We start from the raw sequence: 57,671 nt of genomic DNA, 5'->3' as shown, positions 1-57,671 counted from the left end.
GCCCTTCGGCATGTCCCGGCAGTCTCGATTCAAGAAGGTCTACCGCTTCGCGGGAAGAGCCGACATACACTGCGCCCTCCAGCAGGGGCTCATCCTCTCCGCACTGTACAGCGATAACGAGACCTCCGGCTGCGATCCATGCCTTCACCCTCGCCAGGGCCGCATCATCCATAATGGCAGTGCCGCACAGCAGCAGTGCAGAGAATGATTCTTCCCCGATGCGGAGTTTGCCGTCCGACAGCTCCGCCATCTCCAGAGCGGAATCATCCGTCACATCGAAATCGATACTTGCGGAACGAAGCGCACCCGGTTGATTACGCTCCTTGCGATTCCAGCGCCCCGTCAGCGACTGGTATACCTCTTGAACATGCCCGAGCTTCTCATGCGGGATCATGTTGGCAACGACCATCGGATGCTCCAGCGGCCCGCCGTCGGACAGCGACATCCAGCCGCATGCCGCATGCGAAGGATAATGAACCGCGACATCGGCGACATGCGTTCCTTGCGTTAACAGCCAGCACGCGCGGCTGACCGTATCGGCAAACACTCCGTAATGCTCGTAATACGGCTGTCGCCATCCCGTGTCGGGTGGTGCCCACTCCCACCATCCGCCACGCGTACTGTAGTAGACAGAGTGGGGACTGTACAGCGTCACGCCAGCCTGCAGCCATGGCACCAGCCAATGCATCGTCTCCTCCATCGTTCCGCCCCAGCCGCTCGTATGGAACGACTCCAGAAACACACGTTTGCCCCCGTGCAGGTGAACCATCGAAGCATGCGGCTTGATCTCGCCGTCCATATCGCTGCCGGCCGCATTATACCAGCGGTGTGTTCGCATGTAATCCAGATACAGCCGCTGCGCACCGTGCAGGTCGGCGCGGCGCGCAGGTCCGGCCTGGTCGCAGCACTGCAGCATATTATGCCGCTCATGCCACTCATATTGCAGCTTGAAGACCGCTTCCTCTGCCAGCTCGGTCGCCAGCTCATATACACGCCTGCGGATGAGCGAAGCTCCCTCCACATCCTCGAACATGGCCGGCAACGCCGCAATCAAGTCCTCTCCATAACGTTCGGCATACAGCTCGGGAAGCCCTTTCGTCCATAACGGCATCGAAGGAAGCTCATCCTGGAAGCTGCCGCCGATCGTCCGGCCCAGCTCATTCGGGAAACGCCGCTCGAACTCACCGTATATCCGGTCATACAACTGCTCTGTTGCGCGCTTGTCGAGCCAGTTAAATCCTTGCCGAACCGTGATGTAACGGTAGCCGCCGCTCTCCGCCAGCAATTCGGCGCTTTCCGGCAGCTCCTCGCCATGCGCAAGCCTGCGAAGCAGATAGCCTGCCAATTCCGGCTGCTCTGCAACCAGGTGCGCGGGGAAGTTCGATCCCGAGAAGCCGATTTGGTCGTAGAAGAAAATACGCATGCCCAGCCTCTGCGCTTCACGCAGAGCCACCTCGAACATAGACCACCAGCGCTCGCTGAAGTATGGCGGATCGTCAGCAGCACTTCCGTATTGCGGGCCCGTCGGCGCAATATTGAGGATGCCGATATTGCGCAGGCCGCCGCTGCGAAATTTCTGTAATTGCCAGCGTACGCGTTCCGCTGTTATTTCCTCCGCACTCCACCACCAAAACGGTACAGGTCCGAAATCCGGATCCGGAGCAGCAAACCTCTCCCGCAGATTCTTGTAATTCATGTTAGGTTCCTCCTGAAATTTGAAATCGTTAACGGTCATGGCGTTATGGCGAATCTCGAAATCGTAAGCCTGCGGTTATACATGACCCAATGGCCGAAATGCTTAAGCATTTCGGCCATGTCGGCGATCATCCACTTTTGTAGTGTTTATATCCAGATGCCATTAGAAGTTCTTCTGATATTCCTTGTACTTCGCTGTAGCCCATGCTTCCAGCTTCGCCAGCCCAAGGCTTTCGGCCTTTTGCAGCAAGGCATCGTATTGCGCTTTTGCTTCTTCTTCGGAAGCCGCCATATAGATTTTCAGTTCCTCGGTTGTGACCATGTTCTCGATTTGAGCTTCAATCGTCTGCTCTTCTGTATCCGGTTCTGTAGTGACCAGACCCAGTGCCGGGTTGAACTCGAGCGCTTCCCTGGCAGCCAGACCCCACTGCGTCATTTCAGAATCCGGGCTGTAGCGCTGCAGTGCTTCGTTAACACCGCTGCTCCCGATCAGGCCCCACCAAACGGAGCCCATTTGCGTTTGAAGTTCAGTGTTGTTGAAATCATATTTCATAACCGGATACTTCTCTGCTTCGTTCCATTCCCAATCCTCGCCTTCAATACCGTACAGTCCGAGCTTTTGTCCTTCTTCACTGTACATGTATTGCAGGAATTTAATTGAAGCTTCCGGATTCTTGTTATTCTTCGTAATATACATACCTGCCCAGCCGGATCCGCCCATCGGAATACCCGCCTTGTCGCTAAGCAGCTTCGTCACTTGCTTCATTTTGAATGGCTTTCCAAGCTCCTCTAATTGAGGGTTCGTAGTATCGGCAGCACCGCCGCCATGGGCAAAAGCTTGACCGTTCAATACATATTGATCATCTTGCTGCGCATCCTTGAAGGTGAAGTTCTCACCAATCATGTACCCTTCGCGGTACAGACGGTTCATATACAGATAGTAATCCAAATAGTTCTCATCTTTCAGGTAATAACGCGCAGAGCCGTCGATGTCCACGAATCCTTTGCTCTTCTTCAGACCGAAATTGATGCGCAGATGTTGGCCGATTTGATCTTTATCCCAGACGAGCGGCACCATATCCGTGTACTTCTCTTTCACCGTGCCCAGAACCGAGATGAGATCCTCCAGGTTGTTCAACTCCGGGTTGCCAAGCTCCTCCATAATATCCTGACGCAGTGTCAAGCCATTGGCACCTGGAATCGCCTTCGGATTATCCTTCCATTCCTGTTCTGTGGAGAATGCATTGCGCACGGTATAGAAGTTGCCGTCAGCCATCGTGTTGACGCCAATACGTTCTTGACTGATTTCGAAATCAGGAGCATACTTCCCGATCAATTCGCCAAATGGATAGGAAACACCACTGTCAGCCATACGCGTCAGATCGGTAGCCGTATAGACCAGATCAGGCAAGTCGCCTGAAGCGATCAGAAGTGGAAGCTGCTTATCATCGGCAGCAACCTGGACGTTCAGCTTAACGCCGGTTTTCTTCGTAATTTCTTCCGTCACTTTGCCGCTCCAATTCTTCAACGGCCACCATGCCATATTGACGAATAAGTCAAGCTCTACGATTTCTTGTTCAGCACCTTCACCGCTGCCCTTACTGCTGTCATTGGTCGCCGTTGCGCTGTTTTCGTTTCCTGCGCCGGCAGCGTTCTTGCTGCCGTTATTACCGCCGGAGCAGGCTGTCAGCAACAGCATCATTGTAAGCGTTATCAACCATGCCGATTTAAACATCTTACTCATTAAATTTGCCTCCTTGTTTTTCTTTCTGTATGCAATCAAGCAGTCAAACTGCTCCTGCCTACCCCTTTACAGAGCCTATCATAATCCCTTGCACAAAGTACTTTTGCAGAAAAGGATACACGAGCAGGATCGGTATAACCGCGATAACCATAGCTGTAACCTGTATCGAAAAGGTGGTCACGCCAGTAACAGCTGCAGCCCGCTCCGCAGAAGCCATGTCGGTTGGAATCATGCCCTGATTGATAATCTCCATCATACGGTAGGTCAATGTCCTTAACGAATCCTTGTTGACGAAGTAAGCCGAGTCCACCCATGAGTTCCATTGGCCTACGCCTATAAACAATCCCATCGCCGCCATTAGCGGTTTGGAGACCGGCAGAATCATTTTGAAGAAAATGGTCAAATCCGAAGCCCCGTCTATTCGCGCCGATTCCTCCATCTCCGCCGGTATTTCGCGGAAGAAGGAGACCGCAATAATCAGGAAGAAGATGGTCACTGCTCCCGGAACAACATAGACCCAGAATGTATTGAGCAATCCTAAGCTGCGCAGCACGACATAGTAAGGGATAAGTCCGCCTGACGTGTACATGGCAACGATAAAAAATGAAAAGTAGGCCTTTTGAAACATCAGATTGCGGTACGCCAGACCATACGCCGTCAAACAGGTAAAGAAGATCGTGATAGACGCGCCGACAACAGTCCTCAGTACGGAGACACCAAAAGACTTAATCCACTTCGGATCGCTCAGAAACTTTTCGTAATTGTTAAGCGTAAATTCCCTAGGCCAAAAATAGATGCCGCCCAGCGAGCTGTCAAGCCCGTTATTGAACGAAATAATAATCAAATAGTAAAAGGGGTACATCGTAATCAGCGTAATGATTACTAGCAAACTAATGTTGACCGTATCAAATATGCGGTCTTCTACGGTTCTGCGATGCATAGAGGACTCCTTTCCGCTGTTAGAACAAGCCGTTTTTAGTGATTTTTTTGGAAATGTAGTTGCTTCCGAACACAAGAATAATAGCGATGATTGACTGAAGCAAATCGATTGCCGTCGCATAAGCGTATCGTCCCTGAGCCAAGCCCATCTTAAACGCATACGTCTGCAGAATCTCCGAGCGTTCGTTATTCATCGCATTCCCGAGCAAGTACGATTGCTCAAAGTTAGAGCCGACAAGGCCCCCGCCGAGCAGGCTTCCGATGGCCATAATAAGTACGACTACGATAGTCCCGCGGATGCCCGGCAATGTGATATGCCAGATCCGGCGCAGCCGGCCGGCTCCATCCATCTCGGCCGCATCATACAGCGCCGGACTGAGACCGCTGATCGCTGCGAGGAATATAATCGTCCACCAGCCCGCCTCTTTCCACATAGCCGTTGTAACAGCCAGTCCCCAGAAGTAATTCGGACTGGACAGGAACGGAAGCGAATTCTCGATAAGCCCCAGACCCTTTAATAAATCGTTTACAATTCCGGAGTTCGTCGACAAGAAGATCACGAGCAATCCGGAAACCACAATCCACGAAATGAAATGCGGAAAGTAGCTGACGGTCTGTGCAAAACGCTTAAAGAACTTACTGCGCACTTCGTTGAACATAATGGCCAATAAAATCGGCAACGGAAAAGTAAAGAACAGCTTCAAAAGACTGATTGCCAGCGTATTCGTTACAATGAGCTTGAAATTGTAAGCGCCGACAAATTCCTTGAAGTACTTAAGCCCTACCCAGTCACTGGTAAAGATTCCTTTGATGCCGCTTGAGATGGAATAATCCTTAAAGGCCATCAGAATGCCGAACATTGGCAAATAATTAAAGACAAGGATGAACAGCATTCCCGTTAAAACAAACAAGTGAGCATATTTCTGTTTTGCAATTTGGCGCCAGACCGATCGTTTTGCCGCCGGGAGCTGCTGCGTCCGCTGTGGTGCACTTATCTTCGTTAACTGATCCAAACTATCTTCACTCCCCCCTCTTCCCCCGACTCAAGCTGCCGTTTGGAGAATATGACTACATTGTATAGTCGATAGCAAGGCATGAATAGTGTTGAAAACTTAAAATGAAGCGATCATTTTTAAGATATTTGTAAGCGCCATCATTTTTGTTCATATTACATTTGAGAAGTGATTATTTCTAATTTGTTTGCTTAATATTCAGAATTAAAACGCTTTCAAATATATGGTATAGTTATAGTTCTCATATGATTGGTCAGAATACTTCGCGTTAAGCCAAGCTTACGATAAAGGGTTTGCAGGGCAGAATCTATTGGAGGTTGACCATGAAAAATCTGAAGATTGTTGAAGAGATGGGGGCGATCCCGGCTGACAATTCAGCCGGTAAGTGGCATGACCGCATCCTGACGCAGAGCAAGCTGGATTTTCTTCGGGCGTATATGGAAGCACACCGCAACCATTCGAAAATGGAGGTGATGACGGAGCTGGAAATGCTTTTTAAGCTTTATTTTGATATTCGCCTACAGTCACTTTATGTCTGGCAAATGTGAAGCTTCCGGATTCAGTCTCAAATAAGGTGTATTCTATTTCATCTTGCCGTCTGGTAATTCCTTTCGGCAATGCCACATTCTCAGCTTGCCCACAGATCGCTTTGGGGACGTATATGATCCCCTTAGCATGGGGTGGAATCGTTACGCTCAACGACGGTTCACCCTTCCCGCCCCTCTCCCAGCGCACTCTCGCATAACCCGGACGCAGCTGCTGCCAGGCTTCCGCCCACTCCATATCATCCGGCATATAAGGCTTGATTCTGATGCTGTAACGTTCCGTTTCCGTATCATAGCGGTAATCCATGCCCGCCAGACCCTGGTACAACCATTCCTCCAGATGTCCCAGCATGAAGTGGTTCTGCGACTTGCCGACCGTCGGTCCATCCCACGCTTCGGTAAGAGCCGTGGCTCCGTGCTCGATTTGATACCCGTAGCCCGGCTTATCCGTAATTTGCGACATCCGGTAGATGACATCCGATCTGCCGGCCCGGCTGAGTGCAAGTAGCAGATAACGATAGCCTACATCCCCGGCTGTCGTCTGATAGCCGCGTTCGGCAATTTGCCGCACCAGCTTCCCGATCAGCACACCATGATGCTCCTCCGGGGCGAGTCCGATGGCTATCGGCATGGCAAGCGCAGTATCGCTTCCCGTTGCGTAGCTGATGGCCTGTTCATCCCAGTACTTCTGCTGAAACGCCGCTTGAATGGATGCGGTCAATTGCTTATATTGCTGCGCATCCGCTTGCTCACTGAGCAATGCCGCTATCTTCTGCATCACAACGGACAGTCCATAATAGATCGCTGTTTCCGTGAAAGGAACAGGGGTATTCTGCGAGTGCCCAGGTCCTGCCGGACCGATGTCATACCAGTCGCCCAGCCCCTCGGTTATGATGTACCCGTCCGACTTCCGAGTCAGATAGGCCAGATATCGTTTCATGCCCTCATAGTGTTTCTGTATTAAATGGGGGTTGCCATATCGCTGCACCACTTCCCATGCGGCTAATATATAAGTCCCCCCCCAAGCCGTAGCGTCCCGGAATCTTCTCAGCGTATCATCGAATTGGACATACTCCGGCGCGGTTGTCGGCACCATACCGTCGGGTAATTGGGCATCGGAAATATCTTGCAGCACCTTCTTCAGCATCGCTTCCACATCATAGTTGAACATAATCGAAGGTCCCATCAAATGAACCTGCTCCAGCCAACCGAGCTTCTCCCGATGCGGGCAATCGGTGAATATGCTCTTGGTATTGCTAAGAATCGCCCAATTGATCGTTTCATGTATTTGATTAAGCAGCGGATCGGAGCACTCGAATCCGCCTGCGGTTTCCAAATCAGGATATAGCATCTGCCCTTCGATGTTATGCAGCACCGGCAAGGAGGCTTCTGCCTCAGCGCTGAACGCTTCAGGAACCGCCCCTTCAATCATCACATAGCGGAAGCCGGTATACGTAAACTTCGGACGCCATTCTTCAACACCTTTGCCGCTTAAGGTATAGCAGAACTCGCTCGGGGACCCTGTCCACTTCTGATTGACCAGCCCCTCTTCCGTCAACAGCTCGGCACAAGTCAATACCACCTTGGAGCCCGCAGCTCCGCTGACACTAATCCTCGGCCAACCCGAGAAATTCTGGCCCAGATCGGCCACATAGAATCCAGGCTTGGGATTTGTGATAGACTTGGGCCCGAATGTGCGCATCACCTTAACCGGCGGTGCCGATTGAGCCGTGAGTTTGCCGGAAGGCCCCTCAATCTCTACTGCCGGAACCCACGAAGCAGTATTCTCACCTTCCCTTCTTGCGTCGTACTCTTCACCTCCGTACATGCATGTAAAGAGCAGCGGACTATCGCAGGCTTGCCAGCTGCCGTCCGTACGGATTGTCTCGCACGCGCCAGTGGCATATTCGATGACAATATCGGCCAGGCACGTAGGCGTACCGTAAGAATCCTTAAATTTCGCATACTTGCCGCCCGGCACGTGGTAGAAGCCATTCCCCAGCTCAATTTCAACGGTATTCTCACCAGACCTCAGCTGCGGTGTAATATCATAAGTCGTATACAGAACCGTCCGGTCATAGTCCGTCCAGCCGGGATCAAGCTCATGATCGCCTACTTTCCCGCCGTTCAACCTCAATTCATAATGTCCAAGTCCGCTAATATACACCCTCGCTCGCGTTATCTCATGCCGGGCATCGAAGCGGCGCCGGAAGCGGGACGCTCCTTTCGATTCCTCTGTCGCGCTTGGATTTGCGATCCATTTGCCCTGCCAGTCCCGGCTGTCCAGCTGCCCCATTTCCCACCAGGCCGTCACGCTGTCATAATGCATGCCCTGTTCATCTTCAATGGTAACCTTCCAATAATACCGCTGCCTGGACTGCAGCGCAGCGCCGGCATAAGGAATGGCCGTATGATCGCCGCTGCCGACGAATCCGCTGTCCCATGCATCCGCCTCGCCCTTCAACAGCCCTGCATAGCTCGTGGCTACCTGAATCCGGTAGGCCTGCTGGTGAAATGCCGGCGGCAATTGCTCAAGGAACGACCAGCTCAGGCGGGGAGCCGTTTCATCAAGGCCGATCGGACAAGGCCTGCCTTCCGTCCGCAGCCTAGCGATTGCCAGCGGCAAGGACGTCGCAACAGCAATCGTGCGGAATTCGGGGAAAATATTGCATGTCGCATCACCTTCCATCGGACGCCTGCAGGCTGTATAGAAATGATACACAATCCCGTTATGCGTAATAACCGACGGCTTATGGGCAAAAACGGAATCGATCGCCTGCCCTTGGCCAATCGTAAGGATCGGTTCTTCATATTTGCGCCAGTCCAATAAATTATCCGACAGCGCGAGCCCTTCCTGAGCCGTTTTATAGTTAAAGCCAAAATAAAACATCGCCCAGTGCGATCCGTCCCGCAGCACGCAAGGATCGCTCGCGAAGCCGCTGTCCCAAGCGTCCGGCGTCACTTGAAGAACCGGATTATGCTCATGGCGCGTCCATTGTACAAGATCCTTCGAAACCGCCAGGCCCGTCTGCTCGATCCAACGGCCTTCATCTTTATCCTTCGCATTGTAGAACAGATAGAATGTGCCTTCATGCTCCACCAGACACTCCTTATATAGCCCGCCTGTCTCCCATTCCCCGCCATCCTCAGGCACTAATATGGGCTTCTCCAGACGATTCCAGCTCATCAGGCTTTCGTCTTCTGTCCAGGCAAGCCCGATCTTGGCTGATCCCGCTTCATATCCATCACCCGGGTAGGAATGATAGACTAGCCAGTATTTGCCGTTCCATTTCTTCAAATGGCCTGGACCATGCATATCATTGTCACGCAAAAGCCATGTGCCTGCAATGTTGCGCGAATCCCAGGCGCTGCCCTCCTCGTCTCTAGTCAATATCGTCGACAGATGCTGCCAATTCAGCAGATCGTCGCTTTCAGCCAATGCCGTCTGATAGCCCGTTCCATCAAAACCGACATACATCATGTAAAAATGGTCATTGTGCCTGAACACGAACGGGCAATCTACCGCGTGGCTGTCAAATGCTCCTTCCACACCTGATCCGACAAGCACAGGCTTCTTCCATTTGTACGGTGTCAAATAAGCGGAGATATCCATTATGCATTACCTGCCTCTTCCAGTATTCATTGTTTTATGTTCACAAAGTTCAGTTTCTCCGCGCAATCGGCATCGATAGCCGGATCGCGTCTGTCCGCTGCTTATCGCCTGAGAACGGCTTCAGCCGAACTGTAAATTCCGTAAGCTCCGGGGCAAGCAGATAAGCGGGCAAGGTCGGGGCAAAACCGCAGCTATGATTGCCAAGACCCGTTTGTCTTAAGTCGGCACAGATTTCCACTTCGCCCGAATGAATCAGGTCCGTATGATGCTTGGCTTCGCTCAGTGCCTGGGTCCCATACCGGCTTGCGCCAACTTGCCCGAGCGGCATCCCCGCTCCCGCAATAAGCAGTCCAACGCCGTTGTCATCCGTAACAGCAGCCCAGCGTACGTCAGCCTTGCTTCCACTCTCCTGCGGCTTGATATAAGGCACGAATTGTTCATCGACCGTCCCTTCGTATACACCCAGCTTCCCGCTGGCTTTGCGGTCGGCGTAACATTCGTGCGGCCCCCGGCCGAACCAGGAGAAGCGGTCGAACCGGTTGGGCATCGTGAACCGGATACCGACTCTGGGAAGAGGCGGCAAGCCTTCCTTCAAGGGTGTTAGCCGGTTCTCCAGCATCACTTCCCCGCTGCCGTAAATCGTATAGAGCTGCTCCACCCGGAATAGCGGCCGGGTACCTTTAACGCCGAGCACAGAATCCGTCTTGATCTGAACGGCTGAGTCGTCCTGCAGCGTCCATGACTCGACACTGCGAACATAGGCGTCCAGCTCAGGATAGCCCGCATCACGCCACTGCTGCGCCAGATGGACGTCGTTGTCGACCGGCGCCCGCCACAGATTGAGGCGGGGTCCCTGTGTGAGCAATGATACGCCTTCATAATCCCAGCCGGTAATTTCGCCGCTCAGCTTGTCGAACGTCAAGGTGAAGCCGTCTCCGTCTACGGTAATCATTCGATCATTCTCCGCCCTAGCCACTCCGGCAGGCGCCTCCGTATCGGCGTCAGACTCCGAACAAGCTGAATTACCCAGCGGTACGTCCGCCCATGCCACCTCGTGGCCAGCCTGCGCCCAAGCCGTATGATCGCGCAGAACGAAGCTGACATGCAGCCAATATTCGCCGCCCCCCTCCGCCGGGCGCGTGCGATAAGGAATCGTGACGAGTTCCTCGCCTCCTGCCGGAATAGGCAGCGGTGCAAGCTCCCCTTCCTCCAGCATCTTGCCGTCGCGATACACACGAAAGTGGACGGCAAGATGCGCAAGCGAAAGCATATCGTAGCGGTTGCCTATCTGCAGAACACCCTTCTCCGGCTGCACCGGATGGACGGTGACTGGTTCAATCGCCTTCTTGAATTCGAGTAAGGCAGGCTTGGGACTGCGGTCGGGGAACAGCAACCCGTCGATACAGAAGTGGCCGCTGTGAGGCTCATCGCCGAAATCGCCGCCGTAAGTGTATTGGAGGCTGCCATCGCTTGCCCGGCGGCGGATCGATAGATCCGTCCACTCCCAAATCAACCCGCCGCACAACCGGGGGTAACGGTAGACGGTGTCCCAATATTCCTGCTGATTGCCGAGTGCGTTGCCCATCGCATGCCCGAATTCCACCATCAGATAAGGCCGCTTCTCCGCCTTCTCCCCTTCGGCAATCAGCATGTCTACCGAAGGGTACATGGAGCTGATGATGTCGACAACCGGTGCATCCTTGGCCCGTTCGTAATGAATCGGACGTGTCGGGTCTGTCGCTCTCGTCCATGCAGCCATGGCATCGTGATTGTCCCCATAGCCCGACTCATTCCCGAGGGACCAGACAATAACGGAAGGGTGGTTCTTATCCCGCTCTACCACGCGGATCATCCGGTCTAAGAATGCCTCCCTCCACTCGGGATCCTCAGCCAACCGGCTCTCGTAGGCAGTCTTCTCGTCGGGATTGTTGATCCAGCGGCTGATCTCCCCGAGAAATACGCAGCCGTGCGTCTCCAAATCCGCTTCATCAATAACGTACAGCCCGTATTGATCGCACAGCTCCAGCCAGCGCTCTTCGTTCGGATAATGAGAGCAACGGACGGTATTAATGTTATGCTGCTTCATCAATGTAATGTCACGGACCATCGCCTCCAGCGTTGTCACATGACCGAGATCAGGATCGAATTCATTACGGTTCACTCCGCGAAGGATGACCCGTCTGCCGTTAACGAGTATCTGGCCGTCCTTCACCTCCACTTCCCGGAAGCCGACCGTATAGCGATGCACCTCTGTTGCCTTCCCCTCCGCATCGGTCAACGTCAGCAGGAGCGTATAGAGAGCAGGCTGCTCAGCCGACCACAGCTCAGGATCACTGACCGGAAGCTCGGCATGGACGACAGCTTCCGCACCGGGATCAGGCGCAGCGGCGGCAAGCTCCAGGCTGGCAAGCTGCTCATGCGCCGGTCCCAGCAGCTCAGCATGAATGCCGCAAGCCTCTCCCCATCGGTCGGAACGATTGCTTAAGGTGACGGCAAGCTCCAGCAAGCCTTCCCGGTAGGACTCGCCCAGCCGGGTCCGGATACGGACGTCGACCATATGCACGTTGGGGACGGATAGCAGATACACGTCCCGGAATATCCCGCTCAGCCGCCATTTGTCCTGATCCTCCAGATAACTGCCGGTCGACCATTGATAGACGCGGACCGCCAGCTTGTTCTCCCCAGAGCGGATATAGGCCGTAATATCGAACTCCATCCGGTTATGGCTGCCTTGACCGAAACCGACTTCCTCTCCGTTCACCCACAAATGAAAAGCAGCATCCACACCGTCGAACGCGAGAATGACAGATCTGTCGATCCAGCTGCCCTGGATGGTAAACGTCCGGACATAGCAGCCCGTCGGATTCATCTTCGGAATGAACGGCGGGTCAACCGGGAACGGATACTTGCTGCTGCTGTACAAGGGCACACCGTAGCCGTGCAGCTGCCAATTTGACGGAACCGGGAGCGTATCCCACAACTCGCAGGAGTACATTGGTTCATAGAAGCGCTCCGGGGCATCGGACGGATTCTCCGAGTAATAAAATTTCCAGTCTCCATTCAAACATTGATAATAAGGGGAGACCATGCGGTCGTTCCCCAAAGCCGCCTGTGCATCCGCAAACGGGATAGCAGCGGCCCTGGGACGCTCTGTGTTCAACTGCAACACGCTCAAATTCTCATAATCGGGCAAACTGGCAATGCTTTGCCTTGGACTCTCCATACCCTTTCTCCTCCTTGCTTGACAAGACTCATTCATTTCGCGCATAAATGTGGACCGCCGCCTGCTGCTACCAGACGAATTCGTTGTCCAATCGGCGGTAATCACCCTCGCGCATCGGTGACTGATCGAACACCTTGCGTCCGCTGTACAGCGGCTTCTTCGTACCTTTGGGCGATATGCCCACAACATCGTCGCCGCGCCATTCTGTCTCGAACGTCTGGCCAACCGCATTCTCCAGTGTCTTGCGGAAGCTCAAAGGGAACGTCACTGTGATTCTTTCTCCAGCTACGGCCGGACCCAGCGTGAGGAAGTGACGGTTGACCCAACAGCTCGCCTCGTTGCCCTTGCCCTCCGTCACAGTCCCTTCCCGTTCGCGGATGTACCCGATCTTGGTAAATCCGGCCCACTCTGGAATCCGGACCAGGAGACGCGCAATATCTGAACGCACATCGAGTACAACTTTGCCTTCATGGGGCAGATAGCTGCTGACGTCGAGCCACTTCGAGCCGCGGTTCAGCAGGAAATTGACGCTGACGGTACCGTTCTTCTCCGTAATCGTGTTGCTCCATCCCATGAATAAGCCGCGCGTACCCGAGCCCAGGCAGCAAATTTGCAGGTCACTCGTATGTCCCCGCCCTTCGTTGACATCGCATACGAAATCATTCGGTGCGGAATAGCCTGCGAATGATCCGCGGGTACGCTCCGCCACCTTGTAGAAAGATTTGTCCGCCGGAATATCATGCGACTTATCGTCCGTCTGCTCCACCCAGTCGAGATCGAGAAGCTGGGATTCAACCAGATGGTTGCGCAGGAACCGCTCGACGATACCCCAATATTCGACATATCCGCTCTTCGCCAGCGTTATGCCGCAAGCGATCAAGTCGACCAGCGAGCATGTCTCATGCTCGTAGGCCTGCTCGTGCAGATCGCCCGGTGTCCAGCCGAACGCCGTGCATTGGGTTAGCGCCCAATCGTAACACTTCTTCACCCAAGCGATCATCGCCGCATTGCCCGAATGCATGCCGAAGCGCGCAATCGCATCCAGCGTCCCAAGCCTGGTATGAAAGTGGCCACTGCGATAGGCCAGCGAATCGTTGAAGCTGCCGTCCTTGTTGAAGACGCCGCTCCGTTCCACAATCAGCGCGGTGAAGAACTGACATAGCTCGTAAGCGTCCTCATTTCCCGTTAACTCGTAGTATTTCAGCAGCGGCATGACCAGCCTGCCGCAGAAGGCAGCCGGATCCGGCGCCAGTCTCAGCTGCATGCCGTTCACCGAAGGCCAGCCCGTCTCCTTGTATTCAGAGGCCGGATAATACCAGACGTCCCGTTCCTTGACGGCGATCCGCTTCAGGGCGGCCACATGCCGGTCCGCAGCTTCCTTCACCTTCGGATCGCCCGACTCCATGTACCAGCTCGTCAGCGACAGAATAACGGCACGTTGGTCGATCAGGTTGGCGTTTGGCTCCCAATTGTGGGTCGAATTCATTTGCCGGTAGCTCATGCCGTCCTCCTTGAAGAACGACAGCAGGTTCTCGCGGTACCGCTCTTCTACCTCCTTGCCGAACATCTCGCCGGACATATGCCTTGCCAGAATCAAGCCGTCCACCATTCTTCCATGAGAGGAGCCGTAATCCCAGTCGCCATGAACCATATAGGCGGGTTTATGCATCAAGTCCGCGCTGAAGAATGGAATGTAGCCATGGTCATGGTCAGCCATGCCGATCATCGCGTTGATCGCATGGGCCGCCCGCTCCTCCAGCATTAACGTATCCGGTATAAGGTTTCTGTGTTGTTGTTCCACCCTTGTCACACTCCTTTAGTTAGCAATAATTCCTTCATCCTCAAAGGCATGTCATCGACGATCATCCGATTCAGCTTTCGTCATCCCTACTGTAAGCTTCAAGGTAAATGTCGTTCCTTCTCCTTCGCGGCTTTCAATAAGCAGATGCGTCTGTCCGCCGTAGAACGTGCGAATACGTTCGCTGACATTGTATAAGCCATAGCCGGAATTCTCATTCTGCAGAGCCTGTCGATCCAGTTCGTTGTCAAGCACGCCTTGAATCAAGCCCAGGTGTTCCTCCGAAATGCCGGGTCCATTGTCGGTGATCACGATCAAGAGTTCCGTGCATTCCCGTTTGACAACGATATCGATCTCCCCACACTTGCGGCTGCGCCCGATGCCGTGCTGGATGCAGTTCTCCACGAGTGGCTGCAGAATGAACCGCGGACAGCGAATATCGTCAATATTCGTCAAGATCTGGATGGAGAAGTGCAGCCGATCCAACATGCGCAGCTTATGCATATCCAAATAATTCCTGACATTATCGATTTCGTGCTGCAGTTTTGTCTCGTTATCTCCAGAATTCAGCGTGTACCGAAGCAACCGGCCAAACGTGTACGTAGCGTTGACCACTTCCTGATCGTTATTGATCTCTGCCAGCATACGGATCGATTCAAGCGTATTGTAAAGAAAATGAGGCTTGATCTGTGCTTGCAGCACAAGATAGTCCGCCTCCTTCTTCATGAGCTCGGCTTTATGCACGGTATTTAACAGTTCGTCAATGCGGTGGACAAGCGAATTGTAGGATCGGGTCAGAAAGTCAATTTCATCGTTGGACTTTCCAACCTCGTAATAAGTCAGCTTGCTTTCGTCCACCTGCCGCATGTGTTTTGCCAAACCAAGAATCCGCCGAACGAGCGAGGACGCCGCCGCGTAATAGATCCCCGTCAGCACAACTAGGGACGCCAGCAGGATAAGTGCGAGAATCAACACCTTGATCCGGATGTCAACGAATACTTCGTCCATCTGGCTGAAGAAGTAGAACGTCGTGGACAGCTCAGGGATCGACAACGAGTTCACGAGTGTCCTCTCTTTTCGCAAATAGGCATAGCCTTGATCGCTGCCTTCGGCCATGGCCAGCAAGCCAGCCGTCTGTTCATCGTCCAGCTCGATCCCTTCGCTGTGGTACAGCGTTTCGCCGCCTTGTACCATCAGTACTTGCATATTCTGATTGACATCAACCGATTTGAGGAAATTTCGCAGAAACGAATCATCTGTAATAATCTCCAGCACAGCCAGTGGTTTCGTATAGCTGTTATTATAAATACGCTGGTAGTAGCTCAACTTGGGAAGCACAGCGGTTTCCGCTCCACTGCGCCGCAGCCAGACGCCTTCATCTACTTTAACCTCGTTCAGCAGAGCTAATGGTTCCTCATCCATTTGGTCCAGGTCCTCAAGCTCGCCGTCGACCGAGTAGACCTCAGGCAAAGTTTTGTACAGTTTAATAGATGAAATCTCGTTCTTGCGCGATTGTGCATAAATAAACAGCGGACGAATATCTTTGAGATAGTTGTATACATGTTGCAGCTCTAAATGATAATTGCCGCTAAGATAATCAATCATCTGCTGATTGTTCAGGAACAGAGCATGAATCGATTCCACCTGCTTCAGATTCGACCGGAACCCTTCACCCGCTTGAATGACCAGCTTCTGCTTCCCTTCCGAATACTCTGACATGACATCCATGTAGAACTGATTGTACAAATAACCGCCGAACACAATAATAGGCAAAAGCACGAGCAGCAAGTAGCCAAGCGCCATTTTCTGTACGATCCTCAAATTCTTCATTGCAACGGCCTTCCTTCGCATCAGGAAGCCTGTTGTGAAGCGCTTCCATTCTAGTTGCAACTATTATACGAGTGATCTTCAGCAGCAGACAATATACTTTTCACCAGAGTACTTACTACGATTCCAAATATCGGATGGGAACCATCAAACGACAGCATGCCCGATAGAACGCATAACTCTTTGCCCCAGCCAAGCCCCGCTCCTCCTTTTCTTCCTTTGCTGAGCTGCCGTCAGGAGAATCTATTTTTATTGTATAGACGTGCGCTTGGGATGAATAGTGATGAAAACTTAAAAACCAGCGATCATTCTTAAGAAGTATGTAAGCGCAATCAAAAAGTTCGGGGGTACCCGCAGCGATGGATGCAAAATAAAGACGCTGCAGGGAGCGATTCCCCGAGCGTCTTTTGCGTTCTTTTAGACTATTCCATTTCATCAACCTTAACTATCATTTCTGTTAGTTTATTGGGTCGACCGGCTGCTCCCACACAGCCAATTCTGTTACAAGACTTAGGAAATAGGCGACTCCATTCTCCAATACGGCTTCATCCATTCGAAATTTAGGGTGATGAAGCGGATAAACGGCGTCCAATGCTTCATTTCTTACGCCCACGAACACCATTGTCGCAGGCACGATCGCCGAGATAAAAGCAAAATCTTCACCTGTCAACGATGGCTGGACAGTCGTGATGCGGTCTTTGCCAAGGTGATTCTCGATGGCGTTCGCCGCAATACGAGTCGTCTGATAATTATTGAACAACGCCTGGGATGGCGGCTCCTCTGGCGGCAACCCATCGGTTTCGAACCGGATGTGGAAATCTGCTCCATAAAGGGCAGTCACATACTTTAAGGTTTGAACCAGATGGGCCTTGACCTCCTGCAACAAATTCACATCCAGCGTTCGCAATGTCCCGCCAAATTTCGCCTGTTGGGAGATCACATTATTGTTCCGTCCAGCGTTGAAATAGGTGACTGACATAAGCTTGGGATGAAGCGGATCCGTCTTGCGTTCCAACAGTTGTTTCGCTGCTGTAATCGCCTGGATGGCTATGTTGATCGGATCATTGGCTTCCTCCGGCTTGGCCGCGTGTCCGCCGCTGCCCAAGATTTCCACATCAAACGCTTCCCCGGCCGCCATCAGCGCGCCGTAACCTACACCATATTGGCCTGTAGGAATGGAAGGCGAGACATGGATGGCATAGGCTTGATCGACACTCTGCAGAATACCTGTACGGATCAGTTCCCTTGCGCCACCGCCCACCTCTTCTGCGGCTTGGAATACGAAGAGGATTGTACCTTTGATCTGCTCGGCATGTTCACCCAGAATCTTCACCACGCCGAGCAAGATCGCAGTATGCGCGTCATGCCCGCAGGCATGCATAATGCCTTCATTAACCGATTTGAAAGCCAGGTCATTGTCCTCCTGAATCGGAAGGGCATCAATATCTGCCCTCAGCAAGAGGGTCAGCCCTTCACTTGCGCCATCCAGACGGACAATAACACTTGTCGGTGTTGGCCGGGTAACCGCCACAGGCAGGTTCATCTTTTCAATTTGTTCCACAATATACTGGGCGGTATCAAACTCCGCGAACGATAATTCCGGGTGCTGATGCAGATGGCGCCGCCACTGAATCAACAGATCTGTATGCTTCTTAATTTTCTTTGTAACATGCCACTCACTCATATACTGAGCCTCCTGCCCTGTTGCCGCGTGCCTGCAGATATTTGATTACTCGCATTACTCTTGATAGTCCCAAGCAGGAAGCAAGCCGCCCTTATATTCGTCCAGCATCGCCTTGGCCACATTGTCTTGCCGGTAAGCATTCACGATGTTCTGATAGGTTTCATTATCTTTGTCTTCCGATCTTGCTACAAAGATGTTGATATACGGTTTGATAGTCTCATCATTAGCATCCACTGGAATCGAATAGATCGCATCCGTAATTGGGCTTAGTCCATTATCAATCGCAATCCCGCTGTTGGTAATGCCGGCAGCAAGGTCAGGCAGCAAGGAAGGAATCAGCGCAGGGTCCACTTCAAGAATTTCCAGATTGAATTTATTCGTTGTAATATCCTGTACGGTTGGCATGTAGCCTTTGCTGGCATCCACTTCAATCAAGCCGGCACGCTCCAGCACTTTAAGCGCTCGGCCTGCATTGGTTGCATTGTTTGGAATAGCAATCTTGTCCCCGTCTTTGATCTGGTCCACATCCGTGATTTTTTTGGAATATACGCTAAGCGGCGCTACCAATGCTTCACCAATTACGGCAAAATCATATCCCTTGTCCGCTACCTCTTGTTCGAGAAAAGCATAGTGTTGGAACAGTGTGAAGTCTAGTTCTTTATCCGCTAATGCCTGATTAGCAATAATGCCATCCGTAAATGTGACAAACGAAAGCTCAACTTCTACACCTTCAGCCGCCAGGTTCTCCTTCACAGCGTCCCAAATGACTTTATGCGGTTCTCCTACAACCCCGATTTTTACAACCGAAGCTTCACCGTCAGTCTTGCCGCCGCATCCTGTCAAGAGTACTGCAAACACCAATAATACGCTCACCCATAGTCTGACCTTCATGTTCATTTCTCTCCCTCACATGGTTTTAATAGTATGTAGTCTTTCGCAAAAAACTTTTCCCCAGCAATTCAATGATGCTTACGATGATTAGCAAGGCAATAACCGAAACATAGGTCGCATCCATCTGATTGCGCTGATAACCGTACATAATCGCAAAGTTTCCAATGCCACCGCCGCCCACTACCCCGACGATTGCCGACAGCCCAATCAAGTTCACACTGGTTATGGTTGTGGCCCGCACAATGGCTGGAATGCTCTCTTTCAAATAAACATGAATGATTAATTCATTCGCACTCATGCCCATCGCTTTCCCTGATTCCACTAATCCAGGATCGATCCCGCTCAGAGCAGATTCAATTTGACGGGAGAAGAAGGGGGTGATGCCAACCACCAGCGGAAAAATCGCGCCTGTCGTGCCAATCGCCGTTCCTACCACTAGTCGGGTTAACGGAATAAGCGCGGCAATCATAATGATAAAAGGAATGGAACGCAGTATATTAATGACCTTATCCAATAGGTTATAGACCACTTTGTTTGCGAGAATGCCATTGGGTTTGCAGACCAGCAGGACAATGCCAAAAAACAAACCAAGCACAAACGAAATGAAACCTGCGATAGCAAACATTTGCAAAGTCTGAAGAACGGCCCCATAAAAAACATCGGATACTTTAGAGACATTCGGCAGCAATTGGTTGATGACTTGATCGAGCATCCCTGATCACCTCCACGACAACATTTTTCTCATGCAAATAAGTCAAGGTTTGATCAATGCCGGCTTGTTCGCCGCTTAGAACCGCCACAAGCCCACCGAGCAGCATATCGTTCACAATCTCAATATCACTGGCAATAATGTTAACATTCACATAGAATCTTCTGGAAACCTCTGAAATCAACGCCTCCGAGACCGTTGTGTTGGTATAGGTTAATTTCAGGATGATCTGCCCTTCCTCCAGCTGTACCAATGGCGAGTTCATACGAATCAACTCATCCACCTTGCTCAGATTGGACGTGGTTTCCAGGAAGGTCTTGGTTAACGGCTCTCTTGGATTGGAGAAGACAGAAAAAACATCGCCCTGCTCCAGAATCACCCCTTGGTCAATGATCGCCACTTTGTTACAGATTTCCTTCACGACCCCCATCTCATGGGTAATTATAACGATCGTAATTCCCAGTTTTCGGTTCAGGTCTTTTAGAAACTGCAAGATGGACTTGGTTGTCTGCGGATCAAGCGCACTGGTCGCTTCATCACACAACAATACCTTGGGATGATTGGCCAGAGCACGGGCAATCGCTACGCGCTGCTTCTGCCCGCCACTCAGCTGCGACGGATAAGCGTCACGCTTGTCCCGAATGTTCACCAGTTCAAGCAATTCCATGATGCGCTGCTCTTTATGCTGCTTGCTTAATCCACTGTTTCGAAGCGCCAGCGCGATGTTGCCGTGAACAGTGCGGGAAGGCATCAGATTAAATTGTTGAAAAATCATGCCAACCTGCCTGCGGAACTGCCGCAACTCTTTTCCCGTCAGATTGCTGACGATCTGCTTATCGACGGTCACTTCGCCGCTCGTCAGGCTCTCAATCCCGTTAATACATCGGATCAAGGTCGATTTGCCAGCACCACTGTAGCCAATAATGCCGAATATATCGCCCTTCTCCACCTCAAGGTTTACGTCCTTCAACACTTCAATAGCATGTGTGTCTTTATAGAAGCTTTTCGTTACCTGCTTCATTTGGATAAAGCTATCTTCTGACATTTCACTGTTCCCCCAAACCTGTGCCTGTCCATCATGCAATATGTCGCATTATTAATACCTAGTTTGTTGATAGGAATTATAAGTTTGAATATAGCACCGTAGATAGAGCCTGTCAATAACCGTTTTCACGAAGATAACCCCAATGGAATATCCCTCTCTAAACATCGTTAGAACAAATGCTGCTGAAATTCATGCCGGGGGGAAGAAAGTCGTCAAGCCTACCAACAACCTAATAACGGAGCGGGTTTAGATGTTTCCCGGCAATTCTATATATCTGACCAAAAGAAAAACCGCCCTATCATTAGGCGGTCAATGCTGAACTGTCGTTCTCCGGTAGTTTAATATTTAATTTACTTCAGCTACTATTTCAAAATCTTTAATTTTTGCGTCTGGTCTTAGCACTAGTTCTGGATCAAAGGTGGCTAATGGATCACCATTTTCGACTTTACGAACCCGGATACCGATGGTGAAGTTTTCACCTGACGCTTGACGAACTGCAGTAATAACTTCCACTAATAAACGCACACGATTTTGTTATAAATTTCAAAAACTTCGTTAAGATGATGATCTTCAATCTTCTTCAATCCGAAATCATCTGACTTCAAGATAGGAAACTGCTCAAAAACTGCTTCAAGGAGGAGCTTGGGGATGATTCATTATTTCATCGCAGGTCATCCAATGTACGGCTTCAACCTCATTGGGACTCTTGTTATATGCTGTACCACTATCATATTTACATAGGAAGACCATACTCTACTCCATTGCTGTCCAAATATCCAAGGCAAGGGAGCGAATGGCCTCATTCTTATGATTTCGATAGGACTTTAGACGGTTAGCACAATCCGCACTCCACATTACAGCCGTTCCGGCAGCCTCAAGCAAAGCAACTGAAAGGTACAGCGGTTCGAAGTCCTCCTCAGACCCGAGAGCGTCTACCACTTCCAATATCGTTTCGGGATTCCAGAACCCCTTGCTGCCCTCTAAATTCTGGGCAAGTTGTTCATAGGTTTCCTTCAGCAGATAAGGCTGTTTGGTCAGACCATTCACCACACGTGTTAGATGGGCGACGGCTTCCTCTGCATTATTCCAATCGATGGCTGTGATGCTGAATTTAATTACAACATGTGTAAAGGTCTCATGGGGCGCAAGACAATCCATAATCCCCAAATACAGAGGGGCCAGGATCAGCCGTGTGTGCTTGGGTAAGGATATCAGTTGGTCTGTCAATCTCAGAAGCCGTTGCCGGTGCGGCATATCCCTCTGGGCAGCGGCATTCCATTCCTCCCTGGGCGGAGCGTCCGCCAACCGCTTGTAAACCTCTATCATCTGTTCATTGGCCTTGCCGTCACGGCAAGCCTCAATCAGTGCAACCATTGCAGCCCACCATCTGCTGCTGTCTTCCAGATCAACGACAGCCGTTGCAGCGGCCGCCGCAATGACCTCTTCATTACCGCCCGTCCAACGGATCATTGCATAGAATGCAGCCGCTGCCACGGCCGCATCGGCATGGCCTGCTATCCGGATAATGAATTCCAGATACCGGGAGCGGGCATGAACCGGAAGCTCACCAGGAGGCTGGGACAGCAGGCTTTCGGCAATATTGCGCTCCGGGGAAGAAGCCATTGCACTTAGGATCGCCCAGCCGCGTTCATCATCCAGCCATTGCCTCGCTGCATGCCCTATGGCAATCATGACATCCTTGTGTGCACCCGGCTTCTCATACTCATTCAAGAGCAGCAGCAGGCTGCCGCTGCTTCGATAGGCGCCAAGCAACCGGACAGCCTCTTTTCTGACCGTAATTTTCAGCTTATCCTGACTTAGAAGTTCTTTCAGCAAGGAGGCTAATAGTACCGGACTCACTCTGCGCACGCATTTGGGAATCGCATACATCGCTACACGGGCCTGATCTCCATCCAGATTATCCAGAAGAATGGGAAGCGCCCTCTCAGGTTCCTCCGACAAGGACAGCGCATACAGCACAGCTTCTGCTACAGGCACTTCCTGATCCTCCAGCAGCTCCAGCAGCTTATCCGGGAACAGTTCAGGCATTCTTGCCATAATCTTGATCACATTTGCACGTTCAGAATAACTGCGTTTTGTATCCAAGGCTACTCTTTCCAACAGAGCGGCCAACGATTTCTGCTGACGCGGCAGCCACCGGTGAAACCCGTCCGTTGCGGGGACCAGATAAATGGTTTTGCCCGTCAGAAACTTCCCTTTAATTGCAGCGCCAGATATAAATGGGTCCAGCCATTCCTGGCGTTGTCCATGCAGATGCAGAAAGACTTCGTTTACAGTGATAAAGGATTTATCCCTATTCAATAATGCTTTGACTCTCTCATCACGCGTACGGTGAGGGGCAAGCCATTGTCTAGCCGCTTGTACAGCTGCAGCTTTCGCTTTAGTCGCTTCCTCCAATAACTGCTGAAGCTTGGGCAGAGCATACCCTCTTTTTCCGAACGAATCAGCTAACCGGATCACCAGGTTGTAATTTTCTCTTTTGTTTGCTTCCGAAGCCAGGGCATACAGCTCATCGAATAGAATCTGTTCCGCACCTTTAGGCAAATTTGCAGCTTGCAATGACGGCAGGGTAAACTGACCATCCCGCTCCACCAGCCTTCGCATGGTTCTTAACGAGAACTGAAACAGCTCGCTGCGGGGCTGCAAGGCCTGATGTCGTATAATGGCCAGGGCTAGTTTTTCCGTGGCAGCGGTTGTGGTATAGGATGAATCTCTGGCTTCAACAACGCTGTCCACAAGCACAGTCAGTTCCTCAATATGCCCATTCGTAAACATAGACGGCGGACTGCTTGAGAGCTCGGTCATCACGGCGCCACGCACCGCATCCTGATCATTTTTGATTCGAATCAGAACCTGCAGCGTCTCCTCCATTCCGCGTCTCGACAGTGCCGTACTCTTAACCAAATAGGCAAATGCCGCAGCACGTTCATCAGCATTGGACACCCTTGATGCTTGCTCCAGCATTTCTCTGGAATAAGCAATGCTCCGGCGAGCCATAGTCCGCAGCAGGCTGTCCCGATCATCCCGGATCTCCCGAAGACCCAGCATACGGGCGGCTTCCTGGTCCTGCAGCTCATGCGGCAATACATCCAGTAAATGCTTTGGGAAAATACGTGTGTGTCGTTTATCTTCTTCATATACCGCCTCAAAAATCATCTTACGCTTGGAAGGTGCCACGCTATGAAGCAATCTCGCTATATGCATGGGAGTATCTGCGAGCAATGTCGCCAGCTCCATCCATTGATCCATGGACAGCCTGTTTCTTCTTTTGAGAAGAACTTTAGGCACACCATGTCGAATCAGATCACTTAGCGCCTCTTCGCGTGTCAGCAGTTTGAACACGGCATCGGGATGGTTCCGAACCAATGGCCCCAGTTGTTTTTTTAACACAGGATGGATGATATCTACCGGGCCAACCTTCAGGGCACATTCCAGAATCAAAGCCGGCTTAGAAAAGCTTAAGCTCTCCATGGCAGACGAGAATCTCCACCAAACCTGTGTTTTGTCCCGAAGAGGCGCGTTCTTTAACGTGGTCTGGAAATACGCCGCTACCAGGTCAGGATGACGTTTGGACAAGGTCTTCCAGTTCTGCACGGCATAACCCAGATCGGCAAGCCACTTGCGAACCGTCTCCTCACCGCAGGCTGACAGCACAAGGGCTGCCTCCTGCGCTCCCCAGCGTTCATACACCAACGGCAATAGACGCTCCGCCCAATCTTGACGACAGGTGTTTACAATACTACTGAGCAATTTGCGGCGGCATTCGTATGACATGGTTATAATTTCACGTTCTATATCCGTGTCCCTGTCCGCAACCACTGTAGCCATAAGACCTGCCGCCCTGCACCGGACGCCTGCTTTAGGATGCTTCAGGGCAAGCAGAACGATATTGGCATTGTTCGTTGCCCTTGCACCGGTTAAAGCCAGATGCGCCTCATAGGCGCCCTCCTCCAGCAAGGATAACAACAAATTGGAATAGAACTCATCCCCTACATGCCGTCGGCCGAGAAGGGCTATTCTATTCATTCTGTCCGAATATCCCAGCGAATCAAGCTCTTTCAGCAGAGTAGATTTATCCATCCGGTCTTTATTGAAAACCATAAGCTTCCCTCTTTCCGCCTGTTATTTCCATCATTTCTTTGGGTGTTCCTGTGAATACAATCTCGCCGCCTCTTGCCCCTCCCTCGGGTCCAAGATCAATGATCCAATCACTGTTTCTGATCACCTGCTGATTGTGTTCTACTACTACTACAGAATTGCCTGCGTCTACTATCCGATTCAGAAGGACAAGAAAATGTTCAATATCTTGCGGATGCAATCCAGTTGTTGGTTCGTCCATCAAGTACAGATTTTTGGTGCCTCTACTGCTGCCGATCAATTCTTTTGCAAGCTTCAACCGCTGTCCTTCGCCGCCCGACAACGTGGTTAGGGTCTGCCCAAGTTCTAAATACCCTAGCCCGACATCTTGAAGCAGTTGCAAGATTCGAATGAGCTTGGAATGGTCTGCAAAGAAATCAACGGCTTCTACTACGGAAAGATGGAGGACATCCTTTATGGAGAGGCCTTTATATTTCACAGCTAATACTGTGTTATTAAACTGCTTGCCATTACAGACGGGACATACAACCCTCGTATTGGAAAAGAATAGCATATTGCTGTCGATATATCCTAGTCCCTCGCAATTCTCACATCTGCCTCCGGGGGTATTGAACGAGAAATGTTTGACTGTTAGACCTTCCTGCTTGGCAGCATCCGTCTTGGCATAAACCGTTCTAATTTCTGAATACACCTCTGAATAGGTTGCTACATTGGAACGTTTCATTTTAGTAATTGGCGACTGTTCAATTTGGATGATGTTATCAAACTGTTCAAGGCCGGATACACAATTTTTGTTCCGATTCTGTTCATTTTGGGCGAGCACCTCAAATATTAAAGTCGATTTACCGGAACCGGAAGGCCCGGTTACCGCAGTTAGGCAGCCGACAGGAATAGCAACACTGATATTTTTTAAATTAAACTTGTCCGCTGCTTTAATATAGACTGCGCCGGCAGCTTTTCTGAAGTTAGTTTTGCCAGGCTGAGGACTACGAAGATAATTTCCCGTAACAGAGTTTTCCTGACTCATGATTTCTTCAAGTCCCCCGGTTGCAACCACTTCGCCCCCCTCTTTCCCAGAGCCGGGGCCTATGTCCACTATATAGTCAGAGGCGGCCATAACATCTGTGTCGTGTTCAATAACTAGCACCGAGTTTCCCAAGTCACGCAATTTCCGAAGTATAGTGATCAGCCCTGCGGTATCTTTGGGATGAAGTCCTGCCGTAGGCTCGTCCAGAATGTAAATTACGCCAGACAATTCTGAGTCGAGGATGGCTGCGAGTCTTAGCCTCTGCATTTCTCCCCCGGATAAAGTGACAATCTGCCGGTCAACCGAGAGGTAGCCCAATCCCACATTGACAATGCGTGTGAGCTTGGTCTGTATGTCAAGCAGATAAGCCTGTACCAGCTCCGATTGCTGTTCGGTTAGCGAAGCAGCCAGGTCTTTGACCCACTGACACAGCTCCTCCAATGACAATAGTGATAGCTGCGGCAGCCTCTTCCCATTCACCGTAATGCTTCGGCTGACTTCAGCAAGCCTTTCTCCCTTGCAGTCCGGGCATTCCACAATGTCAAAAAATCCTTCCAACTTCTTGGCGTTTCCGTCTTTCTCAGATAATCGCCGCCACACTATCGGGAGAACACCCTCAAACTTTCCTGATGCGGTGGTTCTCGGCGGTTTGTGATTGGGAAAGTGGCTCCTCACTGCATCCGTTTCAATGCCCTCATACAGCATTGCTTTCTGCATATCGCTAAACTGCTCCACAGGAATATTGGCCGGAACGGGAACGCCATAATGCTTACATGCGGCATACAGTATCGAAGTTTGATAGGTTCCGTATTGTCCTTCCCAATAGCTTACTGCCCCACCTTCCAATGACAGCTTTTCGTTAACAACCCGCTCTTTGTGGATAGAATGGAATCTGCCTAAACCGTCACAAGCCGGACAGGCTCCCTCCCTGGTATTGAAGGAAAAATGTGTACGTGTGACCTTATCCATCCTCTTGGCGCAGTTGCAGCAATACATATAGACATAAAACTGATTATCGATCTTTGCCGTTTCCTCTTTGCAATCCGCAGCTGAAATCATTTCTCCGCAATGCGGGCAGCTCCTTCGGCCCAGCTTCTCATAGACCATTCGCAGGTCTGTATAGATATCTGTCATTGTCCCTACGGTTGAGCGGGGATTGCTGTTTGCGTCATTCTGAGTAATCGCGATAGCCGGGGAAGCCCCCCGGATGCGTTCTACTTTGGGTTTATGAATACCCTGCATAGTAATCGCTTCCAGGTATTGTCTTTGGCACTCATTGAATAGGACATCCAGGAGCAAGGTCGATTTCCCTGAACCGGAGAGTCCGGTGAATACAACCAATTTGTTCTTGGGTATTTCCAGTGAAACGTCCTTCAAGTTGCCCTCATGCGCTCTGATGATCTCGATAATTGACATCCCCTACCTCCTGTGCTGACTTGTTACTTAAATTATATAACATTAACGCAATAAAGGAGATTTGGCACTGTCGTTATCGACTTTTATTGAATAAACCTTAGAGTACCTTTATAATGTTGAAGGTCATGGAAGGAGGCTTTATGCATGCAGATGCGTCCTGTTGATATAGCAAGGAAATTGAACATAAGCACAACGACGCTCAGACACTATGAGGAAAACGGAATGGTTCCGGCTGTCGAACGTTCACAGAGTGGGTATCGCATCTTCACCGCAGAACATATCGCCTATTTCGTTTGCATTAGAGAAATGATGCATGGGTTTACTCTGTCAGCGATTGCAAATATGCTTAAACCCGTAATGGCGCACCAAATAGATGAAGCACTGTGGATGGCCAACCAAGCACAGGTCTCACTGCGGAATGACAAATACGTCTGCGAGAATATCAGAACACGCTTATTGGGGGAAAAGAAGCACAACGTTGAGCTTCAGGAGATTTCACTGGATACGGTGAGCAAGTCCACAGGCATTATTCCTTCTACCATTCGGTATTGGGATAATATAGGACTTATATCCGCAAGCAGATGCACAACCAATAATTACCGGAAATTCACCCAGCACAATATGGACGAAATTCTGATCATACAGGCGCTTAAATTGGCCATGCGCGCACGTGGGGAGAAATATGCTGTCGAACACATCTGTAAGGAAATGCAGCATTTTGACTTCACCGATACAGATCAGATCGCGGCCATTGTGGCCAGCATTGACAAGCATTTAACGATGCTGAATCGGGCGCAGATTCGCAGCATCTCTGCACTTTACAGCCTTTGCACACAGGTGGAGGAAGGGCGATATGAGGCTTGGTGACGCTGCAAATTAGAATTTTTATCGGTAAGTATTCACGATTGAGGTGGTCCGCATCCAAAAACATATACCCAATGCCCTCTCCGCGCTGAGGATACTTTGCTCCCTCCTGCTGCTTATGGTGCAGCCGTTATCCGCCATGTTTTTTGGCATCTATATTGTGTGCGGGATCAGTGATGTACTCGATGGATATACCGCAAGAAGAACCAACAGCGCCAGCCCTTTGGGGGCCAATGTAGACAGTATCGCCGACGCTGTTTTTACAGCCGCTCTGCTGGCTGTCTTCCTGCCGCTTCTTTCTCTGCCCTTGTGGATCATCTGCTGGATCGCCGCTGTCACGCTGGTACGCCTGGGCTCTTTGCTGGTCGGATATATCAAATACCGCGCATTATCCTTCCTTCACACCTATGCGAACAAGGCAACCGGGCTGATGCTGTTCAGCTTCCCGTTTCTGTACAGTCTGTTCGGACTCACTGCAACCCTTATTGTCATATGCGGATTAGCAAGCTGCTCGGCCGTCGAGGAGCTGATCATCAATCTGAAATCGAAAGAACTGTTAAGAGACCAAGGCTCTATGTTCATGAAATGATAAATGATACCGGAGATCATCAAACAGTCCCACTGCCTTCACAATATCCCCGCTAACCAGTTCCGACCCATACTTTCGATTTAACAAATACTTCATTCATCAGCGACTTCAATCACCCGACATTAGGGTTCCCATAGTTTCGTTAGGTTCTTCTTTCATCTCCACTATGGCTGCTATCGCGTATTCCAATCCCTTTGCAATGGTTTCCAGCGGCATGCTTGCCGTTCCATCTGCTCTGCCCACTGCCTGCTCCGGCAGGAACGGCACATGTATAAATCCTGCTCGTACTCCGTCATGCTGGTTGGCTATGTTATGCAGCACCTCATACATTATATAATTGCAAACAAACGTTCCCGCTGAGAAGGAGAGCGTTGCCGGTATTCCATGCTTTCTAATATTAGCTACCATCGCTTTTACCGGAACCGTTGCAAAATATGCATTGTCCCCTTCGGCCTGTATAGACTCATCAATAGGCTGATTCCCTTCATTATCCGGAATTCTGGCGTCAATCAAATTGATGGCTACCTTCTCCACCATTAAGCTTGAGCGCCCTTAGCAAAAGACGGCCAAATTGTAAAGTCACAAATCCCGTTCAACATCAGAGAATGGAAGACTTTTATTAAAAATTTGGATTTCTGCTTAGAGCACAACTACAAATATGTAGTCGGCTTAATGAAAGAATACGAATCCTTCACGACAAATATTCCCTAACGTCCTCCGGTAGCTTCTCCTCCAGCAGAAGGATATCTTCGCCCTGCAATTGTCTCATTTTGATATTCTCTTTCCCCCAAGTACACATCACGTCAACAATCTTATTGGCTGTAACTCCATATTCCGTGAGGCTGTACTCGACTTTTGGCGGCATCTGTGGGTATACATTTCTTCTGACAAGTCCATCCTTCTCAAGCTCCCGAAGCTGCTGGATCAGAACCTTTTGTGAAATGCCGTGAATATTGCGCTGTAATTCGCTTGTTCTTTTTGCACCGGACATCAATAAGCAGATAATCAGCGCTTTCCACTTGCCGCCGATGATTTCAAGTGTTGCCTCTATGCCCAAATGATATTGCTTCATGACATAACACCTCTAGTGCAATTTTGTAAAAACGGTTTAAAAACTCATTGTTGCATATATCTTATCCTGGATCCAGTACACACCTTGAAGTAACCTTCTTACTTTATTGTCTGTATTTTCTTTTTTTTAAACCTGCTGCATAATGAATACAGGCTCTGAGAAGGGAGATTTCATAATGAACACATTGGTAATTTTGGCGCACCCGAACCTTGAGACTTCACGGGTAAACCAACGCTGGAAAGAAGAACTGCTACTATATCCAAACGATATTACACTTCATGAGATTTACCGAGAGTATCCTGACTGGAGCATTGATGTTGCCAGAGAACAGAAACTGTTGGAAGTCTATGACCATGTCATCTTGCAATTTCCGCTGTATTGGTACAGTTACCCGCCTCTATTGAAGAAATGGTTTGATGATGTTTTTGCTTACGGGTGGGCTTTTGGATCGACAGGTGACAAGCTTAAAGGAAAGCGGATGGGGCTTGCCATGTCCATAGGCGACAAAAAAGAAAATTATCAGCAAGGCGGCTCTGTTTCTTTTACCGTGGATGAAGTGATTACGCCTTTTAAAGCCAGTATAAGGCATGTAGGCGCAATAGCACTACCCAGCTTTGCGGTCTTCGGAGCCTCATTTCAAGCCAGCGATGAAGAAATTAATAACAGTGCAACGAAATATATCGACTATATCCTTAAGTACAAATAGCCAAGTTCTTCCGGTCAGTGGCCAAATCAGTCTATAACGTCTCTGTACTGAGTGTAAAATCTTCGATCACCGCATCTTCAGAGATCTCGATCATTATGCAACGTTTCCCTTGATAGTTGACCTGTCTCACATACTTCAGATCCTGCGGGCTGATCGAGATCGTGGCAACCTTGGTGTCAATCTTAATCGACTTGGAGGTGAATTTGGGCATCACGCTGCTGCTCCGTGGAATTCACGCTGCATAGAATGAACGGATGCGCGAACACTTCGTCCTTCCCCGTCTCTTCAGCTTCATCATTCCTGCCCTTGGTCGGGCGGGAATACTGTCCGCGAACGAACGTGATCACCGTATCCCGTTCATACTTTCTCAAGAAACTTCAATTCGAACAGCTTCTGGTCCGATTCGCCGGTCAGCAGTTTTTTGAAATTGTTCATATAGAGTTCCTGCTTCTCTCTGTCCAACAGGCCAAACGGCTGGCGTACCCAATGATAAATCTCGTTGCTTTCCTTCATAATATACACGTTGAGAATGTCGTACAGATTCAACAAATCGTGATCCATCTTAAATTGCTTACGTATATGTGCGGCTTCTTTCTTTATCATGTTCGCGAAACAGCTCATATGAAGTAAATTGGTAAATTGGCCCTTGTAAGTTCCGCTCTACATTGGAATCTGCCCGGCGATAACACGCCCAATCTGTTCGCTGTCCTCTTCCCGGTACACATATTCGTGGTAATGCGGCTGATGGTGATCCACCCAGCCTTTGTCTACAGCCTGTTGGTAATAATTCACGGTGCGTTCCGTCTCACCTGTCAGATAAAACATGCAGGCTGCGTTCCAATAATTTGCGATGATGTCTGCTGTGAACGTCAATCCGCTCTCCGTCTTGTCCGGCTGAGGCGAAATTCTGACCAGAACCAATCCTGTCGGATTCCCTTCCTGCTTGCGAACGATGTTGATCCATGAAGTTCCGATTTCGTCAAGATGCTCTTAATGAAACATATCATCATTCTCTTCAATATAAACAAGGCATTTGGCAAGATTCCCTTCAGTCAAGCTAATCCACTGCCCCGTATAGCGTTGCCAATCAACCTCACACTTATCTCCTTGTGCATCATAAAGCGTAATACGAGCCCATGGAAACTCCTTGTATTTCCCATTAATTAGGGGCTTTATGAACTGCATATCAGGATCATCCCAACCAAACTGTTCTTGCAAACGGTAGAAGTACAATCTGCCAGCTCTCACTTCAAAGCGATGCACAATTGTACTTAATTTTGATTTTGAAGATAGGGAAATCAACTTACGAACATTAACAATTATTTTCGCCTTGTCCGTTTCGTTCAGTTTTGCTGGTTTAACAGTGTTTGAACGTTTGCTTCCAAAATACATCCTTTTCTCCCCTTTCATCACTTCCCGCAGCATTTTTTATCCTTCAGACCGCTGCTGCAAGGACATGGATCGTTTCGCCCAACTTTCGCACTTTTAACGGGTGAAGGCTTTTGACCCAATCAAACCCGAAGCAAGCCACGGAAACCCCTGGCGCCATAATACGATTCTGCACCATTATGATAAACGAAGACCTGTCCATAACGGAAATCAGCAAAAATTGCACCGCCGAGCTTTCTGATATCGGAAGGTGTTCTCACCCAACTTGATGTTTTTGTATCGAAATCCCCAAGTTTCTGCAACTCCCGATATTGTTCTTCCGTTAGAAGCTCAATACCCAGTTCAGCCGCCATTTCCATGGCGCTATTTTCCGGTTTATTTTGTTTCCTTGCGTTCAAGGCCTCGACGTCGTAACATACACTTCTGCGCCCTTTGGGGCTTTCAACTGAGCAGTCACAGACAATGTATTCTCCCGACTCTTCATCATAACCAACTACATCCGGTTCACCGCCGGTTCTTTCCATCTCATGAACGGACCATAATTTCCCTTTATCGGCTTCCAGCTTTAGTTTCACTTTGTCCCATTCCAATCCCTCGTGGCGATTCATGTTTTTCTCAAAGCGGGCTTTTAACACGCCAAGCAGCGCTTCTTGTTGTTCCAGGAATAACTCCTTTTTTTCATTTACCACAGTACAACCTCCTCAATCTTCTGCCTCATGAATTTATTCATCTGACTCACTAAGGCCGAAACCTCGATTTACATTTTTAACAAAACAGATGACTCGCTCTTTTTCTTCAAACCCACAGCTCTTATGAAACAATTCGCTATTCGTATTCTGGAGCAAACAATCAGATGCAAGCTGCGCTACTCCGCTTTCTTTTGCAAATTGTTCTGCCTGTGAAAGTAATTCTCGCGCAATACCTTGCTGGCGGTACTGGGGAAGTACATAAAGAGCTTCAATAAATACCACTGGTGAAGTGTCGGTTCCATTCACATAGTCATGGCGTATGGATACATTAATGAAAGCAACACTCCTATTGTTTCGCCGATACAAAAATCCTATTTCCTTTTGCGTGATTAGAAAATCAGCATACGCTTTATACAATTCATCGAATGATTCATCAGTGAATAGCTTTGCAGACAATTGGACCCATTCCTTCAAGTTGGATGCATCTGCTTTGACTATACTCATCGTTCATACCCTCTTTCTGTACATCTGCTCCTCTGATTTTGTATATCCATTCTTCTCATAAAAAGCTTGGGCAATTTCATTCTGCTTCCCCGTAAACAACTGATACCTCTTCACATTTTTATCCTTGAAATAATCCTCTGCAGTTGCCATTAACGCGGTGGCAACCCCTTGCTTACGGTATTCTTCTACTACAAAAAGCTCCGTAATCTCCGCATAATAAGAACGGTAACACATGGACTTAAAAAGCTGCGTACAACAGAAGCCCACTGCTGCCTCATCAATAGTCGCAATAAAAACCAATTCCTTACTATTGTTTTCAATGGAGTCGGCAAGCTGTCAAACGGGTCTGTCTTCTATAACGTCTCTGTACTGAGCGTAAATCCTTCGATCACCACATCTTCATCTATCTCAATCATAATGCAACGTTTCCCTTGATAATTGACCTGTTTCACATACTTCAGATCCTGCGGACTGATCGAGATCGTGGCAACCTTTGTATCGATCTTAATCGATTTGGAAGTGAATTTGGGCATCACGCTGCTCGCCTTCAGTTCATAGTTCCTATCATCGATGATCGTTTCGAATGCCCGTTCCACTTTTTCCGATGTCACGTGCTCTACACCGCTTGCCATCAGCACACGTTCCACATCTTTATAATCCAGCTTCGGCGGTTCTTCCTCATCCTCGTTCGTTTCCATTACCTGGTGGACTTCCTCATACACCTGTGCAAGGGTGGTTATGTCGAGCTGCTCCCCCACCACTTCCTTGACAATATCTTCGAAGATCGTTCTCTCTTCGTATGCCGTCACAGACCTTTCCGCATTCAAAACCTGTTCGATGAAATGCGGATTTGGATTATTCGCGCTCCCCGTGCAATACAGTACGCGGTTCACATCAGAGTAGTTGTCCGTCACACTCGGGTAGAAGAACCCCTGTTCCGGCGTGCTTAACTTGATGATCGGATCCACCATGACATTGTACTTAAATTCCCTCTCCACATAATCAAACAAGAGCGTTTTCCGCTGCTGTTCCGTGGAATTCACGCTGCAAAGAATGAACGGATGCGCGAACACTTCGTCCTTCCCGGTCTCTTCAGCTTCATCATTTCTGCCCTTGGTCGGGCGTGAATACTGTCCGCGAACAAACGTGATCACTGTATCCTTTTCATACTTGGTATCCACCAGCATTTTGTCCACGAGCATCAGCATCAGGTCCTGCCATTCTTCCGGATCACCTGTCACCAGACCCTGGTGAAGCATTACCTGCGACGGCTCCTCTGCTTCCTCCAGAAACTTCAATTCGAACAGTTTCTGATCCAGTTCGCCGGTCAGCAGTTTCCGGAAATTGCCCATGTACAGCTCCTGCTTCTCCCGGTCCAGCATGGCAAACGGCTGGCGCTCACAATGGTAGATCTCGTTGGTTTCCTTCATAATGTACACGTTGAGAATGTCGTACAGATTCAACAAATCGTGATCCATTTTAAATTGCTTACGTATATGTGCGGCTTCTTTCTTTATCATGTTCGTGAAACAGCTCCTATGAAGTAAATTGGCCTTATCAGTATAAACGATATAAAAACCCTTCGCTAGAAGGGCTATCGGATCCACTGAGATAAGAAGAAACGGCTTCGTCGTCCTCTGCAAAGCGTATGCTTCCGAAGCAGCGATACTACGTATCGCTTTTAGGCATCCGTTTCTGCGAGAAATAGAAGGATAAATTATAGCGTGAAACATATAAATTTATATTTAAATTAAAAAGCAACCACATTGAAATGTGATTGCTTGATCTCCAAGTTCCGCTCTACATCAGCATTGCCATCCCACCCTAGTCATTCCCCGCTGTTTGGCGAGAAGCAGCGCTCCCTGCAAGGTTCGGTGGCCCCAGCCTTGACCCCGATACTTCTCGTCCGTTTCAATTCCCAGCTCACATTCATGTTCAACCACCCAATCCGGTTCCCACCTTGCCTAATAGTACTCAATGACGACGCCGGCTTGATTTTCATTAAAATAAACACTGTCTTCTTTCGGGTAATACCAGATTGCTTTTAACACCTTTGGTTGTCTGATACCGTTATTAACCTGATAATCGCTGTAAACGGCCGACCATTCCGCTTTCCGGACGGAACCATTCATATCCATGGCTGCTCTATCAGAGGTTTTAAAAGATAGTACCTCTCCATTTTCGTCAAAAGTAAAAACACCGCTTGCTGAGATTCCATTATACGAAATCATTGCTTCTGAATGAGTATCGTCGATGCTTTTCCATGTTATATAATCCTGCAAAGCGACATGGGGGACCAGAAAGCATTCTGCAAGAATGGTAACGAGACATGACCTGTTCATATTCTCACCTTGCTGGTTAAACAGGGGAATGACTTTGGCAAAGGTCCCCTTCATGCTCCCAATGCCGTTATCATATGAATCGAATCCTTCAAATGGTATACAAATCAAGGATGAATCAATATATGCGAAGCGTTCCGGTTTTTTCACAAAATTATATTGCACATAGTCTATTTTTATTGTTTTTTTATCAGATAGTTTAAAATCTACATTGCGAAAAGTAGCCTTCATGTATGACATTTTAGGTGTACCTAGATATCCGCAGGATCTAAAAAACTGTTGTACCGGTAAAGGCAGCGCTACTAAATCCTCTTCCGAAAAAACATCTGTTTGTTTTTCTATCTTTGTGATACTGCTGTCAACACTGTCACGAAATTCAGACATAGTTTTTGAACCGGGCAACTGAAAGAATATCACAACAGCCGCTATAAAAATTAATATGGTGAAAAATATCCACATACCCTTTTACTCCTTTTCTTCATGATGATATAACCTCGCCATCCCTATAATATTCTTCTCCAGCTTCGATATGCTACGAACCATCTCCTGGAGCTCGGTCGGCTCGAAACCCTCAAATAGATGCTCTAGAAATTCAAGCTCTTTCTTTTCACGCTGCAGCATATAGTCCAGACATTTTTTTGTCAGCATGATTTTCTGGACTCGTGCATCATTAGAATCATTTTCAATCGCCACAAATCCTTCCTTTTCAAGTATTAGTACCATCTTTTTCACATTCTGCCTTGAGTTTCCGATAATGCCTGCCACCTCGCTGATGGTGGGCATTTCGTTTCGGCTTTTGTAAATGCCAGCCAGTAAAAGCCATTGTTTTACCGTCAGGTTCCTGTCAAATTTATCGCCCAGAACCTGCAGTTTATTTGATAAGGTGAAAATGGATCCAAATATGAATCCTTTATCCTTAATGTCATTCATTATCTTCCCTCCCGTACAAGAACAATTATTAGGTAACCAGTTACTTATCTCCATTATGCGTAACTGGTTACCTAAAGTCAAGGGTCAAATTCTAGCTAGACTATCACAGGAAACAATGACAACCCTGATTAGGAGGGCGATTGATCAAGCAGATGGAACATGTATGGATGAGGAGTGGGTAGCTTTTTTTTGCAAAAGAGAAGTTTCTTGTGGGACTTTCTTTGGATGGTTCTCATGTAATTCACGATTTGTATAGGAAGGACCGGGAAGGTAATGGAACCTTTCAAAAGGTAACGAGATAACGAATGCCTTATATGCCAATGGAAAAATCTTCTTCAATTAAGTCTAAATCGTTTTTGTCGTTCTTATCGTAAGAAATAATAAATCATCATAATTTACTCCAAACATCGACGACAATTTAGTTATTGATACATGCGCGGCACATTCTCTTCTATCCACTGATATTGTATCTGAGATTGGTATCAAGTTCGAAAACTCGTGTCGGATGAAATATTTAAAATGGCAAGCCGAACAAGCAGAACCGAATAAAATCAACCACGCCATGCGCAATCATCGCTGAAGTCACATCCCGCTTCCACTGCAAATAAGCGAAAGGCAGCCCGAAAATGACCGTGTACAGTATGACAATAACAAGACCAGAAATCACACCTTTGCTCATAAAAGCCTCTGGCGTATGAATCAGCACATGCGGAATGACCATCATAAACCAGCAGGCAAACCGCTGCCCCTTCGTAGTAATTCTTCCTTGCAGCAGGCTGAGACAAAAGGCAAAAAACAAGGTTCGCATGGCGATCTCTTCAAGAACTGCCGGACTTAGCGATACGAGAAAGCGTGAAAGCGAAACCTGGAAATCGAGCTCATTATTGGAGAGCATCAGTCCCATATTTACAGCACCCAAAGCCAGCCCGAAGAGCAGCCCCCATGTAATACTACCCGTCACCCCGCCTTTTCCATTCCGTCTCAAAAATTGAACCGGACTCTCCCTATGTACTGCAAATGTACTGAATACAGCAAGTGTTGCCATAAAGGTAATCAGGAAACCTGTGATCATGGAGAAGGCACTTCCTTGAAGATGGGACAAGGATACCAGTCCACCCAGAATCAACGAGATACACATTTGCTTGGCCGACGGCAACCGATGCCGGACAAGCAGAACAATGGAAAGGATCAGCGACCACACATCCATTACAAGCCACATCCGCTGTGTTGCATTAATATCCGATACCACACTCATATTCAAAATAAAGATAACGACAAATACGACAAACATGATCCATATGCCTCGAAGCGATTTGCCCTTCATACTAGCCCTCCCGAACCCTATGTTGTTCCTCGGCCACCATCATATCGGAATAAGCCGCCGCTTGTCTGTGACCTTAACAACATTAAAAACCCCGAATAAAGAAACATAAATTCCCCAAACATACTGTTTTGGGCTGGTTACCATACGTTTTCTTAAAACCAGTCATTTCATAGGCCCTTGACTTTCCTATTATAGGATAGTTTATGATCGCTTTACATAACCAGTAAGGGAGTGGAATAATTGGAAGCTATTATAGTGAAGGAACTGAGTAAGATATTTAAAAATGGAAAAAAGGCTTTAAGCAATTTCAACTTAACTGTCTCTCAAGGAGAAATTTTTTCTCTGCTTGGCCAAAACGGGGCGGGAAAATCTACATTGATTAACATCCTTACCACTTTCATCTTACCAACTTCCGGTGAAATCACAATTATGGGACATAATTTAAAGAATGAAAGCCACAACATCCGAAACTGCATCTCCTGTGTCGCTCAACATACATCCATAGACAAACACATGTCACTTAAGGAGAATTTAGAATTTCAAGGCAGACTGTTCGGTCTAGATTCTACCGCCATACATGCTCGCAGTGAAGAACTAATACAAGCCTTCAACCTAACAGAATATTGTGATTTCAATGTATCCGAATATTCAGGAGGGGTAGCAAGACGGCTCGATATTGCAATGAGTATGATATCCCATCCAAAAGTTTTATTTTTAGATGAGCCGACCGTTGGCTTGGACATAGAATCAAGACAGATTTTGTGGCAAATGATTAAGACAATTCAAGAGAAGTTTAACACGACTATATTTTTGACAACTCATTATTTGGAAGAAGCTCAATTATTAAGCAACACAATTTGCATCATGAAAGACGGGCAACCTCTAATTCAAGGCAGCATGGAAGAACTTAGACAATATTTCAGCGAGCCTGTTATTAGAGTTGAGCTTAATACCGTTGATAACATTGCTGCTATTGTAGAACGTTTGAATGCTCAGAATTTTTTCAAACATATAAGAGTCGAGGAAAAGACATTATATGTTTCTGTAGATGACAGCTCTGAAGGCTTTGCTAAAACAAATTTATTATTAACCGAGAATAACATTGGTTTTTGTGCCATAGAAATTCAAAATCCATCATTGTCCGATATTTTCCTGAAATTCACCAGTAAGCCCATAAGAAATGAGCTTTTAAATGATTATACGGGGAGGAAGTAAAATGAGAACCTTCAGCATTGTCTTAAGAAATGTAAAATGGCGATTCAAAAATATGGAAACTATAATTATGACACTCATACAGCCGTTAATTTGGCTGCTATTATTTACAACGATGTTCCAATCGGAAACGTATGTTGGAGATAATTATACGGCTTATACGCTTCCTGGAATTCTGATTCTCGTAACACTTACATCATCCGGTATGAGCGGAATTTCTAATTACTCTTGGAAATCAGAAGGGATTTTTTATCGGATATTCATCTCTCCTGTGAAAAGAAGCTCTATTGTATTAGGACATATTTTTGATGCAGCTATTTTAACTTTTGTTGAAGTTTTTATACTCCTTATTTTTTCTTTTTTCCTGTCAGTCAAAATAGCAACCGGAATACTCGGATGCCTACTCATTATTTGTTTAATTTTCTTTTGCGTTTTTTTTGTAGCAAGCCTCTCCTATGCTCTTAGTATGATTTTCAAAACGGAAAATTCCTTTTTAGCCATTGTTAACACATTCACCCTTCCCATCTTTTTTGTGAGTACTTCATTGATGTCTTATGAATATATCCCGGCCGCTTTCAAAATCCCGGTATCGTTAAATCCTTTCACATATGTTATAAATAGTATAAGGGATCTTATTTTACAGAACTCTATTAACTGGAACTCTATATTAGGTACTTTCTTACTATTTCTGATCTTGGGCGTTTCGGCATTTCTGCTCGCTTTACATTTATTGAAAACCAGAAATTAGACAATGTTAGGGAGGATTTCGGTGCTTAGAATTAGTGACTTTTCCATTCTTTCGCAGTTAAGCACTAAGATGCTTAGGCATTATGCTGACATTGATTTACTTCCTCCAGGCTTTATTGATGAAAGTACTGGCTATCGGTATTATTATGAACACCAGCTAGCAGTAGCTAACAAAATAAACATGTTGAAAACCATGGGACTCAGTCTGCATCTAATAAAAAAGATTTTATATGAATATGATGAGGATATTCATCTGATGAAGTTCTTGAATATGCAAGCGGCACAATTGCAGGAGGAAATAAATGAGAAGCAAGATAAAATATTGTTGATAAACTCCATGATTAAACACCTAAACGCTCAGAAAGAGTCATCAAAATATACGGTAACGGCAAAGAAAATACCACAACGACGGGTCATTTATTTACGCGCACAAATCAAGCAGTATCAGGATGAAACTCTGCTATGGAAAAGACTATCCATGATCGTTCATGGCCAGAATGTACGACTAAGCTATCCGCATTTTAATATAACAGTTTTTTACGAAGAGGATGTTCAAAATCAAAGGATTGATATTGAAGTCCAAAAATGCATTTCAGGGGATTATGAAAATCTGCAAGAAGCAAATATTAAAATAGAAAAGGAACAAACCGTGGCTTCATTTATCTATGAAGGAAATTATAACAAACTTAGTGAAGTGAATGAAACACTCGCTCGATGGATATTAGATAATGATTATGAACTGAACGGCTCCCCTTTTAATATTTATCATATCTCCCCTGAAGAGGCCAACGAAGCTGCCAACTTATTAACGGAAATTTGTTTTCCTATAAAGAAAAAAACAAATATCATAGGATAATAAAGAATATTTGACTGATAATACCACAAATTAATAGTCACCTGTATGAGCATATATAGCTCGCTACAGGTGACCCTTCTTCATCTATAAAACCTCATTAATGTTCAAATCATTTCGGTAGTCTGGCTTTGATTTGGTTGATAAAGTCATCATCCGCCGCCCATGGATATGTAGCACATGTTCCCTTCATTACATTCTTGACTGCCTTTTCCACTATCTTGGGATCTATGTCTTCAGAGCTAAGTTTCTTTTCAACATGAAGAATCATTTTAATTGTTTGTTCTGCTACGAAACTATTAATCTCTGAAACAAAATCATTCTCAGAATATATAATGTCACCGAAATCTTTAAACAGCCATTCAATATTGAATTTCTGCTCATCACTTAAATTAATATCCTGAACAACTAATAATGCCTTATTTCCATTTTCGATCTCTGTTGATTCACCGATAATTTTGATATTCAAGATTTCATTAAATTGAAATACCGACTCTAGCTCTTGCCTTCTCAGCAAAGTAGCAATATTTATGACTTGTTTATTATTTGAGATCATCAACAAATCTTCTTTTATATAGGAAAATTCACTGTATGGTATGGCTATAATCAGAATGTTCACTTCATCTAATTGCTTAATGTCATTAGAAAGAAGAGCTGCTTTTTCTGCAGCTATAGTTTGTAACTGCGGGGTAACAATTTTATCGACTAAAATTAATTTTTCACATCGGGGTAAAGCTTGAACAATACACCTTCCCATCCTCCCTACACCCAAAACACCAATTTTCTTACGGATCTCCATACTTCTCTCCTTATTCATATTTTCTCCCTTTTGTTGTTCAAATACGAACTCTATTAATTCACTTGAATTTATGTTTCTAAAGTGCGCATAAGTATGGCCTATTTCATCATCAATAACATAACTAATAATTTCAATATTCGGATCTTTACATTTGTTTATTATTTCATCTAAGTTTGCTTTACTAGAAACATTGATTGCAAAATGTGAAATATGTTTGCTTTTCATATTTAGATTGATTTCAGCCCAATCACCGAATCTTAAAAAAGTAAACAACTCAAGCTTTATGTTACTATCAACATTAACTGAAAACCACCAACCCTGTGTTCCGTGATATTTAACTGCTAAATGAGAGGCTCCATAATCAAAATCAACAATTTCTCCTTTATCCTTCTTTTTCTTCAGACAAGAAGCAAATTCATAAACCTGACTATTCTCTGAATAATCACCAATATAAAAAGCGAGGTGATTGACATCTGACCATAACCCTGCTATATCTTCAGTAACCTTCCCCAAAACGTCTTTGATTACTTCGTCAATATGGCATTGCATGTTGCAGGTGTGTTTATTAAGGATATCGCCCCATGTTTGTTCAATCTCATCTGTCAAAGAAATCCATCCCTTATCTATAAATAAATCCCATTTCATAGATATTAAATCCCCTTCCTTAATATTTTGGACAGGTAGATTATACTTTTTGAGCAATTACATACATTCCATAAATTAATTCTGCATACACCTTTAATCTCAATTGATTATCTGTAATCGAGAAGAACTGTTTGATTTCATCAACATGATAACTTGCATCTATAGAGCGAAATAAACCTTCCCGCATTTTATCATCTTTTACACTGTTAGGTATAAAACTAATAGCGTTTAAATCAACATCTCTTCTCCAATCCAGAGAAAAGAAATGGCCGCCTTTTTTCAACACTCTACTTGTTTCTTTAATAATAGCCTCTGGATATTCCCATTCATGCAAAGAGAAACATGAAATAACTAAATCAAAAGTTTCATCTTCAAATTCCATTTGCTTAGCATCTCCATGCACATACTTAACTCTGTTTTGCAATCCATACTCAGCAGCATTTTCTTCAGCCATTACAATCATCGGCTGACTAATTTCAATTCCGGTTAGCGTCGAGTTATCGGTTACCTTTAACCATTCTAATCCAAAATACCCTGGACCCGGACCGATTTCTAATGCATGCCCACTAACAAGACCATTTTTAACTAAACGCTCCACCTTTTCCATTATGTTTCCACGATCTCTGGTTTCTCTCTGCATTAAATTATACTTTTGAACACTACCAATATCCTGTATACCATCCACTGTTTCAATAATTCTTTCCTTCATCGCAAAGCCTCCTAATTAGATTTTTTCATTTAACTTCCAAAGCGCACCCTCTTCAATATCTGCAATCTCCAAGATCACTTGACTAATGGACTCAAGCAGCTCTTGCTTATACTCATAACAGAGAGGTCTAACTTCATTTCTATTAATCATATCATGTATTTTTATCCATTTTTCTCCTGACAAAGAAAAATCATACGAAGCTTCTCTAACCCGATCAGATTGAATAATATCGGCGGATTGTTTTAGAAAGTTTGCATAAAGGAAGCGAAAATTCCCTCCCCCACCTATATTCCCGCCATGAATAATTTTCATGATCTTGAATAATTCGTAGTCTAATGCCGGAACTTCAATCTTATCTTTATGAACGTATATGGAGAAATCAAACCAATCCACCCATGATAACAAATCCTTTGCACACTGTCTCATTGCGTTTATTCCAGTTTGTGCTTCTATTCTAGGAGGATTCAATATTCTTTCAACATTCTTTTTTATGCTGGTTTTAATCATAGTTTCTATACTAGGGATTTCTTTTGGGAAATCGAATTCATACCATATATTATTAGGCTTCTTCCAGAATAAAGTTGAATTTCTCGCTGCTGATAGCTCATCGAGAGGAACCTTCTGAAATTTCTCCTCTTTACCACATTCATCAGAAATATAAACATAATTCTCATCATAAGAGACAGCCACTACAAGATGTCCACCATAATCCTCATACCCCACTTTCTGTTTCCAATATTGAAGGCAGTATTTGTCGACTTCTAACATAACAGGAATTCCTGAATCAAGAGAGTTCTTCAATGATTGCCATGCATGAGCATTATTATTCGTAGATTTTTTATTAATCCTAATTGAAGTTGTGTCAGCAAAATTGTCTATCCAATTGCAAAATCTCCCCCCTATAAAAACCGGAGGATACTTGTCTTTTCCGAGAACTCTATATACGAAATCCAAACCGCTATCCAAACCAAACATCATAGCATCATTACATAGTTTTTCTGGAATAAGCTTTGAACAATTCAGCATGATTTCTGCTAAAGATTTAGTAATACAATGGGAGCTTTTAATAGTTTTATAATTTCCAAGGACCTCCATTATACTTGATTGTGAATGGTTTGTTTTCATTGATCTCCTCCTATCCACTGTGCTAAACTGAGGAAAGCCTGCTTTTCAATGTTCTCAACATCCCGTATGTGAAAATTTACACTTTCACAAATAGAGTTAATTCTACTTCCTAACGTATCCCTTGGAATTTTAACATTTAAATTCATCACATCTTTATATATATTACTAGCTAATTCAGACCACTTTTCAGCTGCAACAACTAAATCATGATATGCTTTATATATGAGTGGGTCAGTATAATAGTTCTTATAAATTTCGCTTAGAAACCCAGAGTACATTTTTCTGAATAGTCCTCCACCTGTTCCATTCTTTTCTATACAAGCATATATGAAGAGTAACTGCTTTTTAGTTTCATAGATTAGCTCTTTATACGACAGACTACTCTCTAAAATTCTATCGAGACAAATTCTAAGCTTCGAAGGAAATAAGTGTAGATTTTTAATACCATTTTCTTCCGAATTTAAAAAACGTTCGACATTTTGTTTAATAGATTTCTTTATACCTAACTTGATGTTTAATTCCGGGGGAAACTCTAAAACAAACCACCTTCTGTTTGGTCTGCTTATATAATCTTTTTCTGAAGAACGTGCTAATTGTAGATTAGAAAAACTAATAGATAGTAGTTCATTCCGATCTTTTTCAATAAGCTGATCATCCAACCTTTCAGATACATAAACCTCTTCTTTTTCCAGATCGTACCCAATAATAACAATCATATGTCCACCAAAGGGATTTTGTTTCTTTTGAAAATAATCAAGATAATACATATCTGCAAGTACCATAACCGGGGTATTCTTATCGATATATTCTTTTACCTCTAACCAAGCAGACATATCATCCTGAGGTTCATTTTGTATTAGCTTAATCCCTAGGTTATTACAAATATTACCTTCAAAGAGATTGCTTTTACCTCCTACAAACAGCGAACCCAACTTATGGGTGTCTTCACATAAATGATAACCTAAACCGCTATCCAACCCGAATATCATTTCTTCTGAGAAACTAAAACCATTGTATTGAAAAATATCCCTGAGTGACGTGCTTATACAATGCTGACCGGGCTTATTATCAAAGGTTTCAATTACCTTCCTGTTTAACTCCATCATTCATTACAACTCCGGTTTCAAAACGGATAATATCTTTTCAGCAAAAGTATCAATAGAATATAAAAAATCATTTCCTTCTTCTGATAGATCTAATTTGAATTCTTCTTCAACATTGACGATCAAATCCAATGAGTCTACCGAATCAATCCCCAGTTCGTCATATAACAAAGAATCATCATTTATATTTTCCACCTCCACATCAACATCAAGAGTTCGTACAATAATTTGTTTTAATTTGCTAACAACATCTCTTTTCTCCATTACCTTACCTCCTCTTTAATTAAAATACATGTATTTCCTTCTTTCAAATGAATTAGAACTTGTAGCGGTTTATCTGGAACTACCGTCCGTTTCACTTTAATTGATTCAACGATTTTGCAAGCTATAACTACAGCTATACTTGCCGTCGCTCCTTCATAATCCTCCAGCATCATTAATTTATTAGTATCCAGTTTCCCATTAAGAGTGAAATCATTACTGATAACATATGAATAGTCATCATTATTTATCTTATCCTTAATATGGCTCGAATTTATAATCTGAATTTCACCATATACTTTTGCACTTCTTAAAAATGCATTAGTACTTTTCTCTAATAAAATTGCAGCAACCCCCTCCTCCTTTTCAGTACCGGATTCATTGGAATAGAAATAACTTTTGTTGTTAAAATAAACGTCAACACCTCCAACTAAAAAAAAGGGGGTTTGTTCACAATCTCTCAAGTTATTATAACCAAGACGAATAGCGCTGAAAGACGATTCCTTATCTCCGGAAAGCATCATACTTGAACCTCTCATCCCCCACTCGGCAGATATTTCACCGGTTGGAGCACAACTAGTCGAATTTGCAAACTTTGATGAATTAACCTTCTCACACTTTGTTTCACAAGCCATATCGTAAAACTCCATAGCTTTATCAAAAGTTGAAAAAAGCGAGTTAAATACAACACCGCTATTTTCCAAAACTTCCTTTTCAACATTAGCATCATGAATGGCTTGACCTGCAGCAATAACTGATAACACAGAGGCATTACTCATTTTTTTTATTTTGAATTTGTTTATATATTTGCCAACATCAATATTCAAATTATCAATATTAATAGATTCCGTTATTTTCAACGATCTCTTCTCTATCCGATTTAAATAAAAATCTATAAGATCATCCAAACTAGGGTACGAAGCAGTAATTGCAGCGACACCTGTGACAACTATTTTTTCGTCCTGCAACCTATTCATCCTCCCAACTTCTTCAATAAACCTTTGAGAAAATAACACTACTATTATGCCCTCCAAATCCAAACGAGTTTGACATTACATGTTGAATTGGAGCTGCTCTACCAATGTTTGGTACATAATCAAGGTCACACTCTTTATCAGGAGTGTTGTAATTAATCGTAGGGGGAATAAATTCATTAACTATTGATAAAATACTTATCAGCCCTTCTAATGCACCAGAGGCTCCTCTTGTATGTCCAAGCATCGACTTTGAAGAGCTTATTGGAATTTCTTTTGAATTTTCCTTAAACACTTGTTTAATCGCCTTTGTTTCCATCCGATCGTTTAATTTTGTCCCGGTGCCGTGCGCGTTGATGTAGTCAATAGCTCCATAACTCAAATTGGATTGTTGTAATGCGGCATTCATACACTTGGCTGCTCCTGTTCCTTCTGGATCCGGTGTAGCCAAACGATATGCATCATTACTAATCCCTCCTCCAGCTATTTCTACTAGATAAGGTATCTTTCTTTTTTTTACGCTCTCCTCATTCTCAATAATTATGGCCGCTGCACCCTCCCCTAAAACTATCCCATCCCGATCGTCATCAAAAGGCTTAATGTTTGTTTTGGAAATAATACCCAAAGACTCGAATCCTAAAAAATCATAGGAGGATAACGCCTCAGTGCCAATCACTATTACACAATCCAACATTTCTTTCCTGATCATTTTAGCCGCTTCAATAAGGGCAATCGTACTAGATGCGCATGCAGACGTAAAAGTAGTTACAAACATAGGTTTAAAGGGTAGTTTCCCAGTTAAGTATTCAGCGATGCCATTGTATGGTTTTAAAGAATTGTCCTTCAAACGATTAATATGACATATTAATCCTCTTTCACTTTCTAATACAGGAATAATTCCAGTAGCAGTACCAATAAACAAACCCACCCGTTCACCGTTCTTGTAAGAATCTAGTAGATGACTCATTTTGAGTGCATCCTGAAGTACGCTTTCAGCAAGCTTGAATGCTTTAAGAGGCTCCTCTAAAGGATTTGAATCTGTTGCTGCGCACAAGAAAGTTTTTGTTTCTCCTAAAATGGAAATGGATTTCTCTGTAACTCCTGAAACTCCTTGAGCCAGGCGTGAAAAAAATGTATCGGCATCATTCCCAAGAGCAGATACTACACCTAAACCAGATACAACGGCTCTTCCCATTTCTAATCCTCCTTCATTACAACAGTAATACTTCCCTCTGCCACTAATTGTTCGTTACGATATATCTCACCACTAAAAACATCACTTTTGCTAATTTTTCTTACATGCTTTACTTGTATCCGAAGTAACTGATCTGGCAAAACAAATTTCCTAAATGTAAAATGATTTACTTTCATCAAATATCCCTCTTGGCTTTTGTTCCATCGAATCGCATTTAAAACTGCAGCTGCTTGAGCCAAGGTTTCTATTAAAATAACGCCGGGAACAATTGGATTACCAGGAAAATGCCCAATAAAGAACTGTTCATCACCTCTGAACAATTTCTCACATACAATTTGCTCTTGAGTAAAACCAACTATGTTATCTACAAACAAGAACGGACTTCTATGAGGAATCAATTTCAAAATTCCATCTTGCTCCATTAAATTGAGTGTTATATTTTCTTCCATGCCAGAAACATCACTCCATTTCTCAAACCATCATTTTCCAGGTCTTTTTTTTGATGAGATGTTCACATATAATAATTTTTTTTGGTACCTTATGTGCTGACATTTTCCTGCGGCAATACCTTAATATTTGTTCCTCATTTATTGTTGTTTCATCGTTAAGTACAACTTTAGCGATTATTAAGTCTCCCCTTGAAACATTGCTTTCCGCCTCAACTAATACATCTTTGAAGTATCCACTCTGCATTAAAATTTCCTCAACATCGTGCTTAAATACTTTTTTTCCTGCCACACAAAACATTTCTTTTTTTCTGCCGGTGATAAATAATTCTCTAATTTCCAAGACATAACCGATATCACCAGTGTAAAACCAGCTGTCTCTTAATACTTCTTCAGTCTCTTTCGTTAAATTATAGTAGCCCCTCATTAATTTAGGTGTTTTCAGTAATATTTCGCCTTCTTGACCATAGGCCAATTCATTTCCATCCTCATCTACAATCTTCGTTTGCAATGAAGGTAACAACGTACCAACTGAATGTTGCTTACTGTAATAACAGTTTTTGTTAACTGCTATCGTATTAGTTTCACTTGAACCATATGCATTAATAATTTGAATATCATTTTTCTCGTAATAATATTTCACAACACTATATGGCAATGGAGCACCGGAAGAGATAAACTTTATGTGCTTCATATCTTGATTAATCATATTTTTTATTTTTTCGAGCATTGTAGGTACACAAGAAAAGACAGTAGTATTCCATTTCTGAATATGTCTAACGATATCATTTAAGTTTTTATTATCATGTAGGACAATTGTTGCCCCTATGGATAATGGTAATAATAAATTTGTACATAATCCATAGCAGTGAAAGAAGGGTAATACATTAAAGAAAACGTCCTTTTCATCTACATCTATTACATCTCTGAGCTCTTGTATGTTAAATAATAAATTATGATGTGTTAACATTACGCCTTTAGGTTCTTTAATTGTTCCCGATGTATAAATAAAACATAACAGATCATCCGATACAACTTCTTCAGATTCACCTATACCATCATGAGTCAACAGTGCATTTCCTAAAATCTGGTAGTCTTTATAGTTGCTATGAATATAATTTTCATTGATTATATATCTAAGCTTGGAACTACTAAGCTTGGAAATGACCCTTTCGTCCACTAGCGTTTCATATATGACAATTGCAGTTGCCTCGGAATCATGAATAATAGAATACAATTCTTCTCTAATATTTAAATCTAATGGGATAACTATACAACCTATAGAAGTTAATGAAAAAAAGTAATTCACGAATGAGTAGTCACTGTTTACAAGAAGAACAACCTTATCACCTTTTCTAAGGCCTAATTTTCTGAACTCCCGGATCGTCTGTTGAATTGACTCATAAAGTTGACCATAGGTTATATGTTGATCCCTGTATACTAGTGCAAGATTATTTTTCTTTGTCTCAACGCCCCTCTTTAACAACTCAAGAATTGTCATTTCTATCTCTCCTCAGTTCATTTCGATTACAATTTTAACATTCTTCTGCAAGTCCAGTTCCTTTGAAAAGAAATGCTGTACTAAATCTATCGGCACCATTCTTGTGATCAGCTTCGTAATACATTTCTCATTCCGTTCAATTATTCTAATAGCTTCTTGAAATCCCCCTGTCCCACCAATACTTCCAATAATATTTAAGGACTTTTTTATAACCATCCCAAAATCTATATGAATAGAATTCTGATGGCCAAGGCATAGCAAAGTCCCCCCTGATCTCAATAAGTGAAGTGAAGAGACTATAGCATTTTCGTTGCCTGATGCTTCAATAATAAGATCAAAGTGGTTTACATACTCAGATACATTCTTGGTCATATCTGCATGAATAGGGGTTGCATTTGTCAGTCCCATCGATTGAATAGTACGAATATTCACTTCTTCCACATCTGAGATTGTAATATTGGAGACTCCCTGATCAATTAGTGCAATTGCACTCAGTGCACCAATGCCACCTGCACCCAAAATAAGAACTTCTTTGGCTTCAGATAATTTTTGACTGCCTATTTTTTTAATTCCTTCAACGGCCACCGCCAATGGTTCTGTTAAAACATAGGGCCGGGTAACAGCAGTTTTAGGACATTTATATAAATATTTCGAAGAAATCTTAACATATTGAGAGCCTGCCCCATCTATTGTAATTCCCCGTTTTTGAACTCTTTCACATAAGTTTTTATTCTTTTTACATTGCTCGCAGCTGCCACAATAGATTGAGCAGTCTCCAGTAACTAAATCTTTTTCGCACCATTTTGATTCTGCACTTATGCCAGTTGCAACTACTTCTCCTATCCATTCATGGCCTAAAATTATAGGATATCGATGCGGAGCCGTATATTGACCCTTATATAATTTAATATCTGATCCACAAAGAGCCACATAATGAACTTTGATAAGCACTTCATCTGGAAGTAAATGATCATCAATTGGTTTATTTATACACTTTAGCTGTTGTTTGGATTCTATCACTAAAGAGAGGTTATTCATATTATCACCCCTCACCGTTTTTTATCAGAACTCTCAATGTACCCATTTAGGTCAAGTAGTCCATTTCCACTAAAACACATTAAGATTGTCTTTTTTTCATTATTTACTTTTGCAGAAAGTGCCTCGTCGATCGTTGCTTTAATCGCATGACAAGTTTCAGGTGCGGGAATGCTGCCATACAATTTGGTAAATAACCTTCCCGCTTCAAAGATCTCCTCTTGATCATAAGAAACCGCATCAAGTATTCCCTTATTTCTGAGCATACCTACCATAGGGGAGCCATTATGTTGACGTAGTCCGCCTACATGAGAGGATGGGGGCATAAAATCATGTCCCATTGTATAGGATAGAGTTAGTGGAGTAATTCCTAATGGATCTGAAAAGTCATATTTGTATTCACCCTTGCTTAATCTTGGAGAAGCATTCGATTCTACCGCCAATAGTTTAATATTTGAAGGGTTCTCCACTTTTGCCTGTATGAATGGAGCCATAATTCCGCCGAGATTACTGCCCCCACCACAGCAAGCAATAACTGTATCAGGCATATCCCCTGCTATCTCCAATTGTCTATAGGTTTCTAACCCTATTATAGATTGGTGCAGTAATACATGATTTAAATTACTACCTGACGCATATTTGTATTCTTCATTCTCCAACGTATAACTAATTGCATCACCAATTGCTGTTCCTAAAGAGCCATAGCTATTAGGATCTTTTTCCAACAAAATCCGTCCTGAACTTGTTAACTTGCTAGGCGAAGGATATATTTTCCCCCCAAGCATTTCACTCCAGTATTTCCGGAATGGTTTTTGCTCCATTGAAATTCTCACCCAGAACACAATGGCTTCAATATTAAACATGTTACATGCATATGACAGACCTAACCCCCACTGACCTGCACCGGTCTCGCTTATTAATCCTTTTACGTTCTCATTTTTTGCGTAGTATGCTTGTGGTATTGCCGTATTCAATTTAAAACTATGTGTAGGTAAAAAATCTTCTCTTTTTATATATATTTTTGCTGGGGTATCTAAATATTGCTCTAATTCTATCGCTCTCATTAACGGAGTTGATCTGCCAACTTGTATATATTTATCTAATACTTCACCTGGAATGTCGACCCACTTCTCTTCAGTACCATCCTGATCTAACATAGCTTTTGTTCTTATTTTCTTGATAACATCCAGCCTTGACCCTCTGTCATCATTCGGTTCCTTTAATGGAGGAAGTTTGTCTGGTAGCACAGATTTTATATTTAACCATTGAGTAGGGAGATCTTGTTCTTTTAGAAAAAACATATTTTTCTGCATGGATTATATTCTCCTAACTTATCGTTATTTTATTTGGTCTATACACTTGATTTCTTTTATTTCTAAATGACTCCAAATCATAATTTCCATAAACTACTCCTTCAAAAAAGGCATCTTTTCCATGATCCATTTCAAATAATTTATTATTGCCGGATAGATGCGGATTACTATAAACATTGCTTATCCCTTTAAAAGTTAAATTTGTATTATCTTTTATCCCACAACCAGAAGCGACAACTATAAAACAATCTAAATCAATTGTCCTTGCTTTTACTATCGATAAATACGAGTCCGAAAATTCTGATGGAATTTGAACTAGACAAATCAGAACCTCTACATTTTCATCCAACAATTTTTGGCATATTGTAAATGAATTAATATCATTGCCAAGCAATAACCCGATTTTTCCAACATGTGTCTCATAACAATGTACATTTTCGCCGGCAGTAATAATTTCCTTCTCGAAAAAAGTAAGATTGATTTTTTTGTGCATACCGAGTAATTCCCCTTCAGGAGATACTACAATAGCGGTGTTGTACAATTTACTATTTTCTGAAATTAAAGTGCCACAGACTATATATAATTTGTATTTCCTTGCCATTTTAAGGATAAAATCAATACACTCCTTTGAATCTTCTGAATCGAATTGATTATTAAGCGAATTTCCCAATTCAAGCTGATAATTAAAACACTCTGGAAAACATACTAATTGCACATTATTCCGTGAGCATTCCTCAATATAAATCTCACATTTATTAAAGAATTCCTCTTGTTTGTAGGTATTAATATTTAACTGAACCATTCCCACATTAACCATTTCATCACCTCATTCACTTCTTAACAAACATTTTCGAGAATGGCTTTAAACTTTTTTTCAAGTATTCAATATATTCTTCCCTTTCTTCCTTATCGAAGATATTTATTATAATGTTGTCTCTAACAGATTCAGGAAAGTTACTTTGTAATTCTTCTGTTATAAAATCGGCACTATAGCTTTCTTTCAAATCAACCGTTATGTTCATTTGCTTATTATCATATTCCACACGATAGAACTTATTATGACTCTCACAACTCATAATAAACTCTTCTAATTTCAAATATGAAATCTGCCATTCACCTATACGAATTACATCATCAATCCTTCCATAATGCTGCATAATATCCGCTGTGTTGCCACATTCGCAGGGCTGAGTGCTAATGCTCACTTGGTCATTTGTTTTATATCTAATTAAGGGCATCACTTCATTTTCCAGGCTAGTTATAACCAGTTCTCCTTTGCCCTCACCTTTTATGTTATGTCCGCTCTGAACATCAATAACCTCGTAATTATATCTATCATCCATAATATGCATATTTCCATGATGACAAGTAATTGCCAAAGAACAGGTTTCGGTCATTCCATAAGCATTAAAAACATCGGCTCCCCATATTTCATTAATTTTCTTTGCTTTGGATTGATTCGCTGTTTCTCCGATGTTTAAAATCTTTTTAACGGAAAAGTCCATTTTCGCACAGTATCCCATTTTTTGAGCAACTTCTGACAGCAGCAGCACTCTAGTTCCTGAAGCCACCATAATTGTAGGCTGAACTTTATATATAAGATCTACTGTCTTTTCCCATGAACAAAATTCATTAAGTACACCACATGCCACTTGAGTAATTCCTATTAAATCAAATGTTTTCTCAAGATCCTGGGCTGGAACAGATAATTCATACGGTGCTGAAATTATTGCGATATCGTCCTCTGAGAATAAATCCATTAGTCTGTAGGCTACATAAATATTATTTTGGAACCAATCCTTCTGAGAAAAGTATGCAGAGGTCGGAACACCTGTCGTTCCGGTGCTTTCCGCATAATGACTAACTTTTTCAAGACTCGAAGCCAATAGTCCAAATGGATATTGTTCCCGTAAATGTTCCTTCGTTGTGAATGGTAATTTTTGCAGGTCTGACTCCTTTTGAATAGATTGAATATCAATAAGGTTATCTTTGTAGAATTTAGAATAAAAATGCGAGTTTTCAGCAGCATAATGAATTTCTTTAATCAGCTTCTGCTCAATATACGATTTTTTTTGTTCTTTAGATAAACTTTGTGTATCCTCCAGATTTTTTAAGGAGTCCAGTTTTAATTCAGATTCTCTTTTAAGTTGATCTATGCTATTTTTAGTAATCAATCGAACGCCCTCCCAAGTTAAAAGGAATCATTGATCGCTTCTTTTTGAATCTCCGGGTTTACCTCTACCATATAACTTTGTTCTGGTCCCTCAATGCAGGAGCCTATTTCATTTAGCAGAACAAATCTAATACCATGAATATCCTTTTTGTTGTCTAGTTCCATACGTCTCATTATTGTCTCAGAATTAAGCACATCCGGAACTTTCGTTGGAGTTCCCAGTGCCTGTAATATATCGAGGTGCTCTTCTACTTCATCATGACTTAAAAGACCTAATTTATTACTAATACGAGCAGCAATTATCATCCCTATAGATACGCATTCTCCATGGGAGTATTTTCCTTTTAATAATTTTTCTATCGCATGCCCTGTGGTATGGCCGTATTCAAGTATCATTCCAAGAGCCTTTTCAGATGGATCATTTTTAATAATTGGTAACTTTGACAAGATACTTATCTTAACGAGATCAAATAAGTTCTCTTCATTAAAGACCAGCCCCTTATTTATTCTCTCTTTCATCTCATAAAAGAAATTTCTATTAAATATCAATCCATTTTTAATTGTTTCTACCAAAGCCCCCCTAACAAGTCTCTCAGGCTCACTAAGCAGAAAGGAAGTATCCACAAAATTAAAAAGTGGTGTGTAATAAGATCCAATCATGTTTTTCCCAGACATAGAATTTATAGCTTGTTTCCGGCTCAGTATACTATCCGTTTGTGACATAAAAGTAATAGGAATATGAAAAAATCTTATTCCTCTAAAAATTAAAGCAGCAGCTAACCCAACTATATTTCCTATTACTCCTCCTCCAAAAGCAATCAAAACTGAACTTTTAGTTATGTTTCTTTCAAATAGCTCCTCAATTAAGTAATTGCAGGTCATATTATTTTTGTTTACTTCACCTGCAGGCAAAACAATTAATTCCACTGGATAATTCTTACTTAAAAAATCATAAAGTGTTTGGCCATAAATATTCATTATATTGAAATCTGTTATTAAGAAATACTTATCTGTTTTTAACTCATTCATTTTCTCGGGTAAAACGCTTTCCCAGATCTTACTACCTAAATAAATAGGGGTTGACTCCTGCAAAAACGTTTCCAAAACTATTTCTTTAATCATCTTCAAGCTCCTTTTAGTAAATTTTATGAAAATTAAAGGACTTCTGATTAGAATTAATATTTTGCATACTCGCTAACTTTAATTCCCGCTCATCTTGTGTATAAGCTTTCAGCTTTACATAATCTCTCAATGAGCTTGGGAATCGACATAATATATCCTCTTTACTACTTTCGAACAGATCTGGATTAATAGCATCCATATAAATTGATATGCTATTTTCGTTATATTCAACATCATAATATTTGTCTTGGAGCCCACTGCTAAACAAAATATTTTCAATTTCCTGATAGGTGAGCGTTTGATTATGGACCGAGATCTTATTGCTCGATTTACCATAACGTTTGAGAACAGTCCGACTATTATCAAATTCATCTTTCCTATAAGATAAAGATGCTAATTCGCCAGTTCTATATCTGATTAGAGGCAATGCCTCATTATCTAAAGACGTTATGACAAGCTCTCCTACTTGCTTTTCAACTAACACTTGATTGGTATAAATATCTATAATCTCAAAATAAAACTTTTTATCCATCAACAAAATATCTCCATTTTCATCTGAAACACCCAATGGAGGAAGCCCATCAATTGAATACAAATCAAAGACTGTTGCATCCCATATCTTCGCAACTCTATTCCGTTTTGCTTTACATAGATTTTCTGATACGTTAATAACTTTATTTATATTGAAATCCCTTTTTAGATCAAACCCCATTTTAGTTGCAACATCCGCTATTATAAAAGAATGAGTAGCTGAACAAACTAGTACATTAGGTTTCACTGAAGATAATAAGTTAAAAAACCTATCCCATGGACAAACTTCGTTAAATATTCCACACGAAATTATCGTAGCACCTAAAATTTCAAATACTCGCTCTAACTCTTGGGCTGCAATAGACAATTCATATGGTGATGCCACTACAACTATATCTTTGGGTGTAATTTCACCTAGTAATTCGTTTGAAACGGTAATATGATCGTGAAACCAACTGTGTCTGGAATAAAAAAAGGAAATAGGGCAATCTGCTGAAACTGATTCCGAATAGTGACTTAAATCCGAAACTTTAGCTGATAATGCCTTTAAAGGGTAGGATTCTTCTAGTTTTTTTCGAGGAAGTAAAGGTAGTTCTTGAAACTGATTTATATTTTCTATTTTCACTATCTGAGTTGCATCAAGTTCATAATATCTTTTATAAAAGTCAGAGTTGTTAATAAAATTATTTATTTTCTTTAAAAATGAGGCTTCGAATTCATTAAAGTTTGTTTTATTTTCTTCGTTAATTTCTGATGCTAATGATTCAATCATTTCTAGTTTTAGCTCCAAACTGTATTTCAACATATTTATACGTGAATCAACAGTTGGCATTCTTATTTTCTCCCTTCAACAATTCCCTGAAACTCAATCCAAATCTCACCCTTTACATCTTTAAAATTACTTTTCTCAAATAAGCTAATATAATCGGATAGTGAAAATTTCAAGTGAACTTCATCTGCATCTGATTCAGGATCCGTTCCTTTATGCCAAGCTTCGATTTCCTTATTTCGTTCGGGATCTGCTACTTTAATAAAATCAGATATCACTAGTTTTTTCCCAGGTTTCAAAACACGATAGATTTCGCTTAATAAAATCTCAGTACGTTCACTATTTTCATGAAGTACATAGGACATAACTACAGCATCAAAGCAATTATCCGAAAATTCCAAAGAGCAAGCATCCCCTAAACAAGGCTTAATAATATGATCAAGCCCCCGCTTCTCTGCTTTTTTTTGCATTACATCAAGCATTTCTTGTCTCGAATCCATTCCAATCACTTTTCCGCTTGCATTAACCTTTTGAGCAGCTATCAAACTTAAAAATCCAGTTCCACATCCTATATCAAGGACACAATCACCTTCTTTTAGATCCGCATGTAAAATTACAGCTTCATTTTCCTTTAACGCGATTCTTAAAGGACCATCCAAATAATGAACTACTTTTTCCAGTTCTTGAGAGGAGTAGCTTTTCATAGCACTTTCTTTTTTCATTGACTCGTCTCCTTAACATCTATTGTTATTAGCATCTCTACAAACTTATCTATCAAGTCTATATTCAAATGATTATTTATAACTATTCTTAATGCATTTTTAAATCTTCTTGAAACAGATACAATAAACCCCTTTGTTTCTAGTTGATTCATCAGATTATGTGCATTATCTACATAAAAGGTAACGATATTTAATTGAGGAGTACAGACCAATGTATAACCCAACTGTTCTAATCGTTCAATCAAATATTCCGTACTTTCATAATTTTTTTTTGTTATCTGGATGAACCCTTCCATTCCCAAATATTCCAAAATTGCATATACCGCGAGTACACTAGCCCCACCTCTAGTGCCAGATAACGTAGTATGTGCTTGTGTCCCATAAAAATATGAATTAAAAGTTAAGTAGTTTTGGATATCTTTGTTCTTAAAGAGAATACCGCCAGCAGGAATGGGAGCAAGTCCATATTTATGTGGATCCACTGTGATTGAACTAACTCCATCTATAGAAAAATCAAATTCCGGCAATGAATATCCTAATTTTTTGGCAAATGGGATGATGAAACCGCCTGTAGCTGCATCAACATGAAGATAGATTTTATTTTCGCGTGCAATTTCAGCAATTTGCTCTATAGGATCAATACAACCCAACTCACTACTCCCGGCATTTACAACAATTGCAATCGTATCTTTTCCAATTTTGTGAATCAAATCACTAATATCCATTGAGAAATTTTCATCAG

The 57,671-nt window shown here is 44.2% G+C and carries 51 protein-coding genes and 2 pseudogenes (2 of these 53 running past the window's edge); 7 read left to right on the top strand and 46 right to left on the bottom strand.

Annotated features, from left to right (window positions below):
• The 4 genes from B9T62_RS36570 to B9T62_RS36555 form a co-directional block, all read right to left on the bottom strand.
• Positions 1–1,696, bottom strand: the 5' end (the start) of a protein-coding gene (locus tag B9T62_RS36570; protein ID WP_087919743.1) for a hypothetical protein. 2,159 nt of this gene lie to the left of the window's left edge; the window shows 1,696 of its 3,855 coding nt (coding positions 1–1,696); its start codon is at positions 1,694–1,696; its stop codon lies off the left edge, out of view.
• 162 nt (positions 1,697–1,858) lie between these two features.
• Complete coding sequence (locus tag B9T62_RS36565; protein WP_087919742.1) at positions 1,859–3,439, bottom strand: extracellular solute-binding protein; 1,581 nt, start codon at positions 3,437–3,439, stop codon at positions 1,859–1,861.
• Positions 3,440–3,497: 58 nt separating this feature from the next.
• The gene (locus B9T62_RS36560) at positions 3,498–4,379 is read right to left on the bottom strand and encodes a carbohydrate ABC transporter permease (protein ID WP_087919741.1); all 882 of its coding nucleotides are present in this window, start codon (positions 4,377–4,379) and stop codon (positions 3,498–3,500) included.
• 19 nt (positions 4,380–4,398) lie between these two features.
• On the bottom strand, positions 4,399–5,391 hold the full coding sequence (locus B9T62_RS36555; RefSeq protein WP_245864245.1) for an ABC transporter permease: 993 nt from the start codon (positions 5,389–5,391) through the stop codon (positions 4,399–4,401).
• A 323-nt stretch (positions 5,392–5,714) separates the two neighbouring features.
• Here B9T62_RS36555 and B9T62_RS36550 point away from each other — a divergent pair, with 323 nt between their 5' ends.
• Positions 5,715–5,939: a hypothetical protein gene (locus B9T62_RS36550; protein ID WP_087919740.1), complete on the top strand. Its 225-nt coding sequence runs from the start codon at positions 5,715–5,717 to the stop codon at positions 5,937–5,939.
• Here B9T62_RS36550 and B9T62_RS36545 read toward each other — a convergent pair.
• The 11 genes from B9T62_RS36545 to B9T62_RS36495 form a co-directional block, all read right to left on the bottom strand.
• Complete coding sequence (locus B9T62_RS36545) at positions 5,887–9,549, bottom strand: family 78 glycoside hydrolase catalytic domain (RefSeq protein WP_087919739.1); 3,663 nt, start codon at positions 9,547–9,549, stop codon at positions 5,887–5,889. The genes B9T62_RS36550 and B9T62_RS36545 overlap by 53 nt on opposite strands.
• A gap of 49 nt (positions 9,550–9,598) precedes the next feature.
• Positions 9,599–12,772 carry a glycoside hydrolase family 2 TIM barrel-domain containing protein gene (locus B9T62_RS36540; protein WP_087919738.1) on the bottom strand — a complete coding sequence of 1,058 codons (3,174 nt, stop codon included), beginning with the start codon at positions 12,770–12,772 and terminating at the stop codon, positions 9,599–9,601.
• Positions 12,773–12,839: 67 nt separating this feature from the next.
• Positions 12,840–14,573, bottom strand: coding sequence for a glycoside hydrolase family 127 protein (locus tag B9T62_RS36535; protein WP_245864243.1), 1,734 nt, complete (start codon positions 14,571–14,573; stop codon positions 12,840–12,842).
• 51 nt (positions 14,574–14,624) lie between these two features.
• Complete coding sequence (locus B9T62_RS36530; RefSeq protein ID WP_169834494.1) at positions 14,625–16,400, bottom strand: sensor histidine kinase; 1,776 nt, start codon at positions 16,398–16,400, stop codon at positions 14,625–14,627.
• A 454-nt stretch (positions 16,401–16,854) separates the two neighbouring features.
• A complete protein-coding gene (locus tag B9T62_RS36525; protein ID WP_087919736.1) occupies positions 16,855–18,081 on the bottom strand; it encodes a M20 metallopeptidase family protein in 1,227 nt (408 codons plus the stop codon).
• Between the two features lie 54 nt (positions 18,082–18,135).
• Complete coding sequence (locus B9T62_RS36520) at positions 18,136–18,972, bottom strand: MetQ/NlpA family ABC transporter substrate-binding protein (protein WP_087919735.1); 837 nt, start codon at positions 18,970–18,972, stop codon at positions 18,136–18,138.
• A 25-nt stretch (positions 18,973–18,997) separates the two neighbouring features.
• The gene (locus B9T62_RS36515) at positions 18,998–19,684 is read right to left on the bottom strand and encodes a methionine ABC transporter permease (RefSeq protein ID WP_087919734.1); all 687 of its coding nucleotides are present in this window, start codon (positions 19,682–19,684) and stop codon (positions 18,998–19,000) included.
• Complete coding sequence (locus B9T62_RS36510; RefSeq protein WP_087919733.1) at positions 19,641–20,726, bottom strand: methionine ABC transporter ATP-binding protein; 1,086 nt, start codon at positions 20,724–20,726, stop codon at positions 19,641–19,643. Before B9T62_RS36510 ends, B9T62_RS36515 begins: the two co-directional genes overlap by 44 nt.
• Before the next feature lie 345 nt (positions 20,727–21,071).
• Positions 21,072–21,239, bottom strand: coding sequence for a hypothetical protein (locus tag B9T62_RS39790; RefSeq protein ID WP_157794153.1), 168 nt, complete (start codon positions 21,237–21,239; stop codon positions 21,072–21,074).
• Positions 21,240–21,479: 240 nt separating this feature from the next.
• The gene (locus B9T62_RS36500) at positions 21,480–24,848 is read right to left on the bottom strand and encodes a hypothetical protein (RefSeq protein WP_087919732.1); all 3,369 of its coding nucleotides are present in this window, start codon (positions 24,846–24,848) and stop codon (positions 21,480–21,482) included.
• The gene (locus B9T62_RS36495; protein WP_087919731.1) at positions 24,835–27,288 is read right to left on the bottom strand and encodes an ATP-binding cassette domain-containing protein; all 2,454 of its coding nucleotides are present in this window, start codon (positions 27,286–27,288) and stop codon (positions 24,835–24,837) included. The genes B9T62_RS36500 and B9T62_RS36495 overlap by 14 nt, the downstream gene beginning before the upstream one ends.
• A gap of 144 nt (positions 27,289–27,432) precedes the next feature.
• Between B9T62_RS36495 and B9T62_RS36490 the strand changes: the two genes are divergently transcribed.
• Complete coding sequence (locus B9T62_RS36490) at positions 27,433–28,155, top strand: MerR family transcriptional regulator (protein WP_087919730.1); 723 nt, start codon at positions 27,433–27,435, stop codon at positions 28,153–28,155.
• Positions 28,156–28,198: 43 nt separating this feature from the next.
• Entirely contained in the window at positions 28,199–28,741 is a 543-nt protein-coding gene (locus B9T62_RS36485; RefSeq protein WP_087919729.1) for a CDP-alcohol phosphatidyltransferase family protein, read from the top strand.
• A 108-nt stretch (positions 28,742–28,849) separates the two neighbouring features.
• Here B9T62_RS36485 and B9T62_RS36480 read toward each other — a convergent pair.
• Positions 28,850–29,281, bottom strand: a pseudogene (locus B9T62_RS36480) (pyroglutamyl-peptidase I); the annotation flags it as partial.
• 151 nt (positions 29,282–29,432) lie between these two features.
• Positions 29,433–29,813, bottom strand: a complete 381-nt coding sequence (locus B9T62_RS36475) for a winged helix-turn-helix transcriptional regulator (protein WP_087919727.1) — start codon at positions 29,811–29,813, stop codon at positions 29,433–29,435.
• Positions 29,814–29,988: 175 nt separating this feature from the next.
• On the opposite strand from B9T62_RS36475, the gene B9T62_RS36470 reads away from it, so the two are divergent.
• The gene (locus tag B9T62_RS36470; RefSeq protein WP_087919726.1) at positions 29,989–30,519 is read left to right on the top strand and encodes an NAD(P)H-dependent oxidoreductase; all 531 of its coding nucleotides are present in this window, start codon (positions 29,989–29,991) and stop codon (positions 30,517–30,519) included.
• A gap of 31 nt (positions 30,520–30,550) precedes the next feature.
• Here B9T62_RS36470 and B9T62_RS36465 read toward each other — a convergent pair.
• The 12 genes and pseudogenes from B9T62_RS36465 to B9T62_RS36415 all read right to left on the bottom strand — a co-directional run bounded on the left by B9T62_RS36465 (position 30,551) and on the right by B9T62_RS36415 (position 37,694).
• Positions 30,551–31,122 (bottom strand): annotated as a pseudogene (locus tag B9T62_RS36465) (DUF4317 family protein).
• A 57-nt stretch (positions 31,123–31,179) separates the two neighbouring features.
• Positions 31,180–31,440 (bottom strand): hypothetical protein, encoded by a 261-nt coding sequence (locus B9T62_RS36460; RefSeq protein ID WP_087919725.1) that lies wholly within the window; start codon positions 31,438–31,440, stop codon positions 31,180–31,182.
• Positions 31,441–31,509: 69 nt separating this feature from the next.
• Entirely contained in the window at positions 31,510–31,944 is a 435-nt protein-coding gene (locus B9T62_RS36455) for a hypothetical protein (RefSeq protein ID WP_087919724.1), read from the bottom strand.
• On the bottom strand, positions 31,929–32,030 hold the full coding sequence (locus B9T62_RS36450) for an SEC-C metal-binding domain-containing protein (RefSeq protein WP_087919723.1): 102 nt from the start codon (positions 32,028–32,030) through the stop codon (positions 31,929–31,931). The genes B9T62_RS36455 and B9T62_RS36450 overlap by 16 nt, the downstream gene beginning before the upstream one ends.
• Positions 32,031–32,597, bottom strand: a complete 567-nt coding sequence (locus B9T62_RS36445) for a DUF4256 domain-containing protein (protein WP_087919722.1) — start codon at positions 32,595–32,597, stop codon at positions 32,031–32,033. It abuts the gene before it with no gap.
• Positions 32,598–32,630: 33 nt separating this feature from the next.
• Positions 32,631–33,101 carry an aminoglycoside 6'-N-acetyltransferase gene (gene aac(6'), locus B9T62_RS36440; RefSeq protein ID WP_087919721.1) on the bottom strand — a complete coding sequence of 157 codons (471 nt, stop codon included), beginning with the start codon at positions 33,099–33,101 and terminating at the stop codon, positions 32,631–32,633.
• 3 nt (positions 33,102–33,104) lie between these two features.
• Positions 33,105–33,422: a GNAT family N-acetyltransferase gene (locus B9T62_RS36435; RefSeq protein WP_087919720.1), complete on the bottom strand. Its 318-nt coding sequence runs from the start codon at positions 33,420–33,422 to the stop codon at positions 33,105–33,107.
• 32 nt (positions 33,423–33,454) lie between these two features.
• Positions 33,455–34,621: a DUF4317 domain-containing protein gene (locus B9T62_RS36430; RefSeq protein WP_087919719.1), complete on the bottom strand. Its 1,167-nt coding sequence runs from the start codon at positions 34,619–34,621 to the stop codon at positions 33,455–33,457.
• A gap of 285 nt (positions 34,622–34,906) precedes the next feature.
• On the bottom strand, positions 34,907–35,044 hold the full coding sequence (locus B9T62_RS39785) for a GNAT family N-acetyltransferase (RefSeq protein ID WP_245864239.1): 138 nt from the start codon (positions 35,042–35,044) through the stop codon (positions 34,907–34,909).
• A gap of 21 nt (positions 35,045–35,065) precedes the next feature.
• A complete protein-coding gene (locus B9T62_RS36425) occupies positions 35,066–35,899 on the bottom strand; it encodes a DUF6544 family protein (protein WP_087919718.1) in 834 nt (277 codons plus the stop codon).
• A gap of 6 nt (positions 35,900–35,905) precedes the next feature.
• Positions 35,906–36,370 (bottom strand): MarR family winged helix-turn-helix transcriptional regulator, encoded by a 465-nt coding sequence (locus B9T62_RS36420; RefSeq protein ID WP_087919717.1) that lies wholly within the window; start codon positions 36,368–36,370, stop codon positions 35,906–35,908.
• 514 nt (positions 36,371–36,884) lie between these two features.
• Positions 36,885–37,694 (bottom strand): CPBP family intramembrane metalloprotease, encoded by an 810-nt coding sequence (locus B9T62_RS36415; protein WP_087919716.1) that lies wholly within the window; start codon positions 37,692–37,694, stop codon positions 36,885–36,887.
• Positions 37,695–37,934: 240 nt separating this feature from the next.
• On the opposite strand from B9T62_RS36415, the gene B9T62_RS36410 reads away from it, so the two are divergent.
• From B9T62_RS36410 to B9T62_RS36400, 3 genes are read left to right on the top strand one after another with little or no spacing between them, the layout of a single operon-like run.
• Positions 37,935–38,909, top strand: a complete 975-nt coding sequence (locus tag B9T62_RS36410; protein WP_087919715.1) for an ABC transporter ATP-binding protein — start codon at positions 37,935–37,937, stop codon at positions 38,907–38,909.
• Position 38,910: 1 nt separating this feature from the next.
• Positions 38,911–39,654, top strand: coding sequence for an ABC transporter permease (locus B9T62_RS36405; protein WP_087919714.1), 744 nt, complete (start codon positions 38,911–38,913; stop codon positions 39,652–39,654).
• Between the two features lie 21 nt (positions 39,655–39,675).
• The gene (locus B9T62_RS36400) at positions 39,676–40,509 is read left to right on the top strand and encodes a MerR family transcriptional regulator (RefSeq protein WP_169834493.1); all 834 of its coding nucleotides are present in this window, start codon (positions 39,676–39,678) and stop codon (positions 40,507–40,509) included.
• A 109-nt stretch (positions 40,510–40,618) separates the two neighbouring features.
• Here the strand turns inward: B9T62_RS36400 and B9T62_RS36395 are convergent, their stop codons facing one another.
• The 17 genes in view from B9T62_RS36395 to mfnA are tightly spaced (at most 40 nt apart) and all read right to left on the bottom strand, a layout consistent with a single transcriptional unit that may run on beyond the window.
• Positions 40,619–41,950: a hypothetical protein gene (locus B9T62_RS36395; protein ID WP_087919712.1), complete on the bottom strand. Its 1,332-nt coding sequence runs from the start codon at positions 41,948–41,950 to the stop codon at positions 40,619–40,621.
• Between the two features lie 40 nt (positions 41,951–41,990).
• Positions 41,991–42,659, bottom strand: a complete 669-nt coding sequence (locus tag B9T62_RS36390) for a class I SAM-dependent methyltransferase (protein WP_087919711.1) — start codon at positions 42,657–42,659, stop codon at positions 41,991–41,993.
• 15 nt (positions 42,660–42,674) lie between these two features.
• Positions 42,675–43,784, bottom strand: coding sequence for a BtrH N-terminal domain-containing protein (locus B9T62_RS36385; protein ID WP_087919710.1), 1,110 nt, complete (start codon positions 43,782–43,784; stop codon positions 42,675–42,677).
• On the bottom strand, positions 43,781–44,890 hold the full coding sequence (locus tag B9T62_RS36380) for a BtrH N-terminal domain-containing protein (RefSeq protein WP_087919709.1): 1,110 nt from the start codon (positions 44,888–44,890) through the stop codon (positions 43,781–43,783). Before B9T62_RS36380 ends, B9T62_RS36385 begins: the two co-directional genes overlap by 4 nt.
• Positions 44,891–44,893: 3 nt before the next feature.
• Positions 44,894–45,151 (bottom strand): acyl carrier protein, encoded by a 258-nt coding sequence (locus B9T62_RS36375; protein ID WP_087919708.1) that lies wholly within the window; start codon positions 45,149–45,151, stop codon positions 44,894–44,896.
• Positions 45,151–46,116, bottom strand: a complete 966-nt coding sequence (locus B9T62_RS36370; RefSeq protein ID WP_157794150.1) for a beta-ketoacyl synthase N-terminal-like domain-containing protein — start codon at positions 46,114–46,116, stop codon at positions 45,151–45,153. The genes B9T62_RS36375 and B9T62_RS36370 overlap by 1 nt, the downstream gene beginning before the upstream one ends.
• 22 nt (positions 46,117–46,138) lie before the next feature.
• Positions 46,139–47,317, bottom strand: a complete 1,179-nt coding sequence (locus tag B9T62_RS36365) for a beta-ketoacyl-[acyl-carrier-protein] synthase family protein (protein WP_087919706.1) — start codon at positions 47,315–47,317, stop codon at positions 46,139–46,141.
• A 2-nt stretch (positions 47,318–47,319) separates the two neighbouring features.
• Complete coding sequence (locus B9T62_RS36360; protein WP_087919705.1) at positions 47,320–47,766, bottom strand: 3-hydroxyacyl-ACP dehydratase FabZ family protein; 447 nt, start codon at positions 47,764–47,766, stop codon at positions 47,320–47,322.
• 22 nt (positions 47,767–47,788) lie between these two features.
• Positions 47,789–49,264 (bottom strand): class I adenylate-forming enzyme family protein, encoded by a 1,476-nt coding sequence (locus B9T62_RS36355; RefSeq protein ID WP_087919704.1) that lies wholly within the window; start codon positions 49,262–49,264, stop codon positions 47,789–47,791.
• A 12-nt stretch (positions 49,265–49,276) separates the two neighbouring features.
• Positions 49,277–50,302 carry a zinc-dependent alcohol dehydrogenase gene (locus B9T62_RS36350; protein ID WP_087919703.1) on the bottom strand — a complete coding sequence of 342 codons (1,026 nt, stop codon included), beginning with the start codon at positions 50,300–50,302 and terminating at the stop codon, positions 49,277–49,279.
• A gap of 11 nt (positions 50,303–50,313) precedes the next feature.
• Positions 50,314–51,612 (bottom strand): TrpB-like pyridoxal phosphate-dependent enzyme, encoded by a 1,299-nt coding sequence (locus B9T62_RS36345; RefSeq protein WP_087919702.1) that lies wholly within the window; start codon positions 51,610–51,612, stop codon positions 50,314–50,316.
• Between the two features lie 13 nt (positions 51,613–51,625).
• The gene (locus tag B9T62_RS36340; protein WP_087919701.1) at positions 51,626–52,429 is read right to left on the bottom strand and encodes a carbon-nitrogen hydrolase family protein; all 804 of its coding nucleotides are present in this window, start codon (positions 52,427–52,429) and stop codon (positions 51,626–51,628) included.
• 13 nt (positions 52,430–52,442) lie between these two features.
• Positions 52,443–53,786, bottom strand: coding sequence for a phenylacetate--CoA ligase family protein (locus B9T62_RS36335; protein WP_087919700.1), 1,344 nt, complete (start codon positions 53,784–53,786; stop codon positions 52,443–52,445).
• 17 nt (positions 53,787–53,803) lie between these two features.
• A complete protein-coding gene (locus tag B9T62_RS36330) occupies positions 53,804–54,907 on the bottom strand; it encodes a 2-deoxy-scyllo-inosose synthase (RefSeq protein ID WP_087919699.1) in 1,104 nt (367 codons plus the stop codon).
• Positions 54,908–54,920: 13 nt separating this feature from the next.
• Complete coding sequence (locus B9T62_RS36325) at positions 54,921–56,270, bottom strand: phenylacetate--CoA ligase family protein (protein ID WP_087919698.1); 1,350 nt, start codon at positions 56,268–56,270, stop codon at positions 54,921–54,923.
• A 2-nt stretch (positions 56,271–56,272) separates the two neighbouring features.
• Positions 56,273–56,929 carry a class I SAM-dependent methyltransferase gene (locus tag B9T62_RS36320; RefSeq protein ID WP_087919697.1) on the bottom strand — a complete coding sequence of 219 codons (657 nt, stop codon included), beginning with the start codon at positions 56,927–56,929 and terminating at the stop codon, positions 56,273–56,275.
• Positions 56,926–57,671, bottom strand: partial view of a tyrosine decarboxylase MfnA gene (gene mfnA, locus B9T62_RS36315; protein ID WP_087919696.1) — the 3' portion only. The gene runs 412 nt beyond the window's last position; the window shows 746 of its 1,158 coding nt (coding positions 413–1,158); the start codon falls outside the window, past its right edge; its stop codon occupies positions 56,926–56,928. Before mfnA ends, B9T62_RS36320 begins: the two co-directional genes overlap by 4 nt.

It is taken from the genome of Paenibacillus donghaensis, from assembly GCF_002192415.1.
In the GTDB taxonomy this organism is placed as follows: domain Bacteria; phylum Bacillota; class Bacilli; order Paenibacillales; family Paenibacillaceae; genus Paenibacillus_AQ; species Paenibacillus_AQ donghaensis.
The sequence above is the reverse complement of the archived record's forward strand: the minus strand, read 5'-3'. Positions and strand labels throughout refer to the sequence as shown.

Bases quoted from the DNA above. Each gene is read 5' to 3' on its own strand.
- B9T62_RS36550 (WP_087919740.1), top strand. From the start codon at position 5,715: ATGAAAAATCTGAAGATTGTTGAAGAGATGGGGGCGATCCCGGCTGAC.
- B9T62_RS36365 (WP_087919706.1), bottom strand. From the start codon at position 47,317: ATGGGAAGAGCCGTTGTATCTGGTTTAGGTGTAGTATCTGCTCTTGGG.
- B9T62_RS36425 (WP_087919718.1), bottom strand. From the start codon at position 35,899: ATGTGGATATTTTTCACCATATTAATTTTTATAGCGGCTGTTGTGATA.
- B9T62_RS36380 (WP_087919709.1), bottom strand. From the start codon at position 44,890: ATGATGGAGTTAAACAGGAAGGTAATTGAAACCTTTGATAATAAGCCC.
- B9T62_RS36430 (WP_087919719.1), bottom strand. From the start codon at position 34,621: ATGATAAAGAAAGAAGCCGCACATATACGTAAGCAATTTAAAATGGAT.
- B9T62_RS36500 (WP_087919732.1), bottom strand. From the start codon at position 24,848: ATGGTTTTCAATAAAGACCGGATGGATAAATCTACTCTGCTGAAAGAG.
- B9T62_RS36455 (WP_087919724.1), bottom strand. From the start codon at position 31,944: ATGCTGCGGGAAGTGATGAAAGGGGAGAAAAGGATGTATTTTGGAAGC.
- B9T62_RS36340 (WP_087919701.1), bottom strand. From the start codon at position 52,429: ATGGTTAATGTGGGAATGGTTCAGTTAAATATTAATACCTACAAACAA.
- B9T62_RS36325 (WP_087919698.1), bottom strand. From the start codon at position 56,270: ATGCCAACTGTTGATTCACGTATAAATATGTTGAAATACAGTTTGGAG.
- B9T62_RS36470 (WP_087919726.1), top strand. From the start codon at position 29,989: ATGAACACATTGGTAATTTTGGCGCACCCGAACCTTGAGACTTCACGG.
- B9T62_RS36510 (WP_087919733.1), bottom strand. From the start codon at position 20,726: ATGTCAGAAGATAGCTTTATCCAAATGAAGCAGGTAACGAAAAGCTTC.
- B9T62_RS36545 (WP_087919739.1), bottom strand. From the start codon at position 9,549: ATGGATATCTCCGCTTATTTGACACCGTACAAATGGAAGAAGCCTGTG.
- B9T62_RS36490 (WP_087919730.1), top strand. From the start codon at position 27,433: ATGCAGATGCGTCCTGTTGATATAGCAAGGAAATTGAACATAAGCACA.
- B9T62_RS36560 (WP_087919741.1), bottom strand. From the start codon at position 4,379: ATGCATCGCAGAACCGTAGAAGACCGCATATTTGATACGGTCAACATT.
- B9T62_RS36475 (WP_087919727.1), bottom strand. From the start codon at position 29,813: ATGAAGCAATATCATTTGGGCATAGAGGCAACACTTGAAATCATCGGC.
- B9T62_RS36355 (WP_087919704.1), bottom strand. From the start codon at position 49,264: ATGACAATTCTTGAGTTGTTAAAGAGGGGCGTTGAGACAAAGAAAAAT.
- B9T62_RS36395 (WP_087919712.1), bottom strand. From the start codon at position 41,950: ATGAAATGGGATTTATTTATAGATAAGGGATGGATTTCTTTGACAGAT.
- B9T62_RS36525 (WP_087919736.1), bottom strand. From the start codon at position 18,081: ATGAGTGAGTGGCATGTTACAAAGAAAATTAAGAAGCATACAGATCTG.
- B9T62_RS36515 (WP_087919734.1), bottom strand. From the start codon at position 19,684: ATGCTCGATCAAGTCATCAACCAATTGCTGCCGAATGTCTCTAAAGTA.
- B9T62_RS36375 (WP_087919708.1), bottom strand. From the start codon at position 45,151: ATGGAGAAAAGAGATGTTGTTAGCAAATTAAAACAAATTATTGTACGA.
- B9T62_RS36540 (WP_087919738.1), bottom strand. From the start codon at position 12,772: ATGGAGAGTCCAAGGCAAAGCATTGCCAGTTTGCCCGATTATGAGAAT.
- B9T62_RS36390 (WP_087919711.1), bottom strand. From the start codon at position 42,659: ATGAAGGAAAGAATTATTGAAACAGTGGATGGTATACAGGATATTGGT.
- B9T62_RS36420 (WP_087919717.1), bottom strand. From the start codon at position 36,370: ATGAATGACATTAAGGATAAAGGATTCATATTTGGATCCATTTTCACC.
- B9T62_RS36330 (WP_087919699.1), bottom strand. From the start codon at position 54,907: ATGATTAAAGAAATAGTTTTGGAAACGTTTTTGCAGGAGTCAACCCCT.
- B9T62_RS36320 (WP_087919697.1), bottom strand. From the start codon at position 56,929: ATGAAAAAAGAAAGTGCTATGAAAAGCTACTCCTCTCAAGAACTGGAA.
- B9T62_RS36360 (WP_087919705.1), bottom strand. From the start codon at position 47,766: ATGGAAGAAAATATAACACTCAATTTAATGGAGCAAGATGGAATTTTG.
- B9T62_RS36350 (WP_087919703.1), bottom strand. From the start codon at position 50,302: ATGAATAACCTCTCTTTAGTGATAGAATCCAAACAACAGCTAAAGTGT.
- B9T62_RS36405 (WP_087919714.1), top strand. From the start codon at position 38,911: ATGAGAACCTTCAGCATTGTCTTAAGAAATGTAAAATGGCGATTCAAA.
- B9T62_RS36530 (WP_169834494.1), bottom strand. From the start codon at position 16,400: ATGAAGAATTTGAGGATCGTACAGAAAATGGCGCTTGGCTACTTGCTG.
- B9T62_RS36495 (WP_087919731.1), bottom strand. From the start codon at position 27,288: ATGTCAATTATCGAGATCATCAGAGCGCATGAGGGCAACTTGAAGGAC.
- B9T62_RS36345 (WP_087919702.1), bottom strand. From the start codon at position 51,612: ATGCAGAAAAATATGTTTTTTCTAAAAGAACAAGATCTCCCTACTCAA.
- B9T62_RS36520 (WP_087919735.1), bottom strand. From the start codon at position 18,972: ATGAAGGTCAGACTATGGGTGAGCGTATTATTGGTGTTTGCAGTACTC.
- B9T62_RS36385 (WP_087919710.1), bottom strand. From the start codon at position 43,784: ATGAAAACAAACCATTCACAATCAAGTATAATGGAGGTCCTTGGAAAT.
- B9T62_RS36565 (WP_087919742.1), bottom strand. From the start codon at position 3,439: ATGAGTAAGATGTTTAAATCGGCATGGTTGATAACGCTTACAATGATG.
- B9T62_RS36415 (WP_087919716.1), bottom strand. From the start codon at position 37,694: ATGAAGGGCAAATCGCTTCGAGGCATATGGATCATGTTTGTCGTATTT.